The organism is Sphingomonas sp. 3-13AW, from assembly GCF_049311085.1.
Taxonomy (GTDB): Bacteria; Pseudomonadota; Alphaproteobacteria; order Sphingomonadales; family Sphingomonadaceae; genus Sphingomonas.
In genome coordinates, this window is sequence record NZ_JASNVZ010000002.1 from 345,267 (window position 1) to 402,937 (window position 57,671).

The window sequence follows — 57,671 nt, forward strand, 5'->3', positions numbered from 1 at the left end:
ACGGACGTCATGTTCGTGCTCGATACGACGGGGTCGATGGCCAGCACCGCCGGGTCGGATAACGTCACAAAGATTGCCGCGTTGAAGCTGGCGGTGAAGTGCTTCTACGAGATCGTGGCGCGGCTCGATACCGACGCGACCTGCACGACTGGAAACCCAAGCGGCGGCACCGGCGATCAGGTCCAGATCCGCTTTGGCTTCGTTCCCTATGCAGTGAACGCCAACGTCGGCCGGCTGCTGAAACCCGCGTGGATGGCGGATTCGTGGACGTACCAGAGCCGCAAGATCTACTCGGGAGGTACCTACACTGCGTGGACCCCGTTTAGCTCGTACGGCACGTACGTATGCAGTTCCGTCCCCGCGGACAGCGATACGGTGCAGTATCGGGTGACCTCAACCTTCTGGATTTTTTGCACTGTCGAGCAGCGTACCCGCAGCATGACTCCGGTTACCTGGGAATATGGGCCCGTTGAACAGGGTGTAAGCGGCCTCAAGAACGGGAACGGCTGGAAGGCCAGCTTCACGCTTCCGATTGGTGAGAACGGCAGCGGCAAGACCATCCCCTGGGGTGGATGCATCGAGGAGCGAAAAACCGTCCGGACGAGCCCCTTCACGTCGATCACCAGCGACATGCTGGACCTCGACATCGACAGGGTGCCCACCAGCAACCCCGACACGCAGTGGAAGCCGCTGCTGCCGGACCTGATCTATACACGCCAGAGCACGGGAAGCCCTACGAGCACGAGCACCGCGAACTGGAATCGCGCCGTCGTGCGAACAACCGGCAACTTCACCAACACGTCCTACCGCTCCTGCCCCACCCCTGCGCGCAAGCTGCAAACCTGGGACAATGCGGCGGCGTTCAGCAGCTATGTCGACAGCCTGACCCCGGAAGGGAACACGTACCACGACATCGGCATCCTCTGGGGTGCCCGGCTGCTGTCCCCCACCGGCATTTTCGCGTCTGAAAATGCCTACACGCCAAAGGGCGGTGAAATCGAACGTCACCTGATCTTCATGACGGACGGAGACACGCAAGCGGCCACAAGCGACCATAATGCCTATGGCATTCCGTGGTTCGACCGTCGCCAGACGCCGGATTCCACGACGCCGACGGAAACGATGCTGGAGGCACAGATCAACGCCCGTTTCGCCGCGCTTTGCACAGCGGTGAAGAACAAGAACATCACGCTTTGGGTGATCTCGTTCGGGAGCATGACCACGGACACGAAGAACCGTCTTCAGAGCTGCGCGACCTCCGGGCGATACTTCAGCGCGAACGACGCTGCCGCGCTGCAGGCGACATTCAAATCGATCGCGGACCAGATCTCCCAGTTGCGGCTTACCAAATGATCGCGACAGTCGTGCATCAGATGGGTGTTATTCGTCGGCTAGGTACCGAGCGTCGGGGAGCGACCGTGGTCGAGTTCGCGATCGTCGCCCCGGTGCTCGCGATGCTCCTGATGGGCGCGTTCGACGTAGCGCACACGCTCTATGTCGACGCGGCATTGCAGGGGATCGTCCAGAAGACAGCCCGGGATTCCGCCCTGGAAGGAGGAACCAGTGCCGCAACCGCAGCGGCGCTCGACAAGCGGGTTGTCGATCAGGTGCGGCCGCTCGCGAGCAATGCCGACGTGACCATCACCCGCCGCTTCTATCGGAACTACGCCGCGGCCTCCGCCCGGAAGGCGGAGACCTTCACCGACACCAACTCGAACGGGACTTGCGACGCGGGCGAGCCCTATGAGGATACTAACCTCAATGGCACCTGGGACGCTGACGGCGGCGACGCCGGCCAGGGGGGTGCCAAAGATGCAACCATCTACACTGCCACGGTCACCTACCCGCGGATGTTCCCGCTCTGGCGAATGGTCGGCGGCAGTGGAACCGCCCGGGTGAGCGCGACCACCGTCCTTCGCAACCAACCCTATGGCGACCAGGGCAGTTACGGCGCCTTCAAGGTCCGGAACTGCTCGTGAGAACGCGCTCGCGAAGACTGGCCCGCCAGCTCTCTCATGACCAACGTGCGCTCGCGCTGATTGAGTTTGCGGTTGGCCTGCCGGTGTTTCTCACCCTGAGCCTGACGGGTGCAGAACTCACGAACTACGTCATCACGCGCATGCGGATCAGCCAGGTCGCGCTGCAACTTGCGGACAATGCCGCGCGCATGGGCAGTGGCAGCCTGTTGTCGGCAAAGACGATCAGCGAAAGCGAGATCAACGATCTGCTGACCGGCGCCGACCTCCAGGCCGGTGGTCTCGACCTCTACAAGAACGGCCGCGTGATCGTCTCGGACCTGGAGCCGGTTACGAACCCGAACAATAGCTCGAAGTACAAGATCGTCTGGCAGCGGTGCCGTGGGGGTGCGACCTATGCGCCGCGCTATGGCAGTGCAGGAGCGACCGGCCTCAGCGGCATGGGCCCGGCGGGGCGGCAGGCGTTTGCACCCGATGGCGGCGCCACGATGTTCGTGGAGGTATTCTATCGATACCAGCCGCTCGTTTCGGCATCACTGGCACCGTCGACGACGATCATGGAAACCGCATCGATGATGGTTCGCGACCGGCGAGATCTCAGCCTGATCTACAACTCGGAAAACGCGGCTATTTCCGGCTGCTGATACGAGAAGGGCCGGCGGTACCCCGCCGGCCCTCAGGCAACCTCGGCGGTTCGCCGATCAGCCCTTGTACGTCACCTTCTTCACGGTCGCGACGACGCGCTCGGCAGTGACGAGTGCCAGCTTCTCGAGGTTCGCTGCATAGGGCAGCGGCACGTCTTCGTTGGTCACGCGCAGCACCGGGGCGTCGAGGTCGTCGAAGCCCTGCTCCATGACGACGGCCGCGATCTCGCTCGCGATAGAGCAGACCGGCCAGCCCTCTTCGACGATGACCAGGCGGTTGGTCTTCTTGAGGCTCTCGAGCACCGTCTTGGTGTCGAGCGGGCGCAGCGTGCGCAGGTCGATGACCTCCGCCTCGATGCCTTCGCCCGCCAGCGTCTCGGCTGCTTCCAGCGCGACGCCGACGCCGATCGAGTAGGACACGATCGTCACGTCCTTGCCCTGGCGAATGACGCGCGCCTTGCCGATCGGCAGGACATAATCGTCAAGCTTCGGCACTTCGAACGTGCGACCGTACATCAGCTCGTTCTCGAGGAACACGACCGGGTCTTCGGAGCGGATCGCGGCCTTCAGAAGGCCCTTGCCGTCGGCCGCGTCATACGGCGCGATCACGACGAGGCCCGGAACGCTTGCATACCACGGCGCATAGTTCTGCGAGTGCTGCGCGCCCACGCGGCTGGCCGCGCCGTTGGGACCACGGAACACGATCGGGCAGCGCATCTGGCCGCCGGACATGTAGTTGGTCTTGGCCGCAGAGTTGATGATGTGGTCGATCGCCTGCATGGCGAAGTTGAACGTCATGAACTCGACGATCGGCTTGAGGCCGCCCATCGCCGCGCCCGTGCCGACACCGGCGAAGCCATATTCGGTGATCGGCGTGTCGATGACGCGCTTGGGACCGAACTCCTCGAGAAGGCCCTGGGTGACCTTGTAGGCACCCTGATACTCGGCGACTTCCTCGCCCATCACGAACACGCGCGGATCCGCACGCATTTCCTCGGCCATCGCGTCGCGCAGTGCTTCGCGAACCGTCATCTTCACCATCTCGGTGCCTGCGGGCACTTCCGGATCGGTAGAAGTCTGCTCGACGGCGTTGACGAGCTGGGTCGTGCCGGTTTCCTGAGCCTTGGGGGCGTCGGCCACGGCTTCGGTGCGCTGGTCGGACGGGGTCTGCACCCCACCCTCGCCATCCGCGGGCTTCGAACCCGCCGCCGCGGCGGTCGAGGTCGGCGACGCGTTGGCGGCTTCGGCGAGATCTTCGCCTTCGCCCGCGATCATTGCGATCACGGTGCCGACCTTCACATTGTCGGTGCCTTCGGGGACCAGGATCTTGGCGATCGTGCCCTCGTCGACGGCTTCGAACTCCATGGTTGCCTTGTCGGTCTCGATCTCGGCCATGATGTCGCCGGACTTGACGACGTCACCTTCCTTGACCAGCCATTTCGCCAGCGTGCCCTCTTCCATCGTGGGCGACAGTGCCGGCATCTTCAGTTCGATTGCCATCTCAGTACTTCTCCACCAGCACGTCCGTATAGAGCTCGGCCGGATCCGGTTCCGGCGTGCTCTCGGCGAAGTCAGCGGCTTCGTTCACCACCTTGCGGATTTCCTGCTCGATCGCCTTCAGATCGGCTTCGTTGACGCCCAGCTTCTCCAGCTCGCGCTTCGCGCCCTCGATCGGGTCGGAGTTGTCGCGCATCGCCTGCACTTCCTCGCGCGTGCGGTACTTGGCAGGATCCGACATCGAGTGACCGCGATAGCGATAAGTCTTCATCTCGAGGATGATCGGCCCCTTGCCGGCGCGCACCCAGGCGAGCGCCTCTTCGGCCGCGCCGCGGCAGGCGAGGACGTCCATGCCGTCGACCTGGATGCCCGGGATGCGGAAGCTTTCGCCGCGCTTGTAGAGCTGGTCCTCAGCCGACGAGCGGTTGACGCTGGTGCCCATGGCATAGTGGTTGTTCTCGATCACATAGATGATCGGCAGCTTCCACAGCTCGGCCATGTTGAAGCTTTCGTACACCTGGCCCTGGTTGGCCGCGCCATCGCCGAAATAGGCCATCGCGACGCCGCCGTCCTCGTTGTACTTGTGGCCAAAGGCCAGGCCGGTGCCGAGCGACACCTGCGCGCCGACGATGCCGTGGCCGCCGTAGAACTTCTTCTCGGTGGAGAACATGTGCATCGAGCCGCCCTTGCCGCGGCTGATGCCGGCCGCGCGGCCGGTCAGCTCGGCCATGATGACCTTGGGATCGATGCCATAGGCCAGCATGTGGCCGTGATCGCGGTACCCGGTGATGACCGAGTCCTTCTCACCATCAAGCGCGGACTGTAGGCCGACGGCAACCGCCTCCTGACCGATATAGAGATGGCAGAACCCGCCGATGAAGCCGAGGCCGTAAAGCTGACCGGCCTTCTCTTCGAAGCGACGGATCAGCAGCATCTGCTTGTAGAAGTCGAGCAGTTCCTCCTTCGAGGCCTGATAGCGGGTAGGTTCGCTGGGGCGCTCACGGTTGGGAACGGCAGGTTCGCTGTTGGCGCGCTGCGCCGGTGCCTTTGCCACGATGTAGGTACCCTCATGCCTGGGAAAGGGGAAAGGAGCCGAGCCTATAGGCCGGTTTCTCTCCCGACTGCAATCGCCCCGCAGGAGGTGCCGGGCGACCATGCTGCGACCCTGCTAGCGCAACTCTGCTCAGCCGTCGACCGTGCCCGAGCAGCGATCGGCATTACCCCCATCCGAGCCCAGCGGCATGATAAACTCGTCCGGATGGGCGACGTTCAACTGCTTGCGCACCAGTTCATCCACCATGTCGGGATCCGCATGCCGGGGATCAAGCAGGGCGACGCGATTGCGCAGCTCCGCGCGCGCCTTGTCCAGGCATTCGTAATGGGCCTGGCGCTGGGCCAGCTTGCGCGAATAATCGCGATACGCGAGAACGCCGTTGGGCCCGAGCACCGCGTAATAGCCAAAAAATCCCATGAACAGGATCGCAAACGCGGGAAATCCTGCACGGCGGAGTATCGGGTGAAGCGGCGAAGAGCGCGGCATGCCTGATATTTGCGCAACGCAAGCCCGCGCGCAAGGTCGACTGAGACGAAAACATCGCGAGATCATAAGCTGATGCATCTACACCATGACCCCGCCAGCCCCGCCGCGGAGCCGATCACCTTCGATGATTTCCTGGCCGTCGACATTCGGGTCGGCACGATCGTCGAGGCGGAGCCCTTTCCGGAAGCACGCAAGCCGGCGATCAAGCTCAGGATCGATTTTGGTCCGACGATCGGCATCCGGCGCTCAAGCGCGCAGATCACCGAACATTATTCCCCAGAGATGCTCGTCGGGCGGCAGGTTGCAGCTGTCGTCAATTTCCCGCCGCGGCAGATCGGCAAATTCCTGTCCGAGGTCCTCACGCTGGGCTTTCCAGACGCGCAAGGTGCGGTGGTATTGTTCGCCCCCGATCAGCAGGTGCCTAATGGCGGGCGATTGTTCTAGGCAAGTCCGGGTTGCCCGGGAGGTGCACAACGGCGCCTCCCGGGCAGAACCGATCAGCCGCGCAGGATCGAGCGGCCTGCGTACCGGGCCGCGTTGCCCAGTTCTTCCTCGATACGAATCAGCTGGTTGTACTTTGCGAGCCGGTCCGACCGCGCCAGGCTGCCGGTCTTGATCTGGCCGCAGTTGGTCGCGACCGCCAGGTCGGCGATGGTCGCATCCTCGGTCTCGCCCGAACGGTGCGACATGACCGCCGTGTAGGACGAACGCTGCGCCAGGCTCACCGCCTCCAGCGTCTCGGTGAGCGTCCCGATCTGGTTGACCTTCACCAGCAGCGAATTGGCCAGGCCCTTGCCGATGCCCATCGCCAGACGCTCCGGATTGGTGACGAACAGATCGTCGCCGACCAGCTGGACCTTGTCACCGATCTTGTCGGTGAGCGCTTTCCAGCCTTCGAAATCATCTTCGCCCATGCCGTCCTCAATCGAGAAGATCGGGTATCGCGCCGCAAGGTCGGCGAGGTAATCGGCCATTTCGACCGGCGACAACGACTTGCCTTCCCCGACCATCTCATAGCGGCCGTTCTTGAAGAACTCGGTCGCGGCGCAGTCGAGCGCGAGCATCACATCATCGCCCGGGGTATACCCCGCCTTCTCGATGCTGGTCATGATGAAGTCGAGCGCATCGGTGGTGGAAGAAAGGTTCGGCGCGAAGCCGCCTTCGTCGCCCACCGACGTCGCAAGACCCTTGTCGTGCAGGCCCTTTTTCAGCGTGTGGAAGATCTCAGACCCGCAGCGAACCGCCTCTGCGAGGCTCGGCGCCCCGACGGGCATGATCATGAATTCCTGGAAATCGATCGGATTGTCGGCATGCTCGCCGCCGTTGATGATGTTCATCATCGGCACCGGCAACACGTGCGCCGCGACCCCACCGACATAGCGGTAGAGCGGCTGGCCGCGCGCGTCCGCCGCAGCCTTCGCAACCGCAAGGCTCACGCCCAGGATCGCGTTGGCGCCGAGGCGACCCTTGTTGTGGGTGCCGTCGAGCTCGATCATCGCGCGATCGACGTCGGACTGGTCCTCCGCGTCCAGGCCGAGCACGACCTCTGCGATGTCGGCGTTCACCGCATCGACCGCGCCCTGCACGCCCTTGCCCATCCAGCGGGACTTGTCGCCGTCGCGCTTCTCAACGGCTTCATGCGCGCCAGTCGATGCGCCCGAGGGTACGGCTGCACGGCCGGTGCTGCCATCTTCCAGCATCACGTCGACCTCGACGGTGGGGTTGCCACGGCTGTCCAGGATCTGGCGCGCATGGATGTCGATGATTGCGGTCACGTAACGATCTCCCTACCTTCTCGGCCGGACGCTGCCGGCGATCGCGCGCAGCCCTATCCGCTTGCCTCTTGCGGGGCAATTCGTGCGGATCGGGAACCGCGGTCGTCCGCTTTGGTTCTCAAGTCGAACCACGAAGGGAAACGCACGATGAGCGACACCAACCGGACCGACCCGCTTTCGAGCACGGGCCGCAAAAACACCGAGGTCGAGTTCACCCCCTCTTCCAGCACCGCCAACACCGCCGCCGCCAGCTTTGAGCCGGCCGGCGGTGATGATTCGACCTTCAAGACGACCGATGTTCCCGGACAGGGAAGCGACGCCGCTTCCAAGGCCAAGGGCGCGGCACAGACGCTGAAGGACGAAGCGAGCAAGCTTGGTCAGCAGGCGACAGAAAGGGCCCGCGGCCTTGCCGATGAGGGCAAGCTGCGCGCGACGGGTGCGCTCGACGAGTTCTCCAAGATGATGGAGGATGCCGCTGCGACCGTCGACGAGAAGCTGGGCGAGCAGTACGGCCAATATGCCCGTTCGGCCGCGCAGACGCTGTCCGACTTCTCCGAATCCCTGCGCGACAAGGAAGTCGACGAGCTGATCGAAGACGTCCGCGGCTTTGTCCGGAAGAGCCCGGCAGTTGCCATCGGTACCGCGGCGGCGCTCGGCTTCGTGCTGGCGCGCGTCGTCAAGGCGGGCGTCGACGGCACGGCGGACACGACCGACACGGCCTCCAAGGCCTGACGTCAGCGAGTGGATTTCATGCGCGACAGCAGCAGGAGCGACGCAAGCGTCGGCGAGCTGGTTCAACGGCTCGTAGGCGACAGCAAGGCCTGGGTTCAGGCCGAGCTGGCCGTGTGGAAGGCGGTCGCCGCCTCCCGCAAGAATGACGCGATCCTCGGGCTTGCACTCGGCATCGGCGCCCTTGTGATCGCATTTGCGGCCATAGGGGCTCTGCTGGTCGGGTTGATCCTGGTGCTGCGCGGCCCGCTCGGCAACGGCGGCGCGACCGCGGTGGTCGTGATCGGCGCGCTGGCGATCGCCGGCATCCTCGGCAAGATCGCGGCGACGCGGCTCGGCCGCGCCTTTTCGGGGGACGGCCTGTGACCGAACACCCGGGTATCGCCGCCGCCCGCGCCAACGCGCAACTTGCCAAGGCGCGGATGCTGGGCACCGTCGACGCGATCAAGTCTCGGCTGAACCCGAGCACGGTCGCGGAGGACGTCGCCGATCGCGTCAAGGAGCGGGCCTCTGCAGCAATGGAGCAAGGCGTCGCGGTCGTGCAGCAACAACCACGCGCGGTTGCTGCCGGCGCGGCTGGGCTGCTCGCGCTGCTCGTCACACCCAAGCTGATCGGGGCGCTTTGTCGCCGTCGCAAGCAGAAGAAGGCCCGCGCCAAGGTACCCGCGACGGTGGCAAGCCCCCAGCTGTCCCCACCGCCGTCCGATCGCCCCTGACATCATCACCGGCTCTCGCCGGCCCAAGCAAGGACAAGTGGAATGACCACCAACGCCAACGCGAACAACACCACCTCGACCCCCGCGACGTCGGAAGCGGACGCCGGTAAGCTCGTCGCGCTGCGCGACAGCGCCAGCCATGCCTATGAAGCGACTCGTGAGAGCGCGGCGACTGCAGCTGCCCGCGCCGGCGAGGGTATCGAAGCGAACCCGCTCGCCGTGCTGGCCGGCGGCATTGCCCTCGGCGCGGTTCTCGGCGCGCTGCTTCCCAAGACCGAGAGCGAGCAGAAGGTGCTCGGTCCGCTTGGCAAGCGCCTGTCGGATGGCGCGGTAGCCGCTGCCGCAGCCGCGCGTGAGGCGGGTAAGGAGCAGCTGAGCAGCGCCATCCCGGACAAGGATGCCGCCAAGGAAACCCTGCGCAAGGCCTTCGGTAGCGTGGTCGAAGCCGCAAAAGACGGCGGAAAATCGGCTGTCACCGGTAGCAGCGAGGTCTGAACACCACTGCACCCTTGAGTGCGCGGCATCAGCCGCTATGCGGCGGTGCAGCACATATCAGGAGCCGGCATGAGCAAGATGCATCTCGTTTTCGGTGGCCGCGTCAGCGACCCCCAGACCCTCGACTTCGTCAACCTCGACGAGGTGGACCTGGTCGGGCTGTTCCCCGACTATGAGAGCGCCGAGAAGGCCTGGCGCGCCTCCGCGCAGCGCACGGTGGACGACGCCGAGATGAAATATGTGGTGGTGCCGCTGCACCGCCTGCTCCAGCCCGAGCTGAACTGACAGCTCAGGCAAGAGCCCAAACGAAACGCGGCCGCCTCCCCCGGGAAGCGGCCGCGTTTTCGTATGCGCACCGTGAGCCGGAGCGGTCGGTCCCGCCCCGGCCGCCGCGAATTACAGGGCGAACCGTGCCGTCACCCGCAGGTCACGCCCGGCCAGCGGCGCATAATCCTTGAGGTAGCTGGCGTGGCGGCGCGCCACCACGTCGAACAGGTTGTTCGCTGTCAGGGACAGGCTGTTCGGATTGTCCTTGCCCCAGGGCTTGAGCGTCACCGCCAGATTGACCAGCGTATAGGCACCGGTCTGCGTCTCGAACTCGGCGACGCGATCCTGCTTGGTGACGTGCTCCAGCTCCAGCCGAGCCTGTGCAAGCCGGCCCTGCGCTTCGATCCCGCCCAGCAGTCGAAGCGGCGGAATGCGAGGCACGGCGCCGCCGCCGACGATCCGCGCATGCGTGTAATCGGCCACGCCATCGACGACGATCGCCGTGCTGCCGAACTGCGCGAGGCGCGCCGAGGCTTCCGCCTCGAAGCCGTAGAAGCGCGCATCGACCTGGCCGGTGCGGAACACGGGCAAGCCGTCTTCGATCTCGCCGGTCGGCTGCTCATAGATAAAGCCGTCGTACCAGTTGTGATATGCCGCGAGGCTGAAGTTGAAGCCGTCGCCGCCGCCCTTCAGCGTCGCTTCGATGCCATTGCTGCGCTCGACGCGCAGGTTCGGGTCGCCGATCTCGAACGCCTGGGTGCCGGCGTGCGGCCCGTTGGCGAACAGTTCCTCGGCCGTGGGCGCGCGTTCGCTGTGCGACAGCGACAGGCCCAGGCGCGTGCCGCTGCCCAGACCGATGCTGGCGCCCCCCGCAACGGAGAAGGCATCAAAGCTACGCTCCAGCCGCGCATTGCCAAGATCCGCGTCCGGCTGCGCGACGGCGATGCTGTGCTCGTAGCGGCCCGAAAGCTCGCCCCGCACTGCGCCGAAGTCGGCACTCTGGAGGGTGAAGAGGCTGTACTGCTGCGTCTCGCTGCGGGGAACGTACTTTTCCTCGCCGACGACATTGAGGGTGCGGATCATCATCTGCGCACCGCTGGTGCCCCGCCAGCCGCCGCGCGTCGCCTGCTCCGCCTCGACCCGGGCCTCCAGTCCCTGGCTGAAGAAGCTGGTGCCGATCTCGCCATCGTCCTCGAGCTCGTCATGGCGATAGTCGGAGATGCCGCCGCGGAAGCGCAGGCGGTCGATAAAGCCGCCGGTTTCGACTTCCCCGCGCAGGTCCAGCCGGGTCTGGCGCATGTCGATGCGGACCGCCTCGGCCTCTTCACCCGGCTCGATCGCGTAGCGGATCGGAACCCCATAATTGCTGTCGAAGTGGGAGACCGAGAAGCCCAGATTGCCGCCGTCCGTCACGATCGCGGCGCCGCCCGCGACCTGCCAGGTCTCGGCGGAGCTGTTGGGTAGCTTGCCACGCAGGTCGGCGAGCGCCGCCACCTCCGAGTCGGCGCTTGCAGCGGCGGCGCGGCGCTGCGGGCCCGCCAGAATATAGCCGCCCGTCTCCAGATCGTCGGTCTTGGTATAGCTGCCGTCGACGTGAACCACGAGCTTGCCGGCTACTGGCACATCCACGCTGGCGGATGCGGTCCGCTCGTTCGCGGCCGAGCCATAGCCGGCAATGGCGTCGACATGGACAGGCTCGTCGGGGATGTGGCGCGGGATACGGTTGTCGACGACGTTCACGACGCCGCCGATTGCCGAAGGCGCGAACATCAGGGCTGCCGGGCCACGCAACACTTCCACGCGGTCCGCGGTCAGGGGGTTGATCGCGACGGCATGGTCGACGCTGGTGGTCGAGACGTCGAAGCTGCCGATGCCTTCGGTCAGCACCCGGGCGCGATCGCCCTGAAGGCCGCGCAGGATCGGACGCGACGCGTTGGGACCGAAACTGGTGGCCGAGACGCCCGGCTGGCGCGCCATCGTCTCGCCCAGCGTCGGTCGCAGGGACCGAGTCAGCACGTCGCCGCTCAGCACCGTGGTGCCGCCGAGCAGGTCCAGCTTCGACCGGCCGAGCGAGCCCGTCACGACGATATTCGCACCGACTTCCTGGTGGTCGGCACCGGGCGGCGTCCCCTGCCCGGGCTCCGACACCGTGTCGGCCGCCACACTCTCGCCGGCAGGCGCGCTCTCGCCCAGCACCGCCTCAGGTCGCGCATTGGCCGGAAGCGCGCAGATCAGCGCTGCACTACCAAGAAGAAGACGACCCAACGACATTCATACCCTCCCACGATCGGAACGCCCTCCTCCTAGCGGGCCATGATACAACATCTCAAGGGTAAAATGCTGCTGATGCGAAATAATCGCGCGTGAAAGATTGCGGCGGGAGCAGTTCAGCCGAAGCGGTAGGCCGAAACGGCCCAGCCGAGGACCTCGCCGCGCCAGTCTAGATGGGCCAGATCTTCGCCGCCGGCGCCCAGCGCCACCATCAGCGGGAGCAAATGCTCTTCCCGGGGATGGGCGTAGCGCGCATTGGCGAGCGCTTCCCAATCGATGGCGCGCGCCGCGCGGCGCTTGGGGTCCGAATCTGTCACAGCATCGGTGAGCGCTGCGTCCCACACGGTCGAGGCCGGCACCACCTGCGGACCCCGCTCGCGCAGGTTGTGGAAGCTCATCCCCGATCCGATGATCAGAACGCCCTCGTCGCGTAACGCGGACAATGCGCGCCCCATCGCGACATGCTCCGCCGGATCGAGCGCCGTCTGCAGCGACATCTGGACGAGCGGAATGTCCGCGCCGGGAACGGCAACCATCATCGGGATGAACACCCCATGGTCCCAACCGCGCGTGCGCTCGATCCCCGTCGCGAAGCCCGACTGCCCCAGCAACTCCGCGGCGCGCGCCGCAACGTCGGGCGCGCCGGGCGCGGCCCATTGGAGCTGGTAAGTGTGCGGCGGAAACCCATGATAGTCATAGAGGAGCGGCTGTCCGTTGCCGAAATGGAGCGTCGCGTCTTCCTCTTCCCAATGTCCTGAAATCAGCAGGACCGCGCGTGGCTTTTCGGGCAGGCTGGCAATCAGTCCGGCGAGATAATCCCGCATCGGGCGCCACATCGGGTCAGGCTCCGCCCCCGGGTTCATGAAGAAGCAGGGGCCGCCGCCGTGCGGGATGAAAAGGGAGGGCATGGTCATGGAAGGCTATGTCGCCCCCACCTGTGCGGCACACAACGCCCGCCGCGGAAACAGGCCGTTTCCCGCCGGGCCCGGCTGCGCTACTACCTCGCCCGCATGAGCCGCTTCACCGTCAACAACCAGCCCGTCGAATATCAGCTCGATCCGGACACGCCGTTGCTGTGGGCCCTGCGCGACGCATCGAACCTCACCGGCACCAAATATGGCTGCGGCGTAGGAGAATGCGGCGCCTGCACCGTCGATGTGGATGGCGAGGCGGTGCGATCCTGCCAGGTGGCGATCGGCGCGCTTGAGGGCAGCTTCGTCACGACGATCGAAGGATTGTCGCGGGACCGCAGCCATCCGGTACAGGCAGCGTTTCTTGCCTCCAACCTCGGCCAGTGCGGTTATTGCATTCCAGGGCTGGTCATGACGACGGCGGCGCTGCTGCGGACGAACGGCGACCCTTCGGACGCACAGATCGCAGAGGCGCTCACCAACCTGTGTCGCTGCGGCATCCACCCGCGCCTGAGCGAAGCCGTCCGTCGCGCCGCGCGCATTGCCCGCGGGGACGAGGTGATGGAGCCCGCGCCCAGGCCGGGCACGGATCGCGGCGAGGCTGCGCGCGCAGTACCGGCACTCACCCCGCCCTGAACCTTTCGGACTCCTGACACCCGAGTTCAGCCACGGCTCATCGCGCTTCGTCTAAATCCGGGTCAACGTAACCGGCGGGTCCGGTTGGGAGAGGCGCAGTGACCAAGTTTTTGTTGATCGGATTGATGGCAGCCACCGCGCTGGTACCTGCGTCGGCAATGGCGCAGGAGCGCGGTGACCGGCCGCAGCGGGAAGCACGCGGAGGCGGCGACCGCTCCGCCCCCCGCGGCGAGCGTCCGCAGCGCAACTTCCAAAATGAGCGGCCGCAGCAGGCGCGTCCGCAGATGCCGCAGCGGAACGCCCAGAACGAGCGTCCGCAACAGGCTCGCCCGCAGATGCCGCAGCGCGACTTCCAGAACGCCCGCCCGCAGCTGGCGCGGCCAGACCGACAGGCGCCGCAGCGCAACTACCAGGGCGAGCGCCCCGATCGCGGCGAGCAGCTGGCGCAGCGTCGGGATCGTCCGCAGGGGCTCGAACGTCCGCGCGGCGACGGACAACAGCGCTGGCAGGGCGGTGAAAGCCGGCCGGACCGCAATGGCGGGCGCCCCGATTACCATGGGAACGACGGTCGGCCGGACCGTGCAGGCATGCAGCCTGGCCGCCCGGGCGGCAACTGGGACAATCGCGACCGCCGCCCCGGCGATCGCCTTGATCGCAACGATCGTCGCCCGGCCCGCGCCTATGATCGCAACGACGGGTGGCGCAATCCGGGCCGTGATCGCCAGGATTGGAATGATCGGCGCGGGTGGAGCCGGGGCTGGCGCACCGACAACCGCTATGACTGGAACCGCTATCGCCAGACGAACCGCAACGTCTATCGCCTGCCGCGCTACTATCCGCCCTCGGGCTATCATTATGGATATCAGCGTTTCTCGGTGGGTCTGACGGTCGGCTCGATGCTGTACGGGTCGAGCTACTGGATCAACGATCCCTATTCCTACCGCCTGCCGCCAGCATACGGCCCCTATCGCTGGGTCCGCTATTACAATGACGCGCTGCTGGTGGACCTGGAAACGGGCGAAGTCGTCGACACGGTGTACGACCTGTTCTGGTAAGCGGGCGCACAGCGCAAAAGGGGGCTCGGCAGGCGACTGCCGGGCCCTCTTGCGTTCGGCGGCGGCTTGTCTGAAGAACCGCCGTCATGAAGGTGCAATCAACCCGTCCGCATGGCTCCCCTTCCCCCGTGCGGGCAGCGTTCGGGGCCAGCGTTGCCGAGCGGCTGAAGGCCCTTCCCCAGGTCCGTGCCGCCAAGACCGACGCGGCTCAGATGTTCATCCACCCGGACTTCCTGAGTCCGGACGAATGCGCGATGCTGATGCGCACGATCGATGCCGGCAGCCGCCGCTCGACCCTGCTTACCCAATCCAACGATCCCAACTTCCGCACGAGCGACAGCTGCGATCTCGACCGCTGGGCTCCCGAGATCCAGCCGCTCGATGAGCGCATCGCCGACCTGCTCGGCATCGAGGCGAACTTCGGGGAAACGATCCAGGGGCAGCGCTATGCCCCGGGACAGCAGTTTCGCGCCCATCACGACTATTTCCATGAGGGCGAATCCTATTGGGCCGACATGGAGCAACAGGGCGGACAGCGCACCTGGACCGCGATGGTGTTCCTGAACACGGTCGAGCAAGGCGGCGCGACCTGGTTTCCTCAGGCGGGGGTCCGTTTCAAGCCGAACCCCGGCCAGCTCGTCGCGTGGAACAACATGAACCCCGACGGCAGCCCCAACAAGCTCACCCTGCATGAGGGCATGGCGGTGGTGCGCGGCACCAAATACATCATCACCAAATGGTTTCGCGAGCGGCCCTGGGTCAAGTGACGGAACGCCAAGCGATTTCCTTCCCGCCTGGCTTCGCGTAAGCGCGTGCGATGCGTCCCGTACTGAACGTTCACCGCTCGATCCTCGGGCAACCCTGGCGCTGGCGCGGCCTCGCCGCCGACCCCTGCGACGCCAGCTTCGCCCCCGACGACCTCGTCACCCAGTTGCTGCTCGCGCGGGGCTGCCCGCGCGAGGCGCTGGAGGCACACCGCAGCCCCAGCATCCGCGGCTTCATGCCCGACCCGTCGATCTTTCGGGACATGGACAAGGCGGCGGATCGTCTCGCCGACGCCGTGCTGGCAGGCGAGCAGGTGGCGATCTTTGGCGACTATGACGTCGACGGTGCCACCTCTGCGGCGCTGCTGGTGCTGCTGCTCCGCCAGCTCGGCATCGAACCACGCCCCTATATTCCCGACCGGATGACGGAGGGCTATGGCCCGTCCGGCACGGCGCTGCTGCGGCTCAAGGAAGAAGGCGCGAGCCTGATCGTCACCGTCGACTGCGGCGCCCAGGCGTTCGAGGCGCTCGACGTCGCTCGTGAGGCGGCCGTGGACGTCGTGGTGGTCGACCATCATAAATGCGCCGCAGCCCTCCCCCATGCGCACGCGCTGGTGAACCCGAACCGCATGGATGAGCAGGAGGGCGCCGAGCACGGCCACCTCGCCGCTGTCGGCGTCGCCTTCCTCCTCGGTGCGGCGCTGCTCCGTACGCTGCGGTCCCGCGGGTTCTTCACCAGCCGGCCGGAGCCCAAGCTCATCGAACTGCTCGACCTGGTGGCGCTGGGTACGGTCGCAGACGTGGCGCAACTGCGCGGCCTCAACCGCGCCTTTGTGGCGCAGGGCCTCAAGGTCATGGCCCAGCGCCGCAACCTGGGCCTGGCCGCGCTCATCGAAGCGTCCCGGCTGACGCGCGCGCCGACCTGCTCCGACCTTGGCTTCGCGCTCGGGCCACGAATCAATGCGGGTGGCCGCGTCGGTCGCTCCGATCTCGGCGTGCGCCTGCTCACCACCCAGGACCGGGACGAGGCGCGTGCGATCGCGGAAGAACTCGACCGCCTGAACGAGGAACGCCGCGCGATCGAGGCGATCGTCCAGGCGGAGGCCGAGGAACGCTGCGAGACGCAGAAGGAACGCGGCGTCGCAGTGGTGGCGGGACGCGGCTGGCACGCCGGCGTCATCGGCATCGTCGCCGGACGCCTCAAGGAAAAGCTCGGCCGTCCGGTGTTGGTGATCGCGGTGGACGAGAATGGCATCGGCAAGGGGTCGGGCCGGTCGATCAGCGGTGTCGATCTGGGTGCGGCGGTACTCTCGGCCAAGGACAGCGGGCTGCTGCACGCGGGCGGCGGTCACGCGATGGCGGCGGGCATTACCGTCGCGGAAGAGAACATCCCGGCCCTCGCCGATTATCTCCACGAAAGTCTTGCGGACGCGGTCGAGCGCGCCCGTGGTGAGCGTGCGCTGCTGTTCGACGCGATCCTCGCCCCAGGCGGGGTGAGCCCGACGCTGGTCGAGGCGCTGGAGGTCGGCGGGCCCTATGGCGTCGGTTGGCCCGCCCCGCGCGTCGCGGCCGGGCCGGTTCGCGTCATCCGCGCCGATACGGTCGGCAACGGCCATGTCCGCCTGACGGTGGCCGGTGACGATGGCCGCAGCCTGAAGGCCGTGGCGTTCCGCCAGGCCGACACCCCCCTCGGCATGGCCCTACTGGGCGCTCCGCCCCACCGCCGCCTGTGGCTGGCCGGCCGCGCAAAGATCGATGATTGGGGCAGCCGCCCTGCCGCCGAACTCCATATCGAGGACGCCGCCTGGGTCGATTGAACGGCCACCGAAACAAAAATCGCAAACACCCGCTTGACCGATCGCCGGCTTCCGCCTAGTTCGCCGCGACCGGCAACGGCCCCTTCGTCTAGCGGTTAGGACGCGGCCCTTTCACGGCTGAAACACGGGTTCGATTCCCGTAGGGGTCACCATCGCCAGGCCAGAGTTCTCAGGAATTCTGCGCTTGTCGATTTGGGTGACAGAGGTGCGCCGGAAGGCCCTCCTCGCTACTTTGGTCTTGCCCCGCCTCGTATCGCGGCAAGGGTGTTGCGGCTGAACAGATCTTCGCCGCGACCCGTTACATCCAGTCCTTACGTTCCGAGTTAGTCGTCGCAACCAAAGCGAAAGCTCCTGCCTCTTTGCTCGCCGCAAGACCCAGGCACGGACATGATTCTCTCGATTAACTGATCTTCGCCCTGAGGGCGGTAGTGCGCCCCACGCGACGGGACTTCCGCCGCGAGGGGACAACGCCATCTCTCAAATCCCGATCGTGTAGAGGGAGTGGTGCGTCAGGATGAACAGCTGGTTCTGGTCCTCTCCGCCCACGATCAGTTGCAGCGGCCGCTCCGGCACATCGATACGGCGGATCAGCTTCCCGTCCTGCCCGTAGACAAAGACCTGGCCGTTCGCGACGTACAGATTGCCCGCCGTATCCCGCGTCACGCTTTCGCCGCCACGATCCGCGACGACGCGCAGGTCGCGAAGCGCCCCGCCCTCGCCGACCACACCGCTGTAGGTGCGGTTCTCGGACGCGTTCGTCAGGAATAGCGGTTCGCCCGGCTTTGCGCTGACCCAGCCATAGGCGTCGAGCGTGTCGGACCAGCGCCAGCCCTGGTGATCCTCCGGTCCCTGGTTCCAGGTCCGGAACGCCGGCAGCACCAGCGAACCGTCCGGTGAGACATACTCCTCCGCCTTTGTCTCGCGCATCTTCTGCAGGAAGAATTCGGCGAGCGGCGGATATTCATAGGTCTTCGGATCGATGCGATCGGCAAACTCGCCGTTCGCCCAGACATTGACCGGCAGCAAGGTGCGGGCGCCCGGACGCGCACGGGTGGGCGTCGCCGCAATGATGCGCACCTGCTGCGGCCGGTCCGGCGCGATGCTGTAGACGGTGCTATCGCGGCCGGCGGAAGATTGGACTAGCAGGTTATCCGACTTGTCGACGGCGAGGTTTACCGGATCGAGTGGCGCATCGGTCAGGATGGTGAGCCCTTCGGACTTGGACCAGCCGTGGATGCGGTTGAAGAACCGGTCGATGAAGTACAGCTTGCCCTTGGAGTCCGTCGCGCCGCCACCGATCGAGTAGAAACCATCGGCAAGCTTCGTGACACCGCGTGTGACCGGGATTGCCGCCCCGGACGCCGTCGCGGGCTGGCTGGCCGACGTTGACACATCAAGCCGTGCGAACTCCCGCTCCCGGACTTCCTGGCCGCCCTTCATGTCCTTGATCGCGTTTTCGAACGGGAACTTGCTCGCACGCGTGAACGTGCCGCAGCCCTTGGCATCGCAGTGCGCGAAGCTGTTGTCGGCATTCACATGGACGTTGCGGAAGCGGATGTCGTTCGATCCGAACAGGCGAATGGCCGTATCCATCGGCTTGGCCGAGCGCGTGACGCGGTAGCTGTGGTAGTTCGCGAACAGGATGTTGCGCGTGTTGTGGAACTCGGTCGATACCGCGTTGACGCCGTCCCGGACTTCCTGCTCCGTCTGGGGCGCGAGGAACTCCCAATTTTCCACATTGCGCAGGACGATCTCGTTGCGGAAATGGTGTTCCGCCGACAGTTCATAGACATGCCCGGGCGTCTTGGTGTCGGTCACCAGGAAGCCGGTCGACGCCAGGCCATTGGGCGACCAGATGCCGGAGAAGGTCCCGCCGCCACCGTCCGTCACCCAGATGCTGGCATATTGGCCGTCCCAGCGCGCGCCGGGATCGTTCACGCCGGTCATCTTGCCGGCGAACTGGACCGCTGGCCCATGGATCCGAACATCGTTGACCATCGAGGCCTCACCGGCCTTCCACAGCAATGCCGTGGCACGCGGGTTGACCGAACCGGTCCACAGCCCGACGCCGGCCAGGATCGCATTGCCGCCCTTGGCGCTCTCGATCATCGCCTTGGCAGTGCCGGTGCCGGCATAGGCCGGCGTGTCGTTGGCGATCGTGATCTGCGTCAGGTTGGGATGGAGCGCGACCAGGACGCTGTCCGGCCGCAGCTTCAGCGTGTTGGAGACCCGATACCGGCCGGTGGGAAGATAGACGACCCGATTGTTGTCGATCGCACGCTGCAGGGCCGCCGTATCGTCGGTGGTCTCGTCACCCTTGGCGCCCAGGGATCGCGCGTTCACCCAGGTGCTGACCGGCGGCAGCTGCCGCAATGCGGGCGCCGGGCGGGCCGGCTTTGACTTCAGCGGCACCATGGTAATGTCGGTGGCGTAGCTCCCGACCGTGCCGAGCGCCGGCAGCTTCAGGCCGTAGGAGAAGTCCTGCACGCGCCACACCGCCCCCTGCCCGGCGATGGTCTTCCCGCTCTCGCTGAAGCGCGCAAAGGTCGGCGTGTTGATGCCGACCGCGTTGTCGAACCCGACCTGAGTGAACACGCTGTCCTCGGTCGCGATCTCGACACCCGCGTTCGACACATTCTCGAACCGAACGTTCTTGCCCCACAGCGAGTCCGAATAGCCGCGGTCGATCTTGATACCGATAGGCGTGTTCCGGATCGCGACGTTGACAAGCGTCAGGCCAACCTCGTGCTCGCGGATCGCCGCCTCTCGCTGACCCTCGAATTCGGAGTCGAGCAGCGTGAACTGCCAGGCCGGCGACGTCTTCTCGGTAACGATACCATATCGGCCCCCGAAAAAGCGCAGGTTCTCGCTGGCGTTTCCAACCTGGTAGAGACCGGCAAAGCCAGACCCGAGGTGGAAGTCTGCGTTACGGACAAAGGCGTGCTGCGCGACGCGGAAGCGGACGGCGACCGCGCCAGCGTTACCCTGTCCGATCTCGAAGTCGACGTTGGACAGAGCCGAATAGAAGGTCGTCTGGGTGGCATCAAAGACGGTCGGGTCGAAGGGCCGGGTCGTGGGCGGCGGGATCGGCGGCTTGCCCGCGCGATACTGGTCATCGCCCGTGAAGCTGACGACGGCGGCGATCCCGTCCGCATATCCCGGCGTATTGTCGGCCAGCACGATCACCGGACGGGTCTTGCCCACTCCGAACACGCGCACGGCAGAGCGGAGAAGGACGGTACGGCTTACCCGGTAGCGGCCGGAGGGCAGGTAAACGATGCCACCCTTGGTCCCGCCCGTAGCGATCGCGGCATCGATCGCCTGCTGAATCGCCTGGGTATCATCGGCACGGCCATCGCCAACACCCTTCACGACGATCGCGTTCGGTTCTTCCGGAGCCGTGAGGTAGACGGAGTTCGAAGCCTTGGGCGCAGCAGAGGCGGCGGATGCGCCCCCCGCAACCCCAAGCGCCACGATTCCAAACATCATGTTGGCCTTCATATCCACCCCATTCTTGATTGTGCCCATTCGTCGGATGAGCTTGTTCGACGACTACTCTCGACGAGCGAGACGCCGGTGTCAAAATAGAAGAAGCGTTTTGTGGAATCAGCGGCAGAACAAGCCGCGGGGACTTTTCCAATTATGCCTCCGCTCCCGCCCTGCCAGATGATCCGCAGCTCGATTGCCTGCCGACGCTCGCTGTATTTCGGCGCGGTCGCCCGCACACCTTCGCGGTCCTTGCTCTACTTCGGTATTCGACCTTTGAGTCCTATCGCCAGCACATGATGCGGGTATAGTTGCAGCAAGCGCCCGAGACACAGCGGCGAAGAAGCGGGGAGATTAGCGTGAGGGGTCTGGTACAGGCGGCACTACCGGCGGCGGTTTTTGCGATGACAACGGTCCCAGCGGTTGCTCAGCCGATGGCCACCGTCGATCGCCACGGTAGCAAGGTCTCGATCGAGCCCTATGCCCCGAACATCGTGCGCGTCACGATCGCGCTCGACACCGGCACGTCGGCCGGAGGCGCTGGCCCCGGGATCATCGCGCAGCCCGACCTTGCCGGCTGGCGCCACAGCACCGACGCGACGGGCGACATCTTCACCTCGGGCGCGATGACGCTGACGGTGAAGGCCCAGCCGTGGCCCGGCGCGCCGAGCCAGATGCAGCGCTACTTTGCCTCTTCCCTGCCGCCGGTCTCCGTCAGCGTCCGGACCCCGGACGGGCGGGAGATCGCGATGCGGGGCTGGGAGATGGCGCCCCATACCGTCAATGGCGAGGCGACGTTCCGCGCGGGCGCGACCTTTGCGGCCGACGAGGACGAGCATTTCTACGGCCTCGGCCAGAACCAGGAAGGAATCCTGGACCTGAAGGGCCGCACGATCGACTGCAAGCACTGGTATGACGCGCCCGCAGGCGAACAGGTCTGTGTCCCCTATCTAGTCAGCAGCAAGCGCTATGGCATCATGTGGGACAATCCGTCGGCGCTGACGGTGTCGCCCGGGCTGCACGGGAAGACCCGCTTCCATAGCCAGGTGGGTGAGCGCGTGTCGTTCTTCGTGGTCGTCGCCGACAAGACGGACGACCTCTACGCCGGCTATGCGAAGCTGACCGGCAAGACCCCGCTGCCGCCGAAGGCCGCATTCGGGTTGATCCAGTCCAAGGCGCGATACGAGAGCCAGCAGGAGCTCGAGGACGTGGCGAACGGCTATCGCGCCCGTAACCTGCCGCTCGACATCATCGTGCTCGACTGGTTCTACTGGACCCGCATGGGGCAGATCGACATTGATCGGAACTTCTTCCCCGATCCAAAGGGCATGAACGATCGCCTCCACGCCGCGGGCATGGAGTCGATCATTTCGGTTTGGCCGCGGTTCGAGCAGGAAAGCCGCTACTTCAACATGCTTGCGGCCAAGGGCTGGCTGCTCAAGGACAAGCAGGGCAAGGCGGTCGACGGGCTGCCGTTCCGCTCCGACCGCGCCGGCGCGCTCATCGATTCCACCAATCCAGAGGCGCGTGGTTGGTTCTGGAACACAGTTCGCGACAACATCCTCAGCCAAGGCTTCGACTATCTGTGGCTGGACGAGACCGAGCCGGACCTGGTGCCGACCGGCAACTTCTATTCGATCGGCTCCGGCGACCGCTATCACAACCTCTATCCGCTGGTGCACACGATGGGCGTCGCGGAAGGGGCGGCGCGCGATTTCCCGAACAAGCGCAACCTGATCCTCGCTCGGGCTGCCTATCTGGGAGCCCAGGCGAGCGGATCGCTCTTCTGGTCCTCGGACGTGGAATCCACGTGGGAGGCGTTGCGGCGACAGGTGCCGACGGGGCTCAACATGACCGCCTCGGGGATCGCGAATTGGTCCAGCGACACGGGCGGATGGCAGTATCCGCAGGGGCCCAAGGCCGTGCACCCGCCCCTGCTCGACCCAGCCGGCGCGACCGCGATGAACCCGGGCTATGTCGACTATCCGGAACTGTTCGTCCGCTGGTTCCAGTACAACGTCTTCACGCCGACGCTGCGTCTCCACGGCCAGCGGCCGGGCTCCTCGCTATGGGACTTCGGCCGTGCCGCCGAGCCCGTGCTCGCGGACTGGTTGCGGCTGCGCTACGCACTGATCCCCTACATCTACCCGCTCGCGCGGCAGACGTACGAGACCGGCGCGCCCTATATGCGGCCGCTGTGGATGGACTTCGCGGGAGATCCGAACACGGCGGGGATCGGCGACGAATATATGTTCGGCCCCGCCTTCCTGGTGGCGCCGGTGACGGAGCAGGGCGCGACGACGCGCCGCGTCTACCTGCCCGCGGGCACCGAGTGGTACGATTGGTGGACCAACGCCAGGCACCCCGGCGGCACCTGGATCGAGACCGCCGCCCCCATCGACAAGATGCCGTTGTTCGTACGCGCCGGCTCCATCGTACCCCTCGGCGAGCAGGTTCCCAGCACCGCCACGCGCCAGATGCTGAAGGAACTGCGCGTCTTCCCGGGCCGGGATGGGACGGCGATGCTCTACGACGACGATGGTCGGACCGAAGCCTATAAGAAGGCGGCCGGCGGGGTTGCTCTACGCTGGGACGATCGCGCCGGAAGGCTGACGGCGGCAGGGAAGCTGCCGACCGGACAGGCGCTGGAGCCGCTGGTCCGCGTCGTCGGACGCTGACGCCGGAGGGCCGTGGTTCAAGGCGGGGAGACGGGACATGAAGCTCGGATGGCTTGGTGCAGCATTCCTAACCCTGTCGGGCGCGGCCCAGGCGCAGGACGACACTGTCGAGCTGCGCGACGAGACCATGATCGTCCGTCTCCTCCCGTTCGGCGCCACGGTCACGCAGATCGAGGTCCCGGACCGGGACGGCAAGATGGAGAACATCCTGCTGGGATTTGCGACCCCGGCGGAGTTCCGCGCGAAGAACGGCAAGGTATCGTTCGGATCGACCATCGGGCGCTATGCCGGCCGGATCGCGGGGGCCCGCTTCACGATCGACGGCAAACCGGTGCAACTGGTCCCGAACGACGGGCCGAACGCGCTGCACGGCGGCGGCAGGGCCAAGTTCGACACGCAGGAATGGCGCGTGGCCAGCCGCAGCCCGAAGGCGGTGACCTTCGAGCTCGAAAGCCCGGACGGCTTCCAGGGCTTTCCCGGCAGGCTTCGAGTGGCGGTCACCTATCGCCTGATCGGTCGCGGCGCGATGCGGATCGACTATGAAGCGCGGACCGACAAGCCGACCGCGCTGAACCTTACGAACCACGCCTATTTCAACCTGGCCGGCGAAGGCAGCGGGTCGATCCGCGCGCAACGGCTGCAGGTGATGGCGGAGCGCTATGTCGCCACCGACGCGGGCGGCATCCCGACCGGCGCTTTCCCGGAGGTTGCGGGCACCCCGCTAGACCTGCGGGTCCCGCGGCCACTGGGCGACGGCATCGACAGCCGGACTCCGCCGATGGGCGACCGCGGCTACAACCATGCCTGGATCTTTGCCAAGCCACCGGGCGCCCTGCGTCCCGTGGCGCGGCTGGACGACCCGAAGTCCGGCCGTACGCTGGTAGTGGAGACCACCGAGCCTTCCATCCAGGTCTACACCGGCGGATACATCGACGGCCGCGACCGCGGACCCAGCGGCAAATTCCTGCAGGCCTATGACGGCGTGGCGCTGGAGACGCAGCACCTGTCAGACAGTCCCAACCACCCGGAGTTTCCGACCACGGTCCTGCGCCCCGGCAAGCTGTTCCGGTCGACCACCGTGTGGCGCTTCGGCGTGGAGCGATAGGAGCGCAACGAGGAGCGCGATGCCGCCTCCTCGCGTACGGGCTGCGCCTAGCGGGGGCGGCCCATGGTGACCTTCAGCACCTGCGGGCGATCGATCAGGTTGATGCCATAGTCCGTCTGGTCGCCGTTCCAGATGCGGGACATCGCCCAGCGACCTTCGCGGAATGCCCCCTCCTCCACCCGCAAGACCATGCCGCCCTCCCCCTCGAACTGCAGGCGGACGTGGCTGCCGACCACCAGAAACTCGTCGGGCGAAAGCTGGGCGATGGCGACGCCGCCGATGGGCTCCTTCGCCCATGGCGCGGGATTGGACTTCAGCCACTCCCAATGCTTGAAGCCGAACTGCCACTCGCCCCAGGAAGCCTTGATCGTCCAGTCGCCCATCCGGGTTGATTGTTCGGCGCCATCGTCGGGCTTGGCGACACCCCAGGTCGGCCGTTCAAAGGCGATGCGTGCCCAGTCGCGCATGATCGAGCCGAACTGGCGATAGGCGAGTGCGAGCGCTGCCAGCGTTTCGTCACTGATGTCGCGCGCGCCTAGCGGATAGTTGAAATAGCCGCTGTCGTCGGTTCCAAACGGCGCATAGCCGATGCCGCCGCGCCCGAGCGCCGGATAGACGAACCGGTGAAAGTCACGCGCGTTGCCGATCTCGGGCACCATCAACGCGTTGTCCGGCCGCGCATATTTGTCGAGGTACTGGGCGACGTTGGCAGAGGTGCGGTCGTAGATATCCGGTGCCTGGAAATCGATGTGCGGGGCGGCCGCCTTCCAGATGTCCAGCACGTCCTGCTGCGGCCCGCCGCTCGCCACGCCGTCGGGGTCCGGCACGTTGGACGGCCCGGCCAGCGATGCGTTGACGTACATCGGCAGCGGCTTCACCGCCTTGCCAGCCGCCGCGATCGCATCGACGAACGAGGCGACATACCAGGTGTTGAACGCGCGGTCGGCCTGGGCGCCGAACGCCTGCGTCCAGGTGCCGCGTTTGCCGGTTGCCTTTGCCAGCGCCTGGGGGACGGGCTGTGCGAAGAGCCGGTTTGCCGCCGGAGAATAATCGCGTGGGTTCCGGTAGCTGCCTGTCTCGTTCTCCGGCTGGACCAGGATCACCGTATTCTGGCGATCGTGATCGCGCAGATACTCCATCACCTTCACAAACGCGCGCCGGTCCGCGTCCAGCGTCGCCTGGCCATGCGCGCTGAGGACGTCGTGATCGCTGCCGTCCCTCCTGGTCATGCGCGGGAACCGACGCTTGTCGAGCTTCACCCAATCGGGCGTGTAGCTGAAGCCGGTGTTCTTCCAGGTGCCGAACCACAGCAGCACGACCCGCTTGTCATGCGCGCGCGCCTGATCGAGGAGTGCCTGCAGGAAGGAAAGGTCGAACTTTCCTTCTACCGGCTCCACCTGCTGCCAGGCGATCGGGACCTCCACCGTATTGGCGCCGATCCGGTCCAATACCGGCCACGCGGTCTTGAGCGCTTCCGGATAATTGGACGAGTTGTTCACCTGCCCGCCCAGGATGGTGAACGGCGCACCATCCACGATCAGTGCATGCCGGCCATTCCGGCTCTCGATACGGGGGATCGGCGCGTCCTTGGCCAGCACGGGCTGCGCAGCGAACAACGCAGAGACAAGCAGAAGCGGACGGATCATCGAATCTCCTGAAACACCCGAAAGGCGCAAAGTGCCAGATGCACCAGCCGTCTATCGCAGAATATACTCGGTTCTATCAGTCAGCTTTTATTTTGCACTTGAGTAGATTGCCAAACTCAATCGCAGGACAACACCGCCAATCCACTTACCGGACGGCCGGCAAAACTTTTCCACTAGGCTCTGGCACCGTTCAACAAAATGGACGGCCTTCGACGGCCTTCGGAGTGGGAACGATGCGGCGGCGGTGGCGCTTTGTCAGCGACCCACTTCCAGGAGGATCTCATGGCCCATTTCGCTCCCCCCGGACCGCTCGGCTTCGGCGGTGCTCCGCTTGGCAACATGTTCGACGTCGTGGATGAGGCGACTGCGGAGGCGGCGCTGGTCGCTGCCTGGGACAGCGGCGTCCGCTATTTCGACACCGCACCCCATTACGGCAGCGGCCTGTCGGAGCATCGCTTCGGCACCGTCCTGCGGCACTATCCGCGCGCGGCATTCGTGCTCTCCACCAAGGTCGGCCGCCTGCTCCGTCCGGATGCCAGCCGGCCCGAGAACCCGCCGTTCAAGGAGGGACTGCCGTTCCGGGTGGAGGTCGATTACTCCTGTGACGCAACCGTCCGCTCGATCGAGGATAGCTGCCAGCGGCTCGGCCTCGCCCAGATCGACATCGCCTATGTCCACGATCTCGCACCCGACCATCTGGGCGACGCCTGGACCGAGCAGTTCGAGGTTGCCCGCAAAGGCGCGTTCCGTGCGCTCGACGACTTGCGCGCGCAGGGCGTGATCAAGGGCTGGGGTCTAGGCGTGAACCGCACGGAACCCTGTGTCCGTGCGCTCGAAGAAGCAGATCCGGACGTGTTCCTGCTCGCCGGCCGCTACAGCCTGCTCAACCAGCCGGCGCTCGAACGGCTGTTTCCGATGTGCGCCGAACGCGGCGTGCACGTCGTTGTGGGCGGCCCGTACAACAGCGGCTTGCTCGCGGGTGGCCGCAACTTCGAATATCAGGAAGCGCCGCCCGAGATGATCGAGAAGCGCGATCGGATCGCTGCCGTGTGCGAGCTGCACGGTGCCGACATCCGATCGGCCGCGCTGCAGTTCTGCGCTGCCCACCCCGTCGTTGCGGCGATCATCCCGGGTGCCAAGCGGCCCGAGAAGGTCGCTGAAAACGCGCGACTGATGGCAGCAACGGTTCCGGCGGCAGTTTGGGACGATCTGCGCCACGAAGGGCTGATCCCCGCCGACGCGCCGGTGCCATCCGAAGCGTAGCGAGGGGGCGGCGCCGCCGGCTTGCGGCGGCGCCGGCCGCTCAGGGACGTTCCGGCGCCAGCAGTTCGAACTCGACCGGGTCGTGTGCACAGAAGATGCGGACATCGTCGGCATGGTCGAGCGAGAGCCGGCGAAGCCGCGCCTGGTTCTGGAGGCGCGCTGCGCGGTCCACCTCCATCATCCGCTGATAGCCGCGCAGCGCCGGCGGGCAGGAGTATGTCTCCGACCCGATCTCGCCGCGATAGAAATAGGCGTCCGACGCATGGAGCAGCCAGCGGCCACTGTCTTCGCGTACCGCAACCCCGGCATGGCCCCAAGTGTGTCCCGCGAGCGGTACTAGCAGGATCTCGGGCGGCAGCCCGTCGAGGTCGCGAACGGCGTCGAACCCGAACCAGCGCTCACCCCCGCCCAGCGGATAGAGGCGCCAGTCCTGCATATCGTCCCACTGCTGCGGCCGGTAGCGGCGGGTCCCGACAAAAGCGCCGCCAGCGCGTTCATCCGCGACTTCCTTCTCGCGCGCGGTGACGTGCACGGCTGCGTTCGGGAAGTCTTCCAGCCCACCGGCGTGATCGAAATCGAGATGCGTGACGACGATATGCCGCACATCCGCCGGATCGAACCCGAGTGCCCGCACCTGCGCCACCGCGGTTTCCTCGCGACGCAACTGGATGTTGTTCAGCGTGAGGAAGAACGGCGACAACCGGCGCAGCGGGTGGGCAACGTCGCGAGTGCCGAAGCCGGTGTCGACCAGCACCAACCCGGCGTCGGTCTCGATCAGCAGGCAGTGGCAGACGAGGTGGCCGAGCGGGCCGTCGCTCTTGCCGTCGAACAGGCGACCGCCGACCGGGCAGCAGGTTCCGCAATTCAGGTGATGGATGCGCATGGATCAATCTGCCTTTGTTGAAGGGCGAAGACGCTTGGCGGTCCGCTCCCTAAGTGCGGCCTCGCCCTGGCGGTTCTGGAACCAGGCCACGCCGACCAGCGCGGCAAGGGCACCCGCCAGCACCAGGGCGGGGCTCAGGCGCCCCCTGGCGTCCTTGTTCGATCGGGTAAGCGCGCCCGCGCTCTGCACTTCCTGGGTCATGACGATCTGATCCTCTGGTTCGAGGTGCGGCCCGGCTTTGGGCAGAAGGTCCCCGAACAAGCGTCGAGGGCGCGCGCCTGTTCCAGAGGCTCTGGAATTTTTCGATCCCGGCACTCCCGCGTCCGCGGATCAAGGGGAACGCTATCGCCCCTCGTTCGTCCGTTCCCCGAACCGAACAACAGGAGCAAGCCGGTGGCGATCTTCAACAAGGACATGGTCGAACTCGCGAACAAGAACAGCTTCTGGCAGAAGGAAGTCTATCGCGACCGCAAGGTCCAGGTCGTGCTGATGAGCATTCCTGCGGGTGAAGAGATCGGCATGGAGACGCATCCGGCCGACCAGACGACCTTCATCGTCACCGGCGACGCACAGGTGACGGTCGACGGCCATTCCACCAAAGCCGGGAAGAACCACATGGTCGTCATCCCCAAAGGATCCGAGCACAACATCGTCAACAAGGGCACCGGCGATCTGAAGCTGTTCTCGGTCTATGCGCCGCCGGCCGAACCGGAAGGTGCTGCCTTCAAGACCAAGGAAGAGGCTGAGGAAGCCGAGAAGGGCATCCTCGCCAAGGCTGCGGAGAAGGTGAAGGAGGCGGTTGGACGATGAGCCAACGGCCGCTCCGCGTCGTCATCACCGGTGCCTCAAGCGGCATCGGTGCGGCAACCGCTCTGGCGTTCGCCAGGGAGGGCGCCCGGCTGGTGCTGGGCGCGCGCGGCGTGGCCGGCCTGGATGACATCGCACAGCGTTGCCGGGGCGCTGGCGGCACGGCCGAGTACCGCCAGATCGACGTGACCGACGCCGCCGCGGTTGCGGCCTTCGCGGCGGAGGCGAACACGCTTCTGGGCGGCATCGACCTCTGGTTCAGTTGCGTGGGCGTCGGCGTGGTCGGCAAATACGCAGACGTGCCGCTCGCCGATCACCGCCGCGTGATCGAGGCGAACCTGCTCAGCCACATGAACGAGGCGCATGCGGTTCTGCCCATCTTCCTCGCCCAAGACCACGGCACCTGGGTCAACATGATCTCGGTCGGCGGCTTCTTCGCGACGCCCTTTGGGGCGGCCTATTCGGCAAGCAAGTTCGGCCTCCGCGGCTTTAGTGAAGCCTTGCGGGGCGAGCTTTCGAAAAAGCCGCGCATCCATATCTGCGACGTCTATCCCACCTTCGTCGACACGCCGGGCATCGACCATGCGGGCAATTATACAGGCGCCCGCCTGTCGATTCCGCCGGGGTCGCTGGCGCCGGAGAGGGTCGCAAAGGCGGTGGTGCGGCTTGCCCGCAAGCCGCGCAATACGACGGTGCTGGGCGCGCCCGCGCTCGCCCTCAAGGCCGGCCAGTTCGCGGTGCCGAACCTCAGCGCAGCCATGATGAACGGCTTCATGGAATATTGGTCGCAGAATGCGGAGCCGGGCGAGAACGGCAGCGGCGCCCTTTATGACCCGCCCGCGACGCCAAGCGGCGTCGAGGGTGGCCGCCGCAATCCAGAACAACGCCAGGCTGCAGCCGTGGCCGGTGCCGCCGCCGCGCTCGGGCTGGCGGCAGTGGGCGTGTGGCTCTGGCGGCGGCGGGACAGCACCGACTGACGGAGTCGTTGCGGGACCGTGCCAAAGCGCCCTATCCACGGCGCATGCGATTCCCCCTCTCCCGCCGCGGCTTCGTCGGCGCCACCCTCACCCTTCCCATGCTTGGCTCCTCCGCAATCCTGCGGGCAGCCGAGCCGGACCTGTCCGATCTTCGCGACATTACAAAGGGTGCGAAGCCGATCGATGCTGCCGAACGTCTGGCGCGGATCGGGCGCGCGCAGGCGCTGATGCGCCGCCGCGATATCGCGGCGATCGTCGTCGAACCGGGAGCATCGCTGACCTACTTCACCGGCGTGCAATGGGGGCGCAGCGAGCGGGTCACTGCCGCAGTGATCCCTCGCGAGGGCGAGGCGCTCGTCGTCACGCCCTTCTTCGAGGAGCCCTCCATTCGCGAGACGCTCGACGTCGCCGCAGAAGTGCGCGTCTGGCAGGAGGATGAAAGTCCGCTCGCGCTGATCGCCGGATGGCTTAAGGAACGCGGCCTTGCCAAGGGGCGACTGGGGATCGAGGAGACCGCGCGCTTCTTGGTGGCCGACGGCCTGGGCGCGCGCTTGCCCGCTATGCGGCTGGTGTCCGCCGACCCGATCGTGCGCGGGCTGCGCATGATCAAGTCGCCCGCGGAGATCGCGCTGATGCAGACGGCGACGGACGTCACCCTCGCAGCCTATCGCTGGACCTGGCCGCGCGTCGAGGCCGGCATGGTCGGGCGCGATGTGTCCGCCCTGATGAGCGCCGCCACCCGCAAGCTCGGCGGCGACCCGCAATTCTCGATGGCGCTGGTCGGCGAGGCATCCGCCTATCCGCACGGCAGCCGCAAGGTGCACCAGGTCGCCCCGGGCGAGGTGGTGCTGATGGATTGCGGCTGCTCGGTGCACGGCTATGAATCCGACGTATCCCGCACCTTCTCTTACCGCGCCGTCAGGCCCGAGGTTCGCCGCGTATGGGAAACCGTTGCAAAGGGGCAGCAGATCGCACTGGACGCCGCCCGCATCGGCGCACCTGCCGGCACCATCGATGATGCGGTGCGGGTCTATTACGAGGCGCAGGGCTATGGGCCGCGCTATCGGCTTCCGGGGCTCTCCCACCGGACCGGCCACGGCATCGGTATGGACGGCCATGAGCCGGTCAACCTCGTCCATGGTGAGACCACGCCACTCGCTGCGGGCATGTGCTTTTCCAACGAGCCGGGCCTCTACCTTCCGGGCAAGTTCGGCGTCCGGCTGGAGGATTGCTTCCACATGACCGCGAGCGGGCCCAAGTGGTTCAGCAAGCCGCCTGCCTCGATCGACGCGCCGCTCTGATCCGGACGGCTGGATGCCGCTGCGGATCGAAACCGGCGGCTTTGCATTCGTACGAGGGAGAAAGGGCGGCGCGGCATGACCATCAGTACCGAGTGGCAGCAGATCGCGATCTATGCGGTGATCGCGGCGCTTGCGCTCACCCTGATCCAGCGCATCCCCTTCATCGGGCGCGTCGTTCGCTTTACCTTCTCGGTAGGACTGCTGGCATTCTGTCTGTTCCTCCTTTTCCAGCACGCGCCGTTTGAGCCGTCGCTTGCGCGGATCGCCAGCCGACTGGGCGTCAACAGCCAGGAAGTCTCAGGGGGTGAAGTGCGCATCCGCATGTCGCCCGACGGACATTTCTGGGCGCGAGCCAAGATCAACGGCGTCGAGCGGCGGATGCTGGTCGACAGCGGCGCGACCATTACCGCGATCTCTGAGCAGACCGCGGAGGCGGCGTCCGTGGGATCGGGCGGGACGCTGATGCCGGTGGTTCTCCAGACCGCAAACGGGCTTGCGCAGGCCCGGACCGGCTCCGTGAAGCGGCTTGAACTGGGTTCGATTACCGCACGAGACCTGAAGGTCGCGATCTCACCCGCCCTCGGTGACATGGACGTCCTGGGCATGAACTTCCTGTCCGCCCTCGCCTCCTGGCGGGTGGAGGGCCGCACCCTCATCCTGGTTCCCCACGCGACGAAGGATTAGCAGTCCTGAGCCGCCGGACGCCTTGCCCCGGCGGCGGCGGCGAGATCCGGTAGCACCGCCGCCTCCCCATAACGGGAGGCGGCGGCAACCTGTCATTCCGCGCCGGGGTTCTTGCGGTAATCGAGCGGCGGTTTCCGATCCCCGATCATCGCCTTGTAGGCGAAGTTGGGTCCCTGTCGCTGCGTGAGCTCCTGCTTGGCAGCCGCGATGACGTCGGGGCTCCGGAACAGTTCGGCCGTCGTCAGCGCCAGCGCCTTGGTGGCGACCATCGCGCCTTTCACGCCGATCGTCGTTCCGGCGGCAGCGGCATTCTGCCAGCTATGACCTGCCGAGCCAGGGACAAAGGTCGCCGTGGTGAGCCCGACGGTGGGCGTCACCCAGCTCACGTCCGACACGTCGGTCGAGCCGCCCAGCGCATCCGCGCCGATCTTCGCCGGCTCGATCTCGCCGACCGAGCTAAGCGGCGGCCCACCTGCGGGCAACGTCTGCCGGATCTTCTCCGCGAAGGCCAGTTCTTCGGAATTCCACTGGATGCCGCCGACGGTCTGGAGGTTGCGGTCCATCACCTTCATCAACGCTTCGTTGGGCAGCATGCTGTAGACGCCGCCGGTCTGCTCAAAGTCGACGGTCGTTTCCGTGCCCATCGCCGCACCGTTGGCCGCCTTCTTGACCCGCTCCATGACCGAGCGGACGACCTCCGGATCCTGGTGGCGGACGTAGTAATAGACCTCCGCCTCGGCCGGCACGACGTTCGGCGCCTTGCCGCCGTTCGTGATGGCATAATGGATGCGCGTGCGGTCCGGGATATGCTCGCGCATCAGGTTGACCATCGCGTTCATCGCCTCGACCGCGTCGAGCGCGGACCGGCCCTTGTCGGGCGCGCCAGAGGCGTGGGACGAGATGCCGTGGAAACGGAACTTGCCCGAGATGTTGGCCATCGACGGTGACTGTGCTGCGGAGTTGGCGTTGCCTGGATGCCAATGCACGGCGGTGTCGACGTCCCGGAACAGGCCGTCGCGAACCATATAGGCCTTGCCCGACCCGCCTTCCTCGGCCGGCGTGCCGTAGACGCGCAGCTCGCCCTGGATCTTGTGCTTGACCATCCACTCCTTCACCGCGATCGCGGCATAGGTGGAGGCAGTGCCGAACAGGTTATGCCCGCAGCCATGCCCGCCGGCCGCACCCAGCGACTGCTTCACCGGAACTGCCGCCTGCGAGAGCCCGGGCAAGGCGTCATACTCGGCCAGCAAAGCGATTACCGGCCCGCTGCCGTTCTTGAAGCTCGCGACAAAGGCGGTCGGCTGACCGGCAATGCCGGGAGTGATGGCGAACCCGGCCCCCTTCAACCGCTGCTGGAGCAGCGCGGAACTCTGCGTCTCAAGATAGCCCAGCTCAGCGAACTTCCAGATCTGGAGCGCCGTGTCGGAAATCGGCTTTGCATCGCCCTCAACCGTGGCAAGGATTTCGGAAGTTTCTGGCTGAGCGAGCGGCCCCGCATGTGCGGGAGCCGCCACCACTGCGGCAGCGGCAAGGGCAATCAGGCTGGTCTTGTTGAGCATCGAGCTTCCTTGGAGAAGCGCGGGGGCAATCCCGCGCCGTTGGTCACGAGAAGGCGGTCAGAACCTCTTGCCGGGTCGATCAAGGCGTGCGGCCGGTCACCAAGCGCTCTGCGGGTCATATTGCCTTCGTCGTCGCCGACCTGTGGCGGCACGTGATGGGACAGGTGGTCGCATCCAAGCGGAAGTCTGGCTTCTCGTCCACCGTGATCGTTACGCGCTTCAGCCGCCGCGAAGCAGCCGCATGACCATCGCGCGGATACGTCCTTGATTTTCCTTGGGAGAGCCAAGCACGCCATGATGCTCAGGCGGAAGAAAACCGAGCGGGTGGCCGTCGGGGCGGAACACATAATGGTCGAACCAGGCACGCCACGCCGCGCGTTCGGCGGGCGGGCGCTCCGCGATGGCGACCAGCGCCAGCATCATGGCGGTGTAGGGCTGGTCCGGGCCGGTGGGGAATCCATCCCACCAGAAGTTGACGAGGACATTCACCTCGCCGGTCGCCTCGACCTGGTGCCACCAGAGCTTTGGCAGATAAAGCGCGTCGCCGGGTTCCAGTTCCACCACCAGCGCACGCTCACGCGCCCGTTCGAAGCGGGGGAACCGCGGATCGCCGGCTTCGCTGCCGACCGCCAGACTGATCGGCTGGCCGGCCAGTGTGTGGTCGATCGGCCCGACATACAGATCGGAGATCGCGTCGGGCGGGAACAGGGTGAAGCGGCGTCGCCCGGCCGCGACGCAGGCGACATTGTCCATCGTGTCGTAATGACAGGCGACGGTCGAGGGATGGCCGATCCAGAAGCGGGGCCGCACTGCCGCCGGTACGAACGGCAGGCGTGTGGTTTCTTCGATGCCGGGAAAGCAGGTCTCGGCCGTCAGCGATCCCATGTACATGCTGGGCCGGCCCGGCTCTCGCGCGGTCGCGAGGATCTGCGCCAGCGCCTGTGTAAAAGGCATCGTGCTCCGGGTGAAGTTAAACCCCGCGAGCGTCTCGTCATAATGGTACCGGGCCTGGATCGCCGGTTCGCCCACGAAGACTTCGGCCGCGCGGCCCGCGTCGAAGCGGCGAAGATGGTCGGCCACCCCACCCACGTCCCCACCCGCCAGCATCGGCCATTGCTTCGCTGCCCCGCGCAGGACGGCGGGCTCGCACCGCTCCGTCACCAGCGCACGAAAGCTCTCAGGATCCTTCAGTGCCTCGGCAGGCGGGGTGTGGATCATAGGGCAGCTTCCAGCAGGCGACGGTTGCGGATCCGTCCGAGCGTCCGCAGGTGGCGGATCGACCCCGCCTGCGCGTAGGCGAGTTGCAGATCGCCGTGCCGGAACAGTTCCAGCACCGCCGCATCGGGCAGCGCGTGCAATGCGTCCAGGCTGACCGTGTAGAGCCCTTCAAGCCGCACGTTCTTACCGTCGTCGAAGTTCAGCGTGACGTCGATCGGCTCCAGCAAGCGGTGCGCCAGGAACCGCTGGATCACGGCATCCGTCGCAGGGATGCCCTTTTCCAGCGTGTACAGCGCCTGCTGCACCCGCTTCAACGCCGGGGCAGCGGATCCGTCCATTTCGAACAGGGCTTGCCCTGCCGGAGCATCGAAGGCGGGATGCTCACGGTCGATGATAACCACGCCATCCGTGATGAAAAAGCCCTGGCGTTCGAGATCGGCCGGCCGATAGTCCGGCAGCGCCCCATCGACGGTGAGCAGGTTCTCGCCCGGTTCCACCCCCATCACGACTCCGGCGTAGAACGCGCCCGTTTCCGGATGCTTCGTGAACAGGATCGGGAAATGGGGCGTCGCACTAAGGAACTCGTCAGCGACGATCTGCGCAAAGTGACGCTGCGAGTCGCAGGCGCGTGACACCCGTAATCCCGCATGATGCTCCTGGTTCAGCATCTCCCAAGCAGGCATCGTGCCCTCTCCTTCCTCTCTCTTACTGTTAGCGCTGGGATCGCACAGGTAGCGGTCGCTGCAAAGCGGAAGACGAGCGGCCAACAGCCCTCTTGCAAACCAAGTTAAGTCGCGTATTGTGAGCGCTAACTTTCGTGGCAGCGGTGTCGACTATTTGTCTGGCAAATCGCGGCGGAATGTTCTGGTCGCGCACACCCCGCGGATAAGGGGCGACGCGATTTCTTTAGAGGGGATGTTGAATGGGCACGAAATCTCGTCCTGTTGGAAGTGAACGCTCGCGTCGCGTGTATGCGCTCGCCTGCGCTACCAGCGTTGCCGCGCTAAGCTGGGCATTGCCCGCCGTCGCGCAAGAGCAGGGGAACCTGCAAAACAGCACCACCGGCGCACCGGCCGCGGCGCAGCCCGCCACGCCGTCGCGCGCGAACGCAACATCCGCTCAGGAGGCTGGCCAGCCGCAGGACGTCTCTGCAGATCCGGTGGCGGCGCAGGGCAACGAAGTCGAGGGCGCTGAAGTCATCGTGACCGGCCTGCGCGGCTCGCTCCAGCGCAACCTGGACATCAAGCGGACCTCGTCCGGCGTAGTCGACGTGATCTCGGCCGAAGACATCGGCAAGTTCCCCGACTCGAACGTTGCGGCATCGCTGCAGCGCCTTCCCGGCGTCACGATCGTGCGCTCGGGCTCGCGCGGTGAGCCGACCGGCATCGCCGTCCGCGGTTTTGGCGGTGACTTCAACACGACGCTGTATGACGGCCGCCGCATCTCCACCGCTTCGGGCGGTCGCCAGATCGACTTCAGCACCGTCGGCGTCGACTTCATCGGCCAGCTTGCCGTCATGAAGACCCCGGACGTGTCGCTCGCGTCGAGTTCGATCGGCGCCACGGTGGACATCCAGTTTCCGAACCCGTTCGATCGGCCGGGCTTCCGTCTCGCTGCAACCGCTTCCGGGTCGATCCAGGATCGCGCTGACAAGGTCGTTCCCACGGCCGGCTTGCTCGTCAGCAACACGTTCGCCGACGACACTTTCGGCGTGTTGGCGGACGTGATCTACACGCGCCGTGATACCGATACCAACCGTGTCTTCGTGTCGGGTTGGCCGGGCGGCCGCTATGCACCGTGCCAGCTCACTGGCGGTGCGGTGCCCTGTTCGCCGACCAGCAATCCTGACTCGCCGGCGTATGCCACTCCGTCCAATCGCCAGACGATAGCGGGTTGGTTCCCGCAGCAATACGGCGCCGAGCAGCAGCGCGTCGAAGACGAGCGCGTCGATGCACGCATCTCGCTGCAGTATCACCCGACCGACGACCTGATGGTGACCCTGGACAACAACTACTCGCGCCAGGAAGTGACCCAGAACAATTATGCGTTCGGCGTCTGGTTCAACCAGGGCGACCTGCGCAACGTCACGTTGGACGAGAACGGCACTGCCGTCGACTTCACCCAGGCGGGTACGCCGACGGACTTCACGGCGGCGCTCAACAAGCAGATCCTGCGTACCAACCAGACCGGCCTCAACGTCAAGTATGACGCGACCGAGAACCTGACGCTGGAAGGTGACGTCGCCTATGCCAAGAGCTGGCTGAACCCGGGCAACGTGATCGGCAGCAAGAACGGTGACATCGGTTATGGTGGCACCCTGTCCAACAACCTGCGGTTCACGATCGACGGCGACAGCAAGGACGCGTTCCCGTCGATCAGCAACTTCGGTCCGGCGGGTAATGCCGCGGGCTGGGCTGACCAGGCGCTGATCGGTTCGCACGTCACCGTTAATCAGACGCAGAAGAACAAGGATGAACTGCTGCAGTTCCGCGGAAACGCGATCTGGAAGCAGGAGAACCTGACGCTGAAGGCGGGCGGTCAATATTACGAAGACACGTTCAACTTCCGCAACCAGAGCACCTTCACGAACAACTTCTGGCAGGCCTATGCCGGCTATGGCGCACCTTCGGGCCGTACGACCGGCATCGCGCCACTTCCGGCCAGCCTGTACCAGGGCCAGATCAGCCTCAACAAGTTCATCCCGGGCTTCAACGGCAGCTTGCCGCCTTCGGTCTATATCTTCAGCCCGACCGCTTATCAGAATTTCCTGACCGGTTTGGGCAATCCGCAGACGCAGAACATCCCTGGGTTCAACTATGAAGGCGTGAGCGGCTTCACCGGGACGTTCGACGAAGCGGTCGACCCGGGCAGCGTGCTGCGGGTGAAGGAAAAGACCTGGTCTCTGTACCTGAGCGCAAGCTTCCAGACCGAGCTGGGCAGCCTGCCCTTCTCGTTCACGGCCGGCGTGCGCAACGAGACGACAAACCTCAGTGCGACCGGCCAGGGACGCCTGCCCACGTCAATTGTCACCAGCGATGCCGATCCGACGCTGCTGAGCATCCCGACCTATACGGACATCCAGCCGACCACCAGCAAGAGCTCCTATTCGTACCTGCTCCCCAGCATCGACGCGAAGCTGGAGCTTACGGATAACCTGATCCTGCGCTTCGATGCGTCGCGGACATTGACCCGTCCGACGCTGAGCCTGCTGAACCCGGTGCTGAACGTCGGCAACGGCCAGCGTGTCGGCGCACTGACGGCGAGCGGCGGCAACCCGAACCTGAAGCCGTATCTCGCCGACAACTTCGATTTCGCGGCTGAATGGTATTACCGCCGGAACTCGTATCTGTCGGTCGACTTCTTCATCAAGAACGTCAGCAACTTCATCGTGGGCGGCGTGACCCGCCAGCCGATCAATGGCCTGATCGATCCAACCACCGGTTCGCTCGCCAGCTTCGCGGTGACGCAGCAGGTCAATGGACCGGACGCGACGGTTCGCGGTGTCGAACTCGCCTGGCAGCAGGTGTTCGGCGACACCGGCTTCGGCTTCCAGGCGAACGCCACCTTCGTCGACACGAACCGGCCGTACGACAAGACCGACATCTCGCAGACGGGCTTCGCCGTTACCGGCCTCGCCAATTCCGCGAACTTCGTCGGCTTCTATGACAAGAACGGTCTGCAGTTCCGTGCCGCAGTCAACTGGCGCGACAAGTACCTGCTGCAGTTCGGCCAGAACCAGAATACTGGTTCGTTCGGTGCCGAGCCGACCTTCGTCAATGAAAGTCTGCAGGTCGATCTGACGGCGAGCTACGACTTCAACCGTCACTTCAGCGTCTTCGGCGAAGCACTGAACGTCAACAACAACCAGCAGAGCACGCATGGTCGCTTCAGCAACCAGCTGCTCGACGTGTTCGATTACGGGCGGCGCTACACCTTGGGTGCTCGCTACCGCTTCTGATTTCTCCCCACTCGGCGGAGCACGACATGGTTGTGCTCCGCCGGTTTTTCGAACACGCTTCTTTTATGCAGCAGATCAAGAACATTGTCGTGGTCGGCGGGGGCACCGCGGGGTGGCTGACTGCGGGAGTGATTGCGGCTAAACACCAGGGACAGCGGCCCTACGGCTTCACCGTCACGCTGGTGGAATCGCCCAACGTTCCGACGATCGGCGTCGGGGAAGGCACCTGGCCCACGCTTCGCACCACGCTGCGGCGCATGGGCGTCTCCGAAACCGAGTTCTTCCGGCAATGCGATGCCGCCTTCAAACAAGGCGCGCGCTTCAATCGCTGGACCACGGGCGCCGTCGACGACGGCTATTATCATCCGCTGATGCTGCCGCAGCAATTCGGGAAGGTGAACCTCGCCCCCCATTGGCTTGCCGAAGATAGCAGCGAAAGCTTCTGTGACACCGTTACGCCGCAGGGCAGGCTCTGCGACGAAGGTCTGGCGCCGAAAACCATCGGCACGCCAGAGTACGAGGCGGTGGCGAACTATGCCTATCACCTCGATGCGGGGAAGTTCTCGCACTTCCTCCAGCGCCATTGCTGCGACACGCTCGGCGTGCGCCACGTCCTGGCAGACGTCACCGAGGTCCGCCTCGCGGAGAACGGCGACATCCAGTCGCTCGACACCGCCCAGGGAGAGACGATCTCCGGCGACCTATTTATCGACTGCACCGGCTTTTCGGCGCTGCTGATCGGGAAGGCGCTTGGCGTCCCCTTCCGCAGTTGCAGCGACACCTTGTTCTGCGACACCGCGCTCGCGATCCAGGTCCCCTATGCGCAGCCGGACGATCCGGTTGCCACGCACACGATTTCCACGGCGCAATCCGCAGGCTGGATCTGGGACATCGGGCTTCCGACCCGGCGGGGCGTCGGCCATGTCTTCTCCAGCAGCCACATCAGCGCCGACGCCGCAGAGCAGGAACTGCGCGCCTATCTGGGGCCGGCAGGACGCGACCTTCCGGTGCGGAAGATCTCCATTCGCTCCGGCCATCGCGAGCAGTTCTGGGTACGCAACTGCGTCGCCGTCGGCCTGGCGGCCGGTTTCCTGGAGCCGCTGGAGGCGTCCGCGATCGTACTGATCGAGCTGTCGGCCAAGATGATCGCGGAGCAACTGCCGCCCTGCCGGGAGGTGATGGACGTCGTCGCCCGCCGCTTCAACGAGACCACCAGCTACCGCTGGGGCCGTATCATCGACTTCCTGAAGCTCCACTATTCACTGACCAAGCGCACCGACACTGAGTTCTGGCGGGACAATCTGCGCGCCGAAACCATTCCGGACAGGCTGCTTGGACTGATGGAGTTGTGGCGGCACCAGTCACCCTGGCTGCATGATGAGTTCGATCGCGCGGAAGAAGTCTTCCCGTCGGCCAGCTATCAATATGTCCTGTACGGAATGGGCGCGCGCACGACGGTGCTGCCGGGGACAATCGAGGAAGACGCCGAACTCGCGCGGCGTGCGCGTCGCGAGAACCAGCTCCTGACGCAGCGCATGACAGCCAGCCTGCCCGCGCACCGTGACCTTATCGAGCGCATCGTGCGGCACGGCCTCCAGCCGATCTGAGATATTTTTTGGGAGCAGCCTACACATGCGGACCGTTACAGCGCGCCTGATCCTGGCCGCCCTCCTGGCCACGAGCGCGGCGGCGCCGGCTTTTGCCGCGCCCCGGCTCGACGGAGTTCTCGGCGATCACGCGGTCATCCAGCGCGGCCAGCCCATCGTGCTGGCCGGAGATGCCGCACCGGGCGAAACGGTGATGATCACGCTTGCCGGACAGAGCGTCACGGCGAAGGCCGGTCGTGATGGCCGCTTTGAAGCAAGGCTTCCCGCCCTGCCCGCCGGCGGTCCGTACGACCTGACGGTCGCTGCCGCGAGCGGCGCTGCGGTGTTGCGGGACATCCTGGTCGGCGATGTTTTTCTCTGCTCCGGCCAGAGCAACATGGAACTGGCGGTTCGCGACGCGCAGGACCTGTTCCCCGACGCCCACGCCCCGGCTGACGAGCAGCTTCGCCTGCTGACCGTCCCGAAGGCTTCGGCAGCCGCGCCGCAGGCTCGCTTCGCGCAGCAGCCCAACTGGGTGATCGCCGGGCCGGACACCGCGCCGTCCTTTTCAGCCGCCTGCTTCTACATGGTGCAGGCACTGCGCCGCACCGCCGGGGTTCCGATCGGCGCCATCCACTCCAGCTGGGGTGGTTCGCGGATCAGCGCCTGGATGAGCGACCCGGCGTTGCGAAAGGCCGGCTTCGGCGATCAGGCCGACCTCCTCGCGCTCTACGCGCGTGATCCGGCAGCAGCGAACCGTCGCGCGTCCACGATCTGGGAGGGCTGGTGGCGGTCCGGCTCCGGCGACGCCGTCGGCGCGGAGCCCTGGCAGCCCGGCGCGACGCTCGACTGGCGCCCGGTGCCGGCGATGACCAACTTCGAGACCTGGGGCGTGCCGGAGCTCGCCAACTACAACGGCATGCTGTGGTACCAGCGCGAGGTGGGGGTGACGCCTGAACAGGCGCGCGGACCGGCGACGCTGGCGCTGGGTGCCATCGACGATGCCGACCGGACCTGGGTCAACGGCCAGGGCGTCGGCGGCAGCAGCCTCGCCGGGCAGCCGCGCGTCTATGCCCTGCCCGCCGGCACGCTGAAGCCGGGGCACAATGTCATCACCGTCAACGACGACGACGTCTATGCCTATGGCGGCATGACGGGCCCGGCAGAGTCGATGCGGCTGAGCTTCGCCGACGGCAGCAGCATCCCGCTGGGCACCGGGTGGCAGTACGCCGTGGCCAAGCGTCTGGCGGGGGCCGCGCCGCGCGTGCCCTGGGACGACATCAACGGCGCGGGCACGCTGTTCAACGCGATGATCGCGCCGCTCGGGACCACGCGTCTGGCGGGCATTGCCTGGTACCAGGGCGAGTCCGACACCGGCATTCCCGGCTATGCCGATCGCCTAAGCGCGATGATCGCGGACTGGCGCCAGCGCTTCGGCACGCCCCAGACCGCGTTCGGCGTCGTCCAGCTCTCCTCTTATGGCGCGCCAGCCAGTGCGCCCTCCGACAGTGGCTGGGGCTATCTGCGCGATGCACAGCGTCAGGTCGCGGCCGCCGACCCCTATGCCGGGCTTGCCGTCACCCTCGACATCGGCGACGCACTCGACATCCATCCCGGCGAGAAGCGCGAGGTCGGGCAGCGACTGGCGCAGGCGATGCGTGCGGCCTTGTATCGGGAGCCCGTCGCGCCCGCCGGCCCGGCGATCGCCGGTGCCCGCCGCGCGGCGGATGGCAGCATCGTGCTCCAGTTCCAGGGTGTGAGCGGCGCGCTCCACGCCCGTGGGTCCAGCCAAGTGATCGGCTTTGAGCTTTGCGACGCCGCGCCGGGCACTTGCCGCTATGCCTCCGGCCAGGTCGCCGGAACGCAAGTGACGCTGCCGGGCGACGGACGCCCGGTCACGCGCGTGCGCTATGCCTGGGCGGATGCGCCACAAATCAACCTTACCGACGACGCGCGCCTGCCGGTCGGCACATTCGAGGTGCCGGTATCGGCTGCACAATGATATCAGATGCGGATCTCGAGAGGGGCAGCGGGGACAGCATGGACGACGCGACGGTTCTTCCAGCGATGTGGAGCTTGCGCTCCGAGGGCGTGGTGGACGAGAAGTCTGAGGGTCAGCCGGAGCAGCGTGCACGCCGGCCCGGGCGGCGCCTGCGGGGCGCTGTCGCCCACAAGCTGGGGGTCGCGATCCTGTCCGGCGAGTACAAGCCGGGCGACATCCTGACAGGCGAGATCGCTGCGGCAGAGGCGCTCGACGTCTCGCGCGGCGCCTATCGCGAAGCGGTACAGGTCCTGACCGCCAAGGGCCTCGTCGAAAGCCGCGCCAAGACCGGCACCCAGGTGCTTCCGCGCGAGCGCTGGAACCTGCTCGATCCGGACGTGCTTGCATGGGCCTTCACCGGCGAACCGGACGAGCGGCTGGTCCGCAGCCTGTTCGAGCTCCGCCTGGTGATCGAGCCTGCGGCGGCGGGCTTTGCGGCCGAGCGGCGAACGCGCGAGGATGTGAAGCGGATGGGAGACGCGCTCAAGGGCATGCGCCGGCACTCGCTGGCGACGCCAACCGGGGTCGCCGCCGATCGCGACTTCCACAGCGCGCTGCTGCGCGCCACCGGGAATGACGCGATGGTGGTGCTGGGCTCCTCGATCGGGGCTGCCGTCGCCTGGACCACGCAGTTCAAGCAGCGCACCCACGCCCTGCTGCGCGACCCGATCCCCGACCATGCCCGCGTGTACGACGCCATCGTCGCGCGCGACGTCGCCGGTGCGACGGCGGCGATGCGGCTGCTGGTCGAGCTCGCGCTGACCGACACCCGCATCGCGATGCCGCCGCGTGAAGGCGACGGCCGCGTCGATCTCGCCTAGGGCCGGGGCACCGCCTTCGCGGGCGTGAGCCCCGATAGCGTGAACCGGTCCACGTCGATGCCGCCATTGCTTGCGGTCGGCGCATAGCAGAAGATCGCGAACTGCGGGCCCTGGAAGGTGCCGGTCCGCCAGGCGAAGGCGAGCGGGAAATCCTCGCCCAGCCCAGACCAGCGCTGCCCGTCAACGCTGTAGGATAGCCGCCCGCGGTCGGTCGAGAAATCCACGTCCGTGCGCAGCCACAGCGTCTTTGCCCGGCCGAGGCTGGCGGTGCCACCGCTGCGCGTCCGGGCGCCGTTCACGGTGTCTTCCGTGACTTCCATCTCTAGAGCGGCGGTGCCATCGGTCTGGCGGAGTGCCGTCAGGTTAGCGCTGAACTGCCCGAGCGTACCGAAGCCGCAGCGTTCACCCGCGGCCAGGCGGCGTATGTCGAGCTTTACCTCGGCACGGCTTGCGGGGCCCTGCGTCTTTTGGGTCAGGGTATTGCGGGCCGACCAGAAACGATCGGCGACCGTCGGCCGCAGCCGCAGCCAGCCCGGCCGCTCGGTGAGCGACCAGCGCGCGGGATCGGGATTGTGGTTCCACTGCCACTGCAGCCCCAGCCGCTTGCCAGAAAAGTCGTCAGAGGTCGCCGGCTCCGCGAACGGGAAGCCCTTGATCGGCTTTTCCGCGCGGCGCGGCACCCGGCCCGGTGCCTCGGGCGTGCCCCAGACGGGCCAGTCGTCCTTCCAGAACACCGGGCTGAAGTTTGTCATCCGGCCGACGGCACCACTGTCTTCCATCACGAAGCCGAACCAGCGGCCGTCGGGCAGATCGACCAGCGCGCCCTGGTGGCCGCCGGTCTTGTCGTCGATCTGGTCGCGCGTCTCCCACGGACCGAACAGGCTGCGCGAGCGCGAGACCGTCAGCGCCAGCCGCGGCGGCAACGCGTTGAAGAGGTAGTAATACTCCCCCTTCCGCAGGATCTTCGATCCTTCGGCACCCTTGATATAGTGGATCTTGCGCGCGTCGGTGACGCGGGCAAGGTCGCGGTCGAGCGTCAGCAGGGTGATCGTGCCGTCGGCGGTCGACGCGGTCGCAAGATAGGCGCGCCCGTCCGGCTCGATGAACAGGCCCGGGTCGAACGCTTCGCGATCCAGTTCATGGTGACGCCACGGTCCCCGCACATCCTTTGCATAATAGATGCGCGTATTCTGCCCGACCGGCGTGGTGGCGAGGTAATAGGTGCCGTTGTGGTAGCGCAGGCTCGATGCGTAGAGGCCCTTGCGATAGGCGTTGCCGCCCTGAAGATCATATTGCAGCCGACCCTCCAGCCGCTCCGCCAGGTGCGACGCAAGCGTCCAGTTGATCAGATCCTTGCTCTCAAGGATCGTGATCCCAGGCACATTGGCGAAGGTGGTGGTCACGAAATAATAGGTGTCGCCGACCCGGATCACGTCAGGATCGGGATAGTCCGCGAACAGCACCGGGTTGCGGAACGTGCCGTCCCCCTGGTCCGACCGCCACACCTGGGCCGAGGCAACGCCGGCGGTCGCCAGCAATGCAGCGGACGCGATAGCAAACACCGCTCTCATCGTGCGAACACCAGGTTCTGGGAGAAGAACGGCATCATCTTGTCCTGAATACGGGTGGCGACACCACTGGTGTGGTCTCCGGGATAGACTTCGAAGCTGTTGGCGATCCCATAGCGGTCCAGCCCCTCATGCAGCTTGGCGGCATCGTCCTTCAGCCCGTCGCGGTCGCCCACGTCGATGCCGATGGCGGCATAGCGGCGCAGATTGCCGACATATTGGTCCAGCATCGCCAGTGGCGCGTTGGCGGACCAGCGCGCCATGACGTCCGGCTGCGGCTGACCGTCCTTCACCGGCAGGTCCATGAACAATGGCGGGGCCTTTGGATTGGGAGACCATGCGGCCCCGGTCGCAAGCTGCGCGCGCAGGCCCCAAGGCAGGCTGGCACTGTCGGCAGGGGAGCGAAGGGCGCGCAACTTCTTTTCGGCTTCCGCATCGGGAGTACCCAGGGCGCGCGTGGACAGGCAGCACGGGCTCATCATGTACAGCGCCCCGAACACGTCCGGGTGCTTCATGCCGATGCGGGTGGTGCCATAGCCGCCCATCGAATGCCCCCCGAGCCCACGGCTGCGGCGATCCGGAAGGGTGCGGTAGTGGCCGTCGATATAGTCGACGAGGTCGCGCGCGATGAAATTCTCGAAATCGCCGACGGTTACGGAGCTGGAGTAGAAAGAGCCGTTATGCGCAGTCTTGCTGTCCGGCAACACGACGATCATCTCGCGCGCGCCTTTTGCAAAGGCGCCCTCGATGGTCTGCGGAACATGGATTTCCCCCACCCACTGCTCCGCGCCGATCGAATAGCCGTGCAGTGCATAGACCACCGGGTAACGGCGCTTCGTATCTGCGCGATAGCTCGGCGGCAGGACGACCAGCACCGCGCGGTCGGCGCTATTGCCTTCCAGATTGCCCTCGACCGCCTTCGAATGGACGGTGATCCGCTCGATCGTCACCGGCTTCGCGCCCGGGACGACGGCCGGAGCCGGTGTCGTGACCTGTGCCTGGGCCGTGCCGATGCTGGCCGTGACAGCGCCGAGCGCAAGCGCCGTTGCGAAAAGCATGCGCCCGCGAGCGCGTCGGCGGCGGCCGGTGGATGAAATGATCATGCCCTCTCCTCTTCCATGGTCGGCGCCGTGTTCCGCAGCGCCCGGCCGGCGATGTCCCGACTCTCTCAGATCAGTGCATAGCGTTCGTGGCGACAGTTGTTAACGCTATCCGCCCAGAGCGCGCGAAAACCGCAACACTTGTCTGGTGCATGCCAATGTTAGCGCTATAGTCGCTTGAGCATGCAGGCGCGCAAAGCGTCGCACGGCCCACAGGGAGAGGTTTCATGGCGGGAAAACCCGTATTCTGTTTCGTCGCGGCACTGCTTGCGAGCACCGCCCCCGTATCCGCACAGACGGCGAAGCCTTCGACTGCACCAGAGTTCAAGCTGAGCGACGCCGGATATTATGAAGCACCTGGCGCCAATGTGCTGGTCTTCTCGAACTGGTACGACGGGCTATTCGCCGACGCCAAGATCAGCGGCGTCGAGATCATCCAGCAGGGCAAGCGCATCGCGACCAACGGCGACGTGCGCCTTTCCTCCACGCCGGGCCAATGGGACCCGACCGGGCGCCTGGTCGACCGCAAGGTCGATGCTGCCACAGGGGCAATCACCGTCACGCTCGAATATCCCGAGCATCAATGGCGCTATCAGATCCGCTCGGAGCAGAAGCGCGGCGCCGTCGCGGTGTCGGTGATCCTCGACCAGCCGGTGCCCGCCGCCCTCGCGGGCAAGGCCGGGTTCAACCTGGAATTCCTGCCCTCCGCCTATTTCCGCCACAGCTACATGGTCGACGGCCAGACCGGTGGCTTCCCGCTCTACCCCGCCGACGCCATGACGCTCACGCCGGAGCGCAACGCTGCCAGCGGCCGGAACGAAGGCCCGGGTGCCGAGCCGATTGCGATGGCGCGCGGCAACCGCTTCGTGCTCGCGCCGGAGGATCCCGCGCGGCGCGTCACCATCCAGTCGAATGTCGAAGTGCAGATGTTCGACGGGCGCAATCAGGCGCAAAATGGCTGGTTCGTGTTCCGCTCGCTCCTTCCGACCGGCCGTACCGGCACGGTGCTGGAGTGGACGATCCAGCCGAACAGTGTTCCGGGCTGGCTGCGCAAGCCGGTGATCGCGCACTCGCAGCTCGGCTACGCGCCGGGCGGCCGCAAGGTCGCGACGATCGAGCTCGACCGCAACGACCGCCGCCAGGTGCAGGCAAAGCTTTTGCGCGTCGGCGAGGACGGCAGCATGACGCCGGTCCCGATCACGCCGGCCAAGCGCTGGGGCGATTATCTGCGCTACAGCTATCTCCAGCTCGACTTCAGCAACGTCCGCCAGCCGGGCCTCTATGTGCTGGAATATGGGGACACCCGGACCGCACCGTTCCGCATCGCCGCCGACGCCTATGCCGGTGCGTGGCACCCGACGATGGACGTCTATTTCCCCGTCCAGATGGACCATATGTTCGTCAACGAGGGCTATCGCGTGTGGCATGGCGACGCGCACCGCGACGATGCGCGGCAGGCGCCGGTGAACCACGAGCACATCGATCTCTACGCACAGGGGCCGACCACCGACACCCGCTTCAAGCCCGGCGAGCATATCCCGGGCCTGGCAGTCGGCGGCTGGTTCGATGCGGGCGACTTCGACATCCGCACCCAGTCACAATATCAGGTGATCCGCTCGCTGGTGGATAGCTGGGAACGGTGGCGGCCGGACCGCGACACGACGGCCGTCGACTGGAACCGCCGCCGGACCGAGATGCATGTGCCCGACGGCACCCCCGACCTTCTCCAGCAGATCCGCCACGGTACGCTGCAACTGGTCGCGCAGTTCGACGCGGTGGGCCACGCCATCCACGGCATCGTCGAGCCCGATGTCGCGCAATATACCCACCTGGGCGATGCTTCGACCAAAACGGACGGGCTGATCTACGACCCGAAACTAAAGATCGGTGAGGAACGCAACGGACGCAGCGGGACGCCGGACGATCGCTGGGCGTTCACGACCAAGGCCTCTGCGCTGAACTATGGGTCGATCGCCGGGCTTGCCGCGGCAGCGCGCGCGCTCGCCGAGGTCGATCCGGAGCTTTCCAGGAAGGCGCTGGCGATCGCGACCCGCACCTGGGCCGAGGAACAGTCGCATGCGCCCAATCTCTACAAGTTCGGCAACACCACGGGCGGCCCGCTTGAGGCCGAGCAATTCTCCGCCGCGGTAGAGCTTCTGCGGGCGACCAGGGATCCGCGCTATGTCGCCGCCGTGCAGGCGGCGTGGCCGGCGGTCGAGAAGAAGTTCATGTTCAACCTGCGGGACGCGGTCGCCGCAATCCCCTTCATGCCCGCAAGCTACCGCGAAGCCATGGTCCCGGCCGTCCGGTCCTATGCGGACATGGCGGCCAAGATGGCGACGGCCAATCCGTTCGGCGTGCCGATCACGACCGGCGGCTGGGCCGGCAGCGGAACCGTCCTCGGCACCGCGCTCAACGCCTATGTCCTGCACAAGGCATTCCCCGAGATCATGCCGGCCGATGGCGTGTTCCGCGGCATCGAGTTCCTGCTCGGCCATCATCCCGGGTCGGACATCTCGTTCGTGTCCGGGGTCGGCACCGTCTCCAAGGAAGTGGCGTACGGCAACAACCGCGCCGACTTCTCCTTCATCGCGGGCGGGGTCGTACCGGGCGTCCTGGTCATAAAGCCTGACTTCCCCGAAAATCTTGAGGACTGGCCCTTCTTCTGGGGACAGAACGAATATGTCATTCCGGAAGGCGCAATGTGGATCGAGCTCGCCCATGCGGCACATGAGCTTGCAAGCGGAGCGAATCCGGCAAAGCCCGCAACGGCGGGCACTACCGGTCAATAGGCCGGTATTCAGCTTCCCTAATCATCGAGAGGATCGAGATGCATCTCCGTACCCTTGCCCTGGCGCTGGCCGGCATCGCCGCCGGGTCCGCCGCCTTCGCAACAGAACCTGCGCGGTTCAGCCGCTTTACCTATGAGGGCCGCAGCCAGGAGCGCGTGACCGTCGGCCCCAACCAGCACAGGAACCCGATCCTTTCGGGCTATTACCCCGATCCCTCGATCACCCGCGTCGGGGACGATTATTATCTCGTCCTCTCCTCTTTCGCGCATTTCCCGGGGCTCCCGATCTTCCGGTCGAAGGACCTGGTGAACTGGACCCAGATCGGCAACGCGATCGACCGGCCGGAGCAGCTCGACTTCACCGGCATGCGGACGTCACAGGCGGTGTTCGCACCGGACATCTCCTACCACAATGGCACCTTCTACATCGTCAACACCTGCGTGGAGTGCGGCGGCAACTTCGTCATCACGGCAAAGGACCCGGCAGGCCCCTGGTCGAAGCCGATCTGGCTGCCGTTCGAGGGCATCGATCCCTCGATCTATTGGGAGGGTGATCGCGCCTACATCGTCAACAACCGCGCCCCGAACGAAGAGCCGCGCTACAACGGCCATCGTGCGATCTGGATTCAGGAGTACGACTGGCGCAACGGCAAGATGGTGGGCGAGAGCACGCAGCTGGTGAACGGCGGCGTCGACATCTCGAAGAAGCCCGTGTGGATCGAAGGTCCGCACATCTTCCGCAAGGACGGCTGGTACTACATGACCGCTGCCGAGGGCGGCACCAGCGTCAACCACTCGCAGGTCGTGCTGCGATCGAAGAACCTGCGTGGCCCCTTCGTTCCCTATGCCGGTAATCCGATCCTGACCCAGCGCGACCTGGATCCGGCGCGTCCCAACCCGATCACCTCGGCGGGTCACGCCAAGCTGGTGCAGACCCAGAACGGCGAATGGTTCGCCACCTTCCTCGCGGTACGTCCGTACGAGGGCGACTTTTACAACATCGGTCGCGAAACCTTCCTTCTGCCGGTCACCTGGAAGGACGGCTGGCCGATCATCCTGCCCAAGGGCCAGACGATCCCATTTGCCAGCACGAAGCCGAAGCTGCCGGCCCAGGCCCCCGGCCCCGTGCCGACGAGCGGTGACTTCGGCTATGTCGACGAGTTCGACGGCAACAAGCTCGCGATGCAGTGGGTCGGCGTGCGCACGCCCAAGCAGCCCTTCTACCGCGTTGAGGGAGGTGAGCTGGTGCTCGAGCGTGGCACCCCGATGGGTGACCTGTCCGGCGTCCCGGCATTCGTCGGCCGTCGCCAGCAGCATCATGTCGCCACGGCTTCCACGACCATGCGCTTCACGCCGGGCGCCGATGGCGAGCGCGCCGGGCTGGCAGCGATGCAGAGCGACGAGAATTATCTGTTCTTCGGCCTGACCCAGCTGCAGGGAAAGCCCGTGGTGGCGCTCTACACCTCGGACAAGGGCCAGGAGCGGCTGGTCGCCTCGGCACCGGTTTCCGCCAAGGATCCCCTGACGCTCACGATCCGCGCCGACGGCGGCAAGATGGCGTTCGACTATGAAGCCGCGGGCGGAAAGAAGACGCTGGCGAGCGACCTCGACGCCCGCTTCCTCAGCACCAAGGTCGCGACCGGCTTCGTCGGCACGCTGATCGGTCCGTACGCCTGGACGAAATAGCTCCGGCGGTCTCCGGATAAAGAAAGGGCGGGAGTACCGGTTGGTACTCCCGCCCTTTTTGCGTCTGGTGGTGCGAAGGGCTTGATTAGCCCTTCATGTCCTCCAGCTCACGACCGCGGGTCTCGTTGACCATCGCCCTCACGAAGAAGAACGACACGGCCGCGAAGAACGCATAGCCGAAATAGGTCACCGCCAGGCCAGGCGACACGGCGAGCGCCGGGAAGCTGACCGAGATCGCGGCGTTCGCAATCCACTGCGCGAAGCCCGCAACCGCGAGGCCGGAGCCGCGGATCTGGTTCGGGAACATCTCGCCCAGCATCACCCACATGACCGGGCCCCAGCTGGCGTTGAAGAAGATCACATAGAGGTTGGCCGCGACCAGCGCGATCATGCCGTTGTGACCCGGCAGCGACACGGCGCCGGAAGCGTCGGTAACCGCAGTCGAGAATGCATAGGCGACCACCGCGAGCGTGACAGCCATGCCGGCCGAGCCGACGAGGAGCAGCGGCTTGCGGCCGATGCGATCGACGGTTGCGATCGTGAACAGGCAGGCCGCGATCGAGAGCACGCCAGACAGGATGTTGATCTGGAGCGCGTTGTCCTCGGTAAAGCCGACCGCTTCCCACAGCACTGCGCCATAGTAGAAGACGACGTTGATGCCGACGAGCTGCTGGAAGATCGCAAGGCCGATGCCCGCCCACAGGATCGGGCGGATCTTGCCCGTGGTCTTGTCGCGAAGATCCGAAAGCTTGGGCTTGTGATGATCGGCGGCAAGCGAGTTGCGGATCTCGACGACCTTGCGGTCCGCCTCGGCCGAACCGAACAGCCGCGTCAGCACGGTATGCGCCTCTGCGTCACGACCCTTCGCAACCAGGAAGCGCGGGCTCTCCGGGATGATGAGGAGCGCGAAAAGGTAGATCGCTGCCGGAATGGCCTGTAGCCAGAACATCCAGCGCCAGGCCGGGAAGCCGAGCCAGAATTCCGACGTCGAACTGCCAGCGTAGCGCGCCAGTGCGAAGTTCGCGACGAACGCACCGGTGAGGCCGGTGATGATCATCACCTGCTGCACGCTGGAAAGGCGTCCGCGGATCGAGGCAGGCGTAACTTCCGAGATATAGACCGGGGAGATCACGCTCGCCGCGCCGACACCCAGACCGCCGATGATGCGCGCGATGATGAAGATCACCGAGCCGTTGGCTGCACCTGCAAGCACCGCGCTGAACAGGAACAACAGGGCCGAGATCATCATGACGTTGCGACGCCCGATCGCGTCCGCCAGACGGCCCGCCCCGAAGGCGCCAATCGCGGAGCCGACCAGGATCGCGCCGACGTTCACGCCGATGCCGAGCTTGCCGAGGTCGAATGCGGACTCCAGGCCCTTTTGCGTGCCGTTGATCACGCCCGAATCATAGCCGAACATGAAACCGCCGATCGTCGCCACTGCAACGATCGCGGTGATGAAGCCGTGGTTGGTCGCGATGCCCGCACCCCCCTGGCCCGTACCCCTTGTGCTGTCGGTCATCGTCTCTCCTCGCCCGGTCCCACGGGCCGTTGATCGTGGTGCGGCTTCTGCATGTTCCGCGGCACCTGCCGCAGAACGGCGCACGCGCCTGTCCGCTTAAGTTGTTATCGCTATCAACTTGCCGGCCGCCGTCAAGCGCCGACCACGCGCGGGCGCCGCCGCGGTGGTGCGTCCGACTGGCGGCGGATGAGGGTGTAGTCGAGTACGTGCTGTTCGGCGGCGCCGTCCCGGTCCTTTTGCTGGCGCAAAGTACCGACAAGAAGTTCGACTGCCGCCCGCGCCATCTGGGCAATCGGCTGATGGATCGTCGTCAGTTCCGGCCAGATCGCGGTCGCAAGCGTCGTATCGTCAAAGCCGCAGACGGTCAGGTCCCCCGGCACGTCGAGACCGCGACGATGCGCGACCGCGACGGTCGCGGCCGCCATGTCATCGTTGGACGACACGATCGCGGTCGGCGGGTCGGGCAAGTCGAGCAGTTGTTCGGCCGCGTCCAGACCGGAGCGGTAGGTATAGAGGCCATCCACGATCAGGTCGGGATCCTCCGCCATCCCCGCGTCGGCGAGCGCCCGGCGATAGCCCTCCAGCCGGAGCGCGCTGGCAGAGAGGTTGGGGTTGCCGGCGATGAAGCCGATCCGGCGGTGGCCGAGGTCCATGACATGCTGCGTCATGACAGCAGCCGCCTCGCGATCGTCGATGCGGATGGCGAGCTGGTCTTCGGCCGGTAGCGCGGTGGCGACCGCGACCGTCGGGACCCGCGCATCTCGGAGCAGCGCCAGCAGCGCCGGTGCCTCGCACAGGGGCGGCGGCAGGATGATACCGTCGATGCCGCCGCGGATCAGGTGCTGCGCCACCTCCAGCTCATGCTCACCCAGTTCGCACTTTTCGACGACGATCTGCACGTCGCTGCGGCTGGCCTGGTCGAGGCTGCCGAGCAGGAACTCGCTCAAGAAACCTGCGCTGGGATTGCTGTACAGAAGCCCGATGCGCACCTGCCCTGCCCCAGCCAGGCTGCGGGCGGCGCGGTTGGGCGCATAATTCAGCGCGGAAATGGCGGCGTTGACCGCCTCCCGCGTCGCGGGGCGCACATTGGCCTCGCCGTTGATCACGCGCGAGACCGTCATCGGCGATACGCCCGCCTGTCGCGCAACATCGCTGATCGTCGGCGCCGACCCCGAGCGGCGGGAGGAACGTGTCGGGGCGACGGTAGTGGAATCCATAGGCGTTCGCTGCGGTCCCGTGTTGGATGAGGTGCAGGCATGAACCCAAGCTGCGGGCTGGGCAAGAGTGCGGATGCTGTGCAATGTTCTTGCAGGGTTCAGCGTCCCGCAATATGGTAGCGCTATCTAACCCGATTGACGGAAACGGCCTCGCGAGAAGGCCGAAACCACCGAAGGAGAGCTTTGAATGCGTCTGCGTCTACACCTCTGGCTGGCTACGGCAGCCGTTGCCGCCACTGCCACTCTGGCCACCGCGCGGAGCAATGCGCCTGCCGCACAGCCGGCCGCGGCCCAGGATGAGCCGCGCAGCCCCGATGGGCGCCGCTACCTCGCGCAGCCGCTGGTGCTCGACAAGTTCTTCGCCGACCCGTCGGCACATGTCTTCAACGGCAAGATCTACGTCTATCCCAGCCACGACATCGACGCGGGCATCCCGAACGACGATCTCGGCAACCAATATGCGATGCGCGACTATCACGTGCTCAGCATGGACGAGATCGGTGGTCCCGTGACCGTTCATCCGGTTGCGCTGGACGTGAAGGACATTCCCTGGGCCTCCAAGCAGACCTGGGCACCGGATGCCGCGTACAAGAACGGCACCTATTATCTCTACTTCCCGGCCCGCGACAAACAGGGCCTGTTCCGCATCGGCGTCGCGACGTCCAAGTCGCCCACCGGCCCGTTCAAGGCAGAGCCGAAGCCGATCCGCGGCAGCTATTCGATGGATCCGGCCGTGTTCACCGACACGGACGGCGAAAGCTATATGTACTTCGGCGGCATCTGGGGCGGCCAGCTTCAGCGCTGGAAGAACGGACGCTATGATCCGAACGGCGGCGACACCGACCTGAAGCAGGACGACAAGCCCGCGATCGCTCCAAAGATCGCCCGCATGTCCGCCGACATGAAGCAGTTCGCCGAGACCCCGCGAGACGTCATCATCACCGACGAGAACGGTCAGCCGATCCTGGGCGGCGATCACGACCGCCGCTTCTTCGAGGCAGCCTGGACCTTCAAGCGCAACGGCAAATACTACTTCACCTACTCGACCGGCGACACGCACTTCGTGAACTACGCGATCGGCGATTCGCCGTACGGTCCGTTCCGCTTCACCGGCCACATCCTGAAGCCGGTGCAGGGCTGGACCTCGCACCACTCGATCGTCGAGTTCAAGGGCCGCTGGTATCTGTTCTATCATGACACCCAGCTGTCGGATCAGAACCACCTCCGCTCCGCCAAGGTGACCGAGATGACCTTCAATCCGGACGGCACGATCCAGACCATCGACCCGTTCAAGGATTGATCAGCGGATGTTCCTAGGCATCGATATCGGCACGTCTGGCGTGAAGGCGGTTGTGCTGGACGACCATGGCGCGGTCGTCGGACAGGGCACCGCCGCCCTCAGCGTGCAGCGGCCCCAGCCGCTGTGGTCCGAACAGGACCCGGACGCGTGGTGGCACGCGACCACGGCCGCCGTTCAGGCAATCGACCCGGCGGTGCGTCGTGCGGTGCGCGGCATCGGCCTTGCCGGGCAGATGCATGGCGCGACGGTGCTGGGGGCAGACGATGTGCCGCTGCGGCCCGCGATCCTGTGGAACGACGGCCGCTCCTTTGCTGAATGCGCGGAAATGGAGGCGGCCGTGCCTGACCTCCATGCGATCGCCGGCAATCTCGCGATGCCGGGCTTCACCGCGCCCAAGCTGCAGTGGCTGCGCCATCACGAGCCGGAGCTCTTCGCCCGGATCGCGACGGTGCTGCTGCCGAAGGACTATGTCCGACTGAAGATGACGGGCGACAAGGCGTCCGACATGTCGGATTCTGCCGGCACGCTGTGGCTGGACGTCGCCGGGCGCCGCTGGAGCGACACCCTGCTGGCCGCGACCGGCCTGACCGAGGCACAGATGCCGCGGCTGGTGGAGGGCACCGAAGTTACCGGGCGCCTGCTGCCCGCCATCGCATCGCTTTGGGGCATGGCCGAAGTACCGGTTGCCGGCGGCGGCGGTGACAATGCCGCGGGTGCCGCTGGCGTCGGCGCGGTGCGCGACGGCGATGCGCTGCTGTCGCTCGGCACCTCGGGCGTGATCTTCGTCGCCACCGACGCGTTCCGCCCGAATGTCGCCGGAGCGGTCCACGCCTTTTGCCACTGCCTGCCCGACATGTGGCACCAGATGGCCGTGCATCTGTCGGCCGCCGCGTGCATCGACTGGGTCGCACGGCTGACGGGCGCGGCGGGCGCCGCCGACCTGTTCGAACGTGCGGAGCGTGCCGGCCCTGCGGCCGGGCCGGAGATCTTCCTCCCCTATCTTTCCGGTGAGCGGACCCCGCACAACGACGCACAGGTGCGTGGCGCCTTCCTGCAGCTGGACAACGACACCAACCCGGAACGGCTGGCGCAGGCGGTGCTGGAAGGCGTCGGCTTCGCGCTGGCCGACGGCGTCCGCGTGCTGCGCGAAGCGGGTACGACCATCGATCGCCTGTCCGTAATCGGCGGCGGCGCGCGCTCGCGCTATTGGGGCGAAACCCTGGCCGCGACGATGGACGTGACGCTCGTCTACCTGCAGGGCGGCGAGGTTGGCCCCGCATTGGGTGCAGCCCGTCTCGCGCAGCTTGCCGTCGACGGAGGCACCGGCGCAGATGTCTGCCAGTCGCCGCCCGTTTCCCACGTCATTGAACCCGATCCGGCGCTCGTCGAGCGCCTGGCCCCCAAAGGCGCCAAATTCCGCGACGCCTATCCCCGCATAAGGAACCTGTGATGGCCGAGTTCTTCGCCGACATCCCGCAAATTCGCTATGAAGGCCCCGATAGCGAGAACGAGCTCGCCTATCGCTTCTACGACAAGAACCGCGTCGTCCTGGGCAAGACGATGGAGGAGCATCTGCGCTTTGCCGCGTGCTTCTGGCACACCTTCTGCTGGCCGGGCAGCGACGTGTTCGGCGGCGGCACCTTCAACCGTCCGTGGCACCAGGGTGCGAACGACAGCGCCGCTGCCGCACAGAAGCGCGAGGTCGCGTTCGACTTCTTCCAGAAGCTCGACGTGCCCTTCTACTGCTTCCACGATGTCGACGTGATGGCCGACGCCGCCAACGTCTCCGAGCATCGCCGCTATTTCGCCGAGGCCGTGGACCATCTCGAGAAGCTTCAGGCTTCCTCGGGCCGCAAGCTGCTGTGGGGCACTGCCAACCTGTTCAGCCACCCGCGCTATGCCGCTGGCGGCGCGACGAACCCGGATCCGGAAGTGTTCGCATTCGGCGCCATGCAGGTTCGCGACGCGCTGGAAGCAACGCACCGCCTGGGCGGTAGCAACTATGTGCTGTGGGGCGGCCGCGAGGGCTATGAGACCCTGCTCAACACCGACCTGAAGCGCGAGCTCGACAACCTCGGTCGCTTCCTGACGCTGGTCGTCGAGCACAAGCACAAGATCGGTTTCAAGGGCACGATCCTGATCGAGCCGAAGCCGCACGAGCCGACCAAGCATCAGTATGATTTCGACACCGCCACGGTGTACGGCTTCCTCAAGCGCTATGGCCTTGAGAAGGAAGTGTGCGTCAACATCGAGGCGAACCACGCCACGCTGTCGGGCCACACCTTCGAGCACGAGATCGCCACCGCAGCGGCGCTCGGCATCTTCGGTTCGATCGACGCGAACCGCGGCGATCCGCAGAATGGCTGGGATACCGACCAGTTCCCCAACTCCGTCGAGGAGATGACGCTGGCCATGCTCGAGATCGTCCGCGCGGGTGGCTTCACCACCGGCGGGTTCAATTTCGACGCGAAGGTTCGCCGCCAGTCGATGGACGCAGTCGATCTGTTCTACGGGCACATCGGCGGCATGGACGTCGTCGCCAGGGGCCTGCTGAACGCAGCCGCGCTGATCGAGGACGGTCGCCTGGATTCGATCAAGGCCGAGCGTTACGCGGGTTGGACGGGGCCGTTCGGCAACCGCATCTCTGACCTCGACCTCGCCGGCATCGCCGATCTGGCAGTCGAGCAGTCGATCGATCCGAAGCCGCGTTCGGGCCGCCAGGAGCGGATCGAGAACCTGATCAACCGCTTCATCTAACATCGTCCGTGCGGGCCGGGCATCCGCCCGGTCCGCACCGATCGTCCGGCGGGACGCGACCCGCGCGGGAAAACGAGCCGGACTTGCGCCATCGGCGGAGCCGGCGGCAGACTCGCGACATATCGTCCAAGAAATCGGCATCCGCTCCACAGAGTCGGATCCATAAAGTCCGTAGCCTCCGCAGTATCAAAGCTGCGCCAACTCGGCCCTTTCGCTCCCCTATTACCCTGATACACTTCAAGATACTGGGCGCTGTCAGGCGTTCACGAGCTTGTAGATTCCGCATGGGCGGATGAACCTGCGTCAGCGGGCACGTCTTCCTGGCCGGTCAAGATGTACGACAGGGAGCTTGCTATGGAAATCGGACGACGCGACCTCATTCTCTCCGCGGCCGCGCTGGCCCTCACTCCGCGAGCACTCGCGGCGCAGCGCCCGAACCGGCCGCTGGGCTATGCGATCGTCGGCCTGGGCTATTACGGACTTCGGATCATCATTCCAGAGTTTGCGAATTGTAAGCACAGCCGCCTGGCCGCGGTCGTGAGCGGAGATCCGGCCAAGGCAAGGAGGGTCGCCGCCGAACACGGGCTTTCGGACCGCGCGATCTATTCCTACGCCAATTTCGAC

General features: G+C 65.9%; 47 protein-coding genes and 1 tRNA gene (2 of these 48 cut by a window edge). 31 read left to right on the top strand and 17 right to left on the bottom strand.

The annotated features are described in order from the left end of the window. The 3 genes from QP045_RS04705 to QP045_RS04715 all read left to right on the top strand — a co-directional run. Positions 1-1,353: the 3' portion of a pilus assembly protein TadG-related protein gene (locus QP045_RS04705; RefSeq protein WP_422513800.1), read on the top strand. It extends 369 nt beyond the left edge of the window; the window shows 1,353 of its 1,722 coding nt (coding positions 370-1,722); its start codon lies beyond the left edge, outside the window; it ends in the stop codon at positions 1,351-1,353. Beyond that, positions 1,350-1,979 (top strand): TadE/TadG family type IV pilus assembly protein, encoded by a 630-nt coding sequence (locus QP045_RS04710; RefSeq protein WP_422513801.1) that lies wholly within the window; start codon positions 1,350-1,352, stop codon positions 1,977-1,979. The genes QP045_RS04705 and QP045_RS04710 overlap by 4 nt, the downstream gene beginning before the upstream one ends. 83 nt (positions 1,980-2,062) lie before the next feature. Then, positions 2,063-2,620: a pilus assembly protein gene (locus tag QP045_RS04715; RefSeq protein ID WP_422513802.1), complete on the top strand. Its 558-nt coding sequence runs from the start codon at positions 2,063-2,065 to the stop codon at positions 2,618-2,620. A 57-nt stretch (positions 2,621-2,677) separates the two neighbouring features. Here QP045_RS04715 and QP045_RS04720 read toward each other — a convergent pair whose 3' ends face one another. From QP045_RS04720 to QP045_RS04730, 3 genes are all read right to left on the bottom strand, one after another. After that, entirely contained in the window at positions 2,678-4,120 is a 1,443-nt protein-coding gene (locus QP045_RS04720; protein ID WP_422513803.1) for a pyruvate dehydrogenase complex E1 component subunit beta, read from the bottom strand. Between the two features lies 1 nt (position 4,121). Further along, positions 4,122-5,171 carry a pyruvate dehydrogenase (acetyl-transferring) E1 component subunit alpha gene (pdhA, locus tag QP045_RS04725; protein ID WP_422513804.1) on the bottom strand — a complete coding sequence of 350 codons (1,050 nt, stop codon included), beginning with the start codon at positions 5,169-5,171 and terminating at the stop codon, positions 4,122-4,124. Positions 5,172-5,300: 129 nt separating this feature from the next. Further along, positions 5,301-5,588: an FtsB family cell division protein gene (locus QP045_RS04730; protein ID WP_422513805.1), complete on the bottom strand. Its 288-nt coding sequence runs from the start codon at positions 5,586-5,588 to the stop codon at positions 5,301-5,303. Between the two features lie 141 nt (positions 5,589-5,729). Between QP045_RS04730 and QP045_RS04735 the strand changes: the two genes are divergently transcribed. After that, positions 5,730-6,101 (top strand): tRNA-binding protein, encoded by a 372-nt coding sequence (locus tag QP045_RS04735; RefSeq protein WP_422513806.1) that lies wholly within the window; start codon positions 5,730-5,732, stop codon positions 6,099-6,101. Positions 6,102-6,154: 53 nt separating this feature from the next. Here the strand turns inward: QP045_RS04735 and eno are convergent, their stop codons facing one another. After that, positions 6,155-7,432, bottom strand: coding sequence for a phosphopyruvate hydratase (eno, locus tag QP045_RS04740; protein ID WP_422513807.1), 1,278 nt, complete (start codon positions 7,430-7,432; stop codon positions 6,155-6,157). A gap of 147 nt (positions 7,433-7,579) precedes the next feature. On the opposite strand from eno, the gene QP045_RS04745 reads away from it, so the two are divergent. The 5 genes from QP045_RS04745 (at position 7,580) to QP045_RS04765 (ending at position 9,657) form a co-directional block, all read left to right on the top strand. Then, positions 7,580-8,164, top strand: a complete 585-nt coding sequence (locus tag QP045_RS04745) for a hypothetical protein (RefSeq protein ID WP_422513808.1) — start codon at positions 7,580-7,582, stop codon at positions 8,162-8,164. A gap of 18 nt (positions 8,165-8,182) precedes the next feature. Then, a complete protein-coding gene (locus QP045_RS04750; protein ID WP_422513809.1) occupies positions 8,183-8,527 on the top strand; it encodes a phage holin family protein in 345 nt (114 codons plus the stop codon). Further along, a complete protein-coding gene (locus tag QP045_RS04755) occupies positions 8,524-8,877 on the top strand; it encodes a DUF3618 domain-containing protein (RefSeq protein WP_422513810.1) in 354 nt (117 codons plus the stop codon). The genes QP045_RS04750 and QP045_RS04755 overlap by 4 nt, the downstream gene beginning before the upstream one ends. A gap of 42 nt (positions 8,878-8,919) precedes the next feature. Further along, a complete protein-coding gene (locus QP045_RS04760) occupies positions 8,920-9,372 on the top strand; it encodes a hypothetical protein (RefSeq protein ID WP_422513811.1) in 453 nt (150 codons plus the stop codon). A gap of 69 nt (positions 9,373-9,441) precedes the next feature. Continuing rightward, a complete protein-coding gene (locus tag QP045_RS04765) occupies positions 9,442-9,657 on the top strand; it encodes a DUF4170 domain-containing protein (RefSeq protein ID WP_422513812.1) in 216 nt (71 codons plus the stop codon). 111 nt (positions 9,658-9,768) lie between these two features. On the opposite strand, the gene QP045_RS04770 is transcribed toward QP045_RS04765, so the two are convergent. Beyond that, on the bottom strand, positions 9,769-11,910 hold the full coding sequence (locus QP045_RS04770) for a TonB-dependent receptor domain-containing protein (RefSeq protein WP_422513813.1): 2,142 nt from the start codon (positions 11,908-11,910) through the stop codon (positions 9,769-9,771). A gap of 116 nt (positions 11,911-12,026) precedes the next feature. Then, positions 12,027-12,824 carry a DODA-type extradiol aromatic ring-opening family dioxygenase gene (locus tag QP045_RS04775; RefSeq protein ID WP_422513814.1) on the bottom strand — a complete coding sequence of 266 codons (798 nt, stop codon included), beginning with the start codon at positions 12,822-12,824 and terminating at the stop codon, positions 12,027-12,029. Positions 12,825-12,920: 96 nt separating this feature from the next. Between QP045_RS04775 and QP045_RS04780 the strand changes: the two genes are divergently transcribed. From QP045_RS04780 to QP045_RS04800, 5 genes are all read left to right on the top strand, one after another. Continuing rightward, positions 12,921-13,457: a (2Fe-2S)-binding protein gene (locus QP045_RS04780; RefSeq protein WP_422513815.1), complete on the top strand. Its 537-nt coding sequence runs from the start codon at positions 12,921-12,923 to the stop codon at positions 13,455-13,457. 98 nt (positions 13,458-13,555) lie between these two features. Continuing rightward, positions 13,556-14,512: an RcnB family protein gene (locus QP045_RS04785; RefSeq protein WP_422513816.1), complete on the top strand. Its 957-nt coding sequence runs from the start codon at positions 13,556-13,558 to the stop codon at positions 14,510-14,512. Positions 14,513-14,598: 86 nt separating this feature from the next. Next, on the top strand, positions 14,599-15,279 hold the full coding sequence (locus tag QP045_RS04790; RefSeq protein WP_422513817.1) for a prolyl hydroxylase family protein: 681 nt from the start codon (positions 14,599-14,601) through the stop codon (positions 15,277-15,279). Positions 15,280-15,329: 50 nt separating this feature from the next. Next, a complete protein-coding gene (gene recJ / locus QP045_RS04795; RefSeq protein ID WP_422513818.1) occupies positions 15,330-17,093 on the top strand; it encodes a single-stranded-DNA-specific exonuclease RecJ in 1,764 nt (587 codons plus the stop codon). A gap of 77 nt (positions 17,094-17,170) precedes the next feature. After that, a tRNA-Glu gene (locus QP045_RS04800) sits at positions 17,171-17,245 on the top strand. 325 nt (positions 17,246-17,570) lie between these two features. On the opposite strand, the gene QP045_RS04805 is transcribed toward QP045_RS04800, so the two are convergent. Further along, positions 17,571-20,582: a glycosyl hydrolase family 28-related protein gene (locus QP045_RS04805; protein ID WP_422513819.1), complete on the bottom strand. Its 3,012-nt coding sequence runs from the start codon at positions 20,580-20,582 to the stop codon at positions 17,571-17,573. A gap of 401 nt (positions 20,583-20,983) precedes the next feature. On the opposite strand from QP045_RS04805, the gene QP045_RS04810 reads away from it, so the two are divergent. After that, complete coding sequence (locus tag QP045_RS04810) at positions 20,984-23,257, top strand: TIM-barrel domain-containing protein (RefSeq protein ID WP_422513820.1); 2,274 nt, start codon at positions 20,984-20,986, stop codon at positions 23,255-23,257. 37 nt (positions 23,258-23,294) lie between these two features. Then, the gene (locus QP045_RS04815) at positions 23,295-24,362 is read left to right on the top strand and encodes an aldose epimerase family protein (protein ID WP_422513821.1); all 1,068 of its coding nucleotides are present in this window, start codon (positions 23,295-23,297) and stop codon (positions 24,360-24,362) included. A 47-nt stretch (positions 24,363-24,409) separates the two neighbouring features. Here the strand turns inward: QP045_RS04815 and QP045_RS04820 are convergent, their stop codons facing one another. Then, entirely contained in the window at positions 24,410-26,008 is a 1,599-nt protein-coding gene (locus QP045_RS04820) for a DUF5597 domain-containing protein (RefSeq protein ID WP_422513822.1), read from the bottom strand. 282 nt (positions 26,009-26,290) lie between these two features. Here QP045_RS04820 and QP045_RS04825 point away from each other — a divergent pair, with 282 nt between their 5' ends. Further along, positions 26,291-27,271: an aldo/keto reductase gene (locus QP045_RS04825; protein ID WP_422513823.1), complete on the top strand. Its 981-nt coding sequence runs from the start codon at positions 26,291-26,293 to the stop codon at positions 27,269-27,271. A gap of 40 nt (positions 27,272-27,311) precedes the next feature. Here QP045_RS04825 and QP045_RS04830 read toward each other — a convergent pair whose 3' ends face one another. After that, the gene (locus tag QP045_RS04830; protein ID WP_422513824.1) at positions 27,312-28,154 is read right to left on the bottom strand and encodes an MBL fold metallo-hydrolase; all 843 of its coding nucleotides are present in this window, start codon (positions 28,152-28,154) and stop codon (positions 27,312-27,314) included. 3 nt (positions 28,155-28,157) lie between these two features. Next, positions 28,158-28,355, bottom strand: a complete 198-nt coding sequence (locus QP045_RS04835; RefSeq protein ID WP_422513825.1) for a hypothetical protein — start codon at positions 28,353-28,355, stop codon at positions 28,158-28,160. Between the two features lie 192 nt (positions 28,356-28,547). On the opposite strand from QP045_RS04835, the gene QP045_RS04840 reads away from it, so the two are divergent. The 4 genes from QP045_RS04840 (at position 28,548) to QP045_RS04855 (ending at position 31,923) form a co-directional block, all read left to right on the top strand. Next, positions 28,548-28,964: a cupin domain-containing protein gene (locus tag QP045_RS04840; RefSeq protein ID WP_422513826.1), complete on the top strand. Its 417-nt coding sequence runs from the start codon at positions 28,548-28,550 to the stop codon at positions 28,962-28,964. After that, positions 28,961-29,938 carry an SDR family oxidoreductase gene (locus QP045_RS04845; RefSeq protein WP_422513827.1) on the top strand — a complete coding sequence of 326 codons (978 nt, stop codon included), beginning with the start codon at positions 28,961-28,963 and terminating at the stop codon, positions 29,936-29,938. The genes QP045_RS04840 and QP045_RS04845 overlap by 4 nt, the downstream gene beginning before the upstream one ends. Positions 29,939-29,982: 44 nt before the next feature. Next, positions 29,983-31,239 carry a M24 family metallopeptidase gene (locus QP045_RS04850; RefSeq protein WP_422513828.1) on the top strand — a complete coding sequence of 419 codons (1,257 nt, stop codon included), beginning with the start codon at positions 29,983-29,985 and terminating at the stop codon, positions 31,237-31,239. Positions 31,240-31,314: 75 nt separating this feature from the next. Then, complete coding sequence (locus tag QP045_RS04855) at positions 31,315-31,923, top strand: retropepsin-like aspartic protease family protein (RefSeq protein WP_422513829.1); 609 nt, start codon at positions 31,315-31,317, stop codon at positions 31,921-31,923. Between the two features lie 92 nt (positions 31,924-32,015). Here QP045_RS04855 and QP045_RS04860 read toward each other — a convergent pair whose 3' ends face one another. The 3 genes from QP045_RS04860 to QP045_RS04870 all read right to left on the bottom strand — a co-directional run bounded on the left by QP045_RS04860 (position 32,016) and on the right by QP045_RS04870 (position 35,383). After that, the gene (locus QP045_RS04860) at positions 32,016-33,482 is read right to left on the bottom strand and encodes an amidohydrolase (RefSeq protein WP_422513830.1); all 1,467 of its coding nucleotides are present in this window, start codon (positions 33,480-33,482) and stop codon (positions 32,016-32,018) included. A gap of 219 nt (positions 33,483-33,701) precedes the next feature. Next, positions 33,702-34,700, bottom strand: a complete 999-nt coding sequence (locus QP045_RS04865) for a cupin-like domain-containing protein (RefSeq protein WP_422513831.1) — start codon at positions 34,698-34,700, stop codon at positions 33,702-33,704. After that, on the bottom strand, positions 34,697-35,383 hold the full coding sequence (locus QP045_RS04870) for a SapC family protein (RefSeq protein WP_422513832.1): 687 nt from the start codon (positions 35,381-35,383) through the stop codon (positions 34,697-34,699). The genes QP045_RS04865 and QP045_RS04870 overlap by 4 nt, the downstream gene beginning before the upstream one ends. A 239-nt stretch (positions 35,384-35,622) precedes the next feature. Between QP045_RS04870 and QP045_RS04875 the strand changes: the two genes are divergently transcribed. From QP045_RS04875 to QP045_RS04890, 4 genes are all read left to right on the top strand, one after another. Then, entirely contained in the window at positions 35,623-38,658 is a 3,036-nt protein-coding gene (locus QP045_RS04875; protein ID WP_422513833.1) for a TonB-dependent receptor, read from the top strand. A 65-nt stretch (positions 38,659-38,723) separates the two neighbouring features. After that, complete coding sequence (locus QP045_RS04880) at positions 38,724-40,265, top strand: tryptophan halogenase family protein (RefSeq protein WP_422513834.1); 1,542 nt, start codon at positions 38,724-38,726, stop codon at positions 40,263-40,265. A 25-nt stretch (positions 40,266-40,290) separates the two neighbouring features. Then, positions 40,291-42,246 carry a sialate O-acetylesterase gene (locus tag QP045_RS04885; protein WP_422513835.1) on the top strand — a complete coding sequence of 652 codons (1,956 nt, stop codon included), beginning with the start codon at positions 40,291-40,293 and terminating at the stop codon, positions 42,244-42,246. Between the two features lie 38 nt (positions 42,247-42,284). Beyond that, the gene (locus QP045_RS04890; RefSeq protein WP_422513836.1) at positions 42,285-43,106 is read left to right on the top strand and encodes a FadR/GntR family transcriptional regulator; all 822 of its coding nucleotides are present in this window, start codon (positions 42,285-42,287) and stop codon (positions 43,104-43,106) included. Here the strand turns inward: QP045_RS04890 and QP045_RS04895 are convergent. Continuing rightward, the gene (locus tag QP045_RS04895) at positions 43,103-44,677 is read right to left on the bottom strand and encodes a glycoside hydrolase 43 family protein (protein WP_422513837.1); all 1,575 of its coding nucleotides are present in this window, start codon (positions 44,675-44,677) and stop codon (positions 43,103-43,105) included. The genes QP045_RS04890 and QP045_RS04895 overlap by 4 nt on opposite strands. Beyond that, positions 44,674-45,777 carry an alpha/beta hydrolase gene (locus QP045_RS04900; protein WP_422513838.1) on the bottom strand — a complete coding sequence of 368 codons (1,104 nt, stop codon included), beginning with the start codon at positions 45,775-45,777 and terminating at the stop codon, positions 44,674-44,676. The genes QP045_RS04895 and QP045_RS04900 overlap by 4 nt, the downstream gene beginning before the upstream one ends. Before the next feature lie 224 nt (positions 45,778-46,001). Between QP045_RS04900 and QP045_RS04905 the strand changes: the two genes are divergently transcribed. Then, positions 46,002-48,566 carry a glycoside hydrolase family 9 protein gene (locus tag QP045_RS04905; protein WP_422513839.1) on the top strand — a complete coding sequence of 855 codons (2,565 nt, stop codon included), beginning with the start codon at positions 46,002-46,004 and terminating at the stop codon, positions 48,564-48,566. Positions 48,567-48,604: 38 nt separating this feature from the next. After that, a complete protein-coding gene (locus tag QP045_RS04910) occupies positions 48,605-50,251 on the top strand; it encodes a glycoside hydrolase family 43 protein (RefSeq protein ID WP_422513840.1) in 1,647 nt (548 codons plus the stop codon). A gap of 85 nt (positions 50,252-50,336) precedes the next feature. Here QP045_RS04910 and QP045_RS04915 read toward each other — a convergent pair whose 3' ends face one another. Together QP045_RS04915 and QP045_RS04920 are read right to left on the bottom strand one after the other, a co-directional pair. Next, on the bottom strand, positions 50,337-51,773 hold the full coding sequence (locus tag QP045_RS04915) for a sugar porter family MFS transporter (RefSeq protein ID WP_422513841.1): 1,437 nt from the start codon (positions 51,771-51,773) through the stop codon (positions 50,337-50,339). 131 nt (positions 51,774-51,904) lie between these two features. Beyond that, positions 51,905-52,990 carry a LacI family DNA-binding transcriptional regulator gene (locus QP045_RS04920; RefSeq protein WP_422513842.1) on the bottom strand — a complete coding sequence of 362 codons (1,086 nt, stop codon included), beginning with the start codon at positions 52,988-52,990 and terminating at the stop codon, positions 51,905-51,907. 187 nt (positions 52,991-53,177) lie between these two features. Between QP045_RS04920 and QP045_RS04925 the strand changes: the two genes are divergently transcribed. From QP045_RS04925 to QP045_RS04940, 4 genes are all read left to right on the top strand, one after another. After that, entirely contained in the window at positions 53,178-54,290 is a 1,113-nt protein-coding gene (locus QP045_RS04925) for a glycoside hydrolase family 43 protein (RefSeq protein WP_422513843.1), read from the top strand. A gap of 7 nt (positions 54,291-54,297) precedes the next feature. Then, positions 54,298-55,740, top strand: coding sequence for a xylulokinase (xylB, locus tag QP045_RS04930; RefSeq protein ID WP_422513844.1), 1,443 nt, complete (start codon positions 54,298-54,300; stop codon positions 55,738-55,740). Continuing rightward, on the top strand, positions 55,737-57,047 hold the full coding sequence (gene xylA, locus QP045_RS04935) for a xylose isomerase (RefSeq protein ID WP_422513845.1): 1,311 nt from the start codon (positions 55,737-55,739) through the stop codon (positions 57,045-57,047). Before xylB ends, xylA begins: the two co-directional genes overlap by 4 nt. A gap of 354 nt (positions 57,048-57,401) precedes the next feature. Then, a protein-coding gene (locus QP045_RS04940) for a Gfo/Idh/MocA family protein (protein ID WP_422513846.1) crosses the window boundary here: on the top strand, positions 57,402-57,671 show its start. It continues 837 nt past the right edge of the window; the window shows 270 of its 1,107 coding nt (coding positions 1-270); its start codon is at positions 57,402-57,404; its stop codon lies off the right edge, out of view.

Bases quoted from the DNA above. Each gene is read 5' to 3' on its own strand.
- QP045_RS04710 (WP_422513801.1), top strand. From the start codon at position 1,350: ATGATCGCGACAGTCGTGCATCAGATGGGTGTTATTCGTCGGCTAGGT.
- QP045_RS04720 (WP_422513803.1), bottom strand. From the start codon at position 4,120: ATGGCAATCGAACTGAAGATGCCGGCACTGTCGCCCACGATGGAAGAG.
- QP045_RS04730 (WP_422513805.1), bottom strand. From the start codon at position 5,588: ATGGGATTTTTTGGCTATTACGCGGTGCTCGGGCCCAACGGCGTTCTC.
- QP045_RS04735 (WP_422513806.1), top strand. From the start codon at position 5,730: ATGCATCTACACCATGACCCCGCCAGCCCCGCCGCGGAGCCGATCACC.
- QP045_RS04745 (WP_422513808.1), top strand. From the start codon at position 7,580: ATGAGCGACACCAACCGGACCGACCCGCTTTCGAGCACGGGCCGCAAA.
- QP045_RS04750 (WP_422513809.1), top strand. From the start codon at position 8,183: ATGCGCGACAGCAGCAGGAGCGACGCAAGCGTCGGCGAGCTGGTTCAA.
- QP045_RS04760 (WP_422513811.1), top strand. From the start codon at position 8,920: ATGACCACCAACGCCAACGCGAACAACACCACCTCGACCCCCGCGACG.
- QP045_RS04765 (WP_422513812.1), top strand. From the start codon at position 9,442: ATGAGCAAGATGCATCTCGTTTTCGGTGGCCGCGTCAGCGACCCCCAG.
- QP045_RS04770 (WP_422513813.1), bottom strand. From the start codon at position 11,910: ATGTCGTTGGGTCGTCTTCTTCTTGGTAGTGCAGCGCTGATCTGCGCG.
- QP045_RS04775 (WP_422513814.1), bottom strand. From the start codon at position 12,824: ATGACCATGCCCTCCCTTTTCATCCCGCACGGCGGCGGCCCCTGCTTC.
- QP045_RS04780 (WP_422513815.1), top strand. From the start codon at position 12,921: ATGAGCCGCTTCACCGTCAACAACCAGCCCGTCGAATATCAGCTCGAT.
- QP045_RS04790 (WP_422513817.1), top strand. From the start codon at position 14,599: ATGAAGGTGCAATCAACCCGTCCGCATGGCTCCCCTTCCCCCGTGCGG.
- recJ (WP_422513818.1), top strand. From the start codon at position 15,330: ATGCGTCCCGTACTGAACGTTCACCGCTCGATCCTCGGGCAACCCTGG.
- QP045_RS04805 (WP_422513819.1), bottom strand. From the start codon at position 20,582: ATGATGTTTGGAATCGTGGCGCTTGGGGTTGCGGGGGGCGCATCCGCC.
- QP045_RS04810 (WP_422513820.1), top strand. From the start codon at position 20,984: ATGACAACGGTCCCAGCGGTTGCTCAGCCGATGGCCACCGTCGATCGC.
- QP045_RS04815 (WP_422513821.1), top strand. From the start codon at position 23,295: ATGAAGCTCGGATGGCTTGGTGCAGCATTCCTAACCCTGTCGGGCGCG.
- QP045_RS04820 (WP_422513822.1), bottom strand. From the start codon at position 26,008: ATGATCCGTCCGCTTCTGCTTGTCTCTGCGTTGTTCGCTGCGCAGCCC.
- QP045_RS04825 (WP_422513823.1), top strand. From the start codon at position 26,291: ATGGCCCATTTCGCTCCCCCCGGACCGCTCGGCTTCGGCGGTGCTCCG.
- QP045_RS04830 (WP_422513824.1), bottom strand. From the start codon at position 28,154: ATGCGCATCCATCACCTGAATTGCGGAACCTGCTGCCCGGTCGGCGGT.
- QP045_RS04835 (WP_422513825.1), bottom strand. From the start codon at position 28,355: ATGACCCAGGAAGTGCAGAGCGCGGGCGCGCTTACCCGATCGAACAAG.
- QP045_RS04845 (WP_422513827.1), top strand. From the start codon at position 28,961: ATGAGCCAACGGCCGCTCCGCGTCGTCATCACCGGTGCCTCAAGCGGC.
- QP045_RS04850 (WP_422513828.1), top strand. From the start codon at position 29,983: ATGCGATTCCCCCTCTCCCGCCGCGGCTTCGTCGGCGCCACCCTCACC.
- QP045_RS04855 (WP_422513829.1), top strand. From the start codon at position 31,315: ATGACCATCAGTACCGAGTGGCAGCAGATCGCGATCTATGCGGTGATC.
- QP045_RS04860 (WP_422513830.1), bottom strand. From the start codon at position 33,482: ATGCTCAACAAGACCAGCCTGATTGCCCTTGCCGCTGCCGCAGTGGTG.
- QP045_RS04865 (WP_422513831.1), bottom strand. From the start codon at position 34,700: ATGATCCACACCCCGCCTGCCGAGGCACTGAAGGATCCTGAGAGCTTT.
- QP045_RS04870 (WP_422513832.1), bottom strand. From the start codon at position 35,383: ATGCCTGCTTGGGAGATGCTGAACCAGGAGCATCATGCGGGATTACGG.
- QP045_RS04875 (WP_422513833.1), top strand. From the start codon at position 35,623: ATGGGCACGAAATCTCGTCCTGTTGGAAGTGAACGCTCGCGTCGCGTG.
- QP045_RS04880 (WP_422513834.1), top strand. From the start codon at position 38,724: ATGCAGCAGATCAAGAACATTGTCGTGGTCGGCGGGGGCACCGCGGGG.
- QP045_RS04885 (WP_422513835.1), top strand. From the start codon at position 40,291: ATGCGGACCGTTACAGCGCGCCTGATCCTGGCCGCCCTCCTGGCCACG.
- QP045_RS04890 (WP_422513836.1), top strand. From the start codon at position 42,285: ATGGACGACGCGACGGTTCTTCCAGCGATGTGGAGCTTGCGCTCCGAG.
- QP045_RS04895 (WP_422513837.1), bottom strand. From the start codon at position 44,677: ATGAGAGCGGTGTTTGCTATCGCGTCCGCTGCATTGCTGGCGACCGCC.
- QP045_RS04900 (WP_422513838.1), bottom strand. From the start codon at position 45,777: ATGATCATTTCATCCACCGGCCGCCGCCGACGCGCTCGCGGGCGCATG.
- QP045_RS04905 (WP_422513839.1), top strand. From the start codon at position 46,002: ATGGCGGGAAAACCCGTATTCTGTTTCGTCGCGGCACTGCTTGCGAGC.
- QP045_RS04910 (WP_422513840.1), top strand. From the start codon at position 48,605: ATGCATCTCCGTACCCTTGCCCTGGCGCTGGCCGGCATCGCCGCCGGG.
- QP045_RS04915 (WP_422513841.1), bottom strand. From the start codon at position 51,773: ATGACCGACAGCACAAGGGGTACGGGCCAGGGGGGTGCGGGCATCGCG.
- QP045_RS04920 (WP_422513842.1), bottom strand. From the start codon at position 52,990: ATGGATTCCACTACCGTCGCCCCGACACGTTCCTCCCGCCGCTCGGGG.
- QP045_RS04925 (WP_422513843.1), top strand. From the start codon at position 53,178: ATGCGTCTGCGTCTACACCTCTGGCTGGCTACGGCAGCCGTTGCCGCC.
- xylB (WP_422513844.1), top strand. From the start codon at position 54,298: ATGTTCCTAGGCATCGATATCGGCACGTCTGGCGTGAAGGCGGTTGTG.